At 43.5% G+C, this 57671-nt stretch carries 48 protein-coding genes (1 of these 48 running past the window's edge); 34 read left to right on the top strand and 14 right to left on the bottom strand.

Annotated elements, in window-relative coordinates:
• The 4 genes in view from ABIX36_RS23650 to ABIX36_RS23635 are tightly spaced (at most 6 nt apart) and all read left to right on the top strand, a layout consistent with a single transcriptional unit that may run on beyond the window.
• Positions 1-677 carry the 3' portion of a DUF4129 domain-containing protein gene (locus ABIX36_RS23650; RefSeq protein ID WP_348084637.1) on the top strand. It extends 109 nt beyond the left edge of the window, so 677 of the gene's 786 nt are visible here — the last part of the coding sequence; its start codon lies beyond the left edge, outside the window; it ends in the stop codon at positions 675-677.
• Positions 674-1855, top strand: coding sequence for a DUF4350 domain-containing protein (locus ABIX36_RS23645; RefSeq protein ID WP_348084636.1), 1182 nt, complete (start codon positions 674-676; stop codon positions 1853-1855). The genes ABIX36_RS23650 and ABIX36_RS23645 overlap by 4 nt, the downstream gene beginning before the upstream one ends.
• Positions 1845-2822, top strand: coding sequence for a MoxR family ATPase (locus ABIX36_RS23640; RefSeq protein WP_348084635.1), 978 nt, complete (start codon positions 1845-1847; stop codon positions 2820-2822). The genes ABIX36_RS23645 and ABIX36_RS23640 overlap by 11 nt, the downstream gene beginning before the upstream one ends.
• Positions 2823-2828: 6 nt before the next feature.
• Positions 2829-4175 carry a DUF58 domain-containing protein gene (locus ABIX36_RS23635; RefSeq protein WP_348084634.1) on the top strand — a complete coding sequence of 449 codons (1347 nt, stop codon included), beginning with the start codon at positions 2829-2831 and terminating at the stop codon, positions 4173-4175.
• Between the two features lie 100 nt (positions 4176-4275).
• Here the strand turns inward: ABIX36_RS23635 and ABIX36_RS23630 are convergent, their stop codons facing one another.
• From ABIX36_RS23630 to ABIX36_RS23595, 8 genes are all read right to left on the bottom strand, one after another.
• A complete protein-coding gene (locus ABIX36_RS23630; protein WP_348084633.1) occupies positions 4276-5061 on the bottom strand; it encodes a mechanosensitive ion channel family protein in 786 nt (261 codons plus the stop codon).
• A gap of 356 nt (positions 5062-5417) precedes the next feature.
• Positions 5418-7055, bottom strand: a complete 1638-nt coding sequence (gene groL, locus ABIX36_RS23625; RefSeq protein WP_348084632.1) for a chaperonin GroEL — start codon at positions 7053-7055, stop codon at positions 5418-5420.
• Between the two features lie 127 nt (positions 7056-7182).
• The gene (locus ABIX36_RS23620) at positions 7183-7479 is read right to left on the bottom strand and encodes a co-chaperone GroES (RefSeq protein WP_348084631.1); all 297 of its coding nucleotides are present in this window, start codon (positions 7477-7479) and stop codon (positions 7183-7185) included.
• A gap of 243 nt (positions 7480-7722) precedes the next feature.
• Positions 7723-8076 carry a preprotein translocase subunit SecG gene (secG, locus tag ABIX36_RS23615; RefSeq protein ID WP_348084630.1) on the bottom strand — a complete coding sequence of 118 codons (354 nt, stop codon included), beginning with the start codon at positions 8074-8076 and terminating at the stop codon, positions 7723-7725.
• Between the two features lie 11 nt (positions 8077-8087).
• A complete protein-coding gene (locus tag ABIX36_RS23610; RefSeq protein WP_348084629.1) occupies positions 8088-9971 on the bottom strand; it encodes a hypothetical protein in 1884 nt (627 codons plus the stop codon).
• Between the two features lie 21 nt (positions 9972-9992).
• Positions 9993-10514 (bottom strand): LptE family protein, encoded by a 522-nt coding sequence (locus tag ABIX36_RS23605; RefSeq protein WP_348084628.1) that lies wholly within the window; start codon positions 10512-10514, stop codon positions 9993-9995.
• A gap of 13 nt (positions 10515-10527) precedes the next feature.
• On the bottom strand, positions 10528-11772 hold the full coding sequence (locus ABIX36_RS23600; protein ID WP_348084627.1) for a sigma-54 dependent transcriptional regulator: 1245 nt from the start codon (positions 11770-11772) through the stop codon (positions 10528-10530).
• Positions 11773-11844: 72 nt separating this feature from the next.
• Positions 11845-13347 carry a MiaB/RimO family radical SAM methylthiotransferase gene (locus ABIX36_RS23595; RefSeq protein WP_348084626.1) on the bottom strand — a complete coding sequence of 501 codons (1503 nt, stop codon included), beginning with the start codon at positions 13345-13347 and terminating at the stop codon, positions 11845-11847.
• 146 nt (positions 13348-13493) lie between these two features.
• Here ABIX36_RS23595 and ABIX36_RS23590 point away from each other — a divergent pair, with 146 nt between their 5' ends.
• From ABIX36_RS23590 to ABIX36_RS23565, 6 genes are all read left to right on the top strand, one after another.
• A complete protein-coding gene (locus tag ABIX36_RS23590; protein ID WP_348084625.1) occupies positions 13494-15299 on the top strand; it encodes a hypothetical protein in 1806 nt (601 codons plus the stop codon).
• Positions 15300-15392: 93 nt separating this feature from the next.
• Positions 15393-15953: a sugar O-acetyltransferase gene (locus tag ABIX36_RS23585; protein WP_348084624.1), complete on the top strand. Its 561-nt coding sequence runs from the start codon at positions 15393-15395 to the stop codon at positions 15951-15953.
• A gap of 114 nt (positions 15954-16067) precedes the next feature.
• A complete protein-coding gene (locus ABIX36_RS23580) occupies positions 16068-16535 on the top strand; it encodes a nucleoside triphosphate pyrophosphohydrolase family protein (protein ID WP_348084623.1) in 468 nt (155 codons plus the stop codon).
• A gap of 42 nt (positions 16536-16577) precedes the next feature.
• Positions 16578-17195: a hypothetical protein gene (locus tag ABIX36_RS23575; RefSeq protein WP_348084622.1), complete on the top strand. Its 618-nt coding sequence runs from the start codon at positions 16578-16580 to the stop codon at positions 17193-17195.
• 16 nt (positions 17196-17211) lie between these two features.
• Entirely contained in the window at positions 17212-17829 is a 618-nt protein-coding gene (locus ABIX36_RS23570; RefSeq protein WP_348084621.1) for a hypothetical protein, read from the top strand.
• Between the two features lie 65 nt (positions 17830-17894).
• Positions 17895-19196: an aminotransferase class V-fold PLP-dependent enzyme gene (locus ABIX36_RS23565; RefSeq protein WP_348084620.1), complete on the top strand. Its 1302-nt coding sequence runs from the start codon at positions 17895-17897 to the stop codon at positions 19194-19196.
• 259 nt (positions 19197-19455) lie between these two features.
• Here ABIX36_RS23565 and ABIX36_RS23560 read toward each other — a convergent pair whose 3' ends face one another.
• From ABIX36_RS23560 to ABIX36_RS23550, 3 genes are read right to left on the bottom strand one after another with little or no spacing between them, the layout of a single operon-like run.
• A complete protein-coding gene (locus ABIX36_RS23560) occupies positions 19456-20175 on the bottom strand; it encodes an SGNH/GDSL hydrolase family protein (protein WP_348084619.1) in 720 nt (239 codons plus the stop codon).
• Positions 20172-20903 (bottom strand): lipoyl(octanoyl) transferase LipB, encoded by a 732-nt coding sequence (gene lipB / locus ABIX36_RS23555; RefSeq protein WP_348084618.1) that lies wholly within the window; start codon positions 20901-20903, stop codon positions 20172-20174. Before lipB ends, ABIX36_RS23560 begins: the two co-directional genes overlap by 4 nt.
• Position 20904: 1 nt before the next feature.
• On the bottom strand, positions 20905-21543 hold the full coding sequence (locus tag ABIX36_RS23550; protein WP_348084617.1) for a 4'-phosphopantetheinyl transferase superfamily protein: 639 nt from the start codon (positions 21541-21543) through the stop codon (positions 20905-20907).
• Positions 21544-21974: 431 nt separating this feature from the next.
• On the opposite strand from ABIX36_RS23550, the gene ABIX36_RS23545 reads away from it, so the two are divergent.
• The 14 genes from ABIX36_RS23545 (at position 21975) to ABIX36_RS23480 (ending at position 42344) form a co-directional block, all read left to right on the top strand.
• Positions 21975-22169, top strand: coding sequence for a hypothetical protein (locus ABIX36_RS23545; RefSeq protein WP_348084616.1), 195 nt, complete (start codon positions 21975-21977; stop codon positions 22167-22169).
• A 160-nt stretch (positions 22170-22329) separates the two neighbouring features.
• Positions 22330-22866, top strand: a complete 537-nt coding sequence (dcd, locus tag ABIX36_RS23540) for a dCTP deaminase (protein ID WP_348084662.1) — start codon at positions 22330-22332, stop codon at positions 22864-22866.
• Between the two features lie 75 nt (positions 22867-22941).
• Positions 22942-25419 carry an MG2 domain-containing protein gene (locus tag ABIX36_RS23535; RefSeq protein WP_348084615.1) on the top strand — a complete coding sequence of 826 codons (2478 nt, stop codon included), beginning with the start codon at positions 22942-22944 and terminating at the stop codon, positions 25417-25419.
• A gap of 73 nt (positions 25420-25492) precedes the next feature.
• Positions 25493-27961, top strand: coding sequence for a hypothetical protein (locus tag ABIX36_RS23530; protein WP_348084614.1), 2469 nt, complete (start codon positions 25493-25495; stop codon positions 27959-27961).
• A 64-nt stretch (positions 27962-28025) separates the two neighbouring features.
• Positions 28026-30464, top strand: a complete 2439-nt coding sequence (locus ABIX36_RS23525) for a carboxypeptidase regulatory-like domain-containing protein (RefSeq protein ID WP_348084613.1) — start codon at positions 28026-28028, stop codon at positions 30462-30464.
• A gap of 92 nt (positions 30465-30556) precedes the next feature.
• Positions 30557-33361 carry a TonB-dependent receptor plug domain-containing protein gene (locus tag ABIX36_RS23520; protein WP_348084612.1) on the top strand — a complete coding sequence of 935 codons (2805 nt, stop codon included), beginning with the start codon at positions 30557-30559 and terminating at the stop codon, positions 33359-33361.
• A 52-nt stretch (positions 33362-33413) separates the two neighbouring features.
• Positions 33414-33695: an ATP-dependent Clp protease adaptor ClpS gene (locus tag ABIX36_RS23515; protein WP_128535253.1), complete on the top strand. Its 282-nt coding sequence runs from the start codon at positions 33414-33416 to the stop codon at positions 33693-33695.
• A 21-nt stretch (positions 33696-33716) separates the two neighbouring features.
• On the top strand, positions 33717-34223 hold the full coding sequence (locus ABIX36_RS23510) for a GNAT family N-acetyltransferase (protein WP_348084611.1): 507 nt from the start codon (positions 33717-33719) through the stop codon (positions 34221-34223).
• Between the two features lie 327 nt (positions 34224-34550).
• The gene (locus tag ABIX36_RS23505) at positions 34551-36167 is read left to right on the top strand and encodes a DUF5597 domain-containing protein (RefSeq protein ID WP_348084610.1); all 1617 of its coding nucleotides are present in this window, start codon (positions 34551-34553) and stop codon (positions 36165-36167) included.
• 232 nt (positions 36168-36399) lie between these two features.
• A complete protein-coding gene (locus tag ABIX36_RS23500; protein WP_348084609.1) occupies positions 36400-36639 on the top strand; it encodes a hypothetical protein in 240 nt (79 codons plus the stop codon).
• 332 nt (positions 36640-36971) lie between these two features.
• Positions 36972-37226, top strand: coding sequence for a hypothetical protein (locus ABIX36_RS23495; RefSeq protein WP_348084608.1), 255 nt, complete (start codon positions 36972-36974; stop codon positions 37224-37226).
• A 94-nt stretch (positions 37227-37320) separates the two neighbouring features.
• On the top strand, positions 37321-38079 hold the full coding sequence (locus ABIX36_RS23490; protein WP_348084607.1) for a GLPGLI family protein: 759 nt from the start codon (positions 37321-37323) through the stop codon (positions 38077-38079).
• Between the two features lie 4 nt (positions 38080-38083).
• Positions 38084-40750: a TonB-dependent receptor gene (locus ABIX36_RS23485; protein WP_348084606.1), complete on the top strand. Its 2667-nt coding sequence runs from the start codon at positions 38084-38086 to the stop codon at positions 40748-40750.
• Positions 40751-41072: 322 nt separating this feature from the next.
• Positions 41073-42344 carry a site-specific integrase gene (locus ABIX36_RS23480; protein ID WP_348084605.1) on the top strand — a complete coding sequence of 424 codons (1272 nt, stop codon included), beginning with the start codon at positions 41073-41075 and terminating at the stop codon, positions 42342-42344.
• A 1-nt stretch (position 42345) separates the two neighbouring features.
• On the opposite strand, the gene ABIX36_RS23475 is transcribed toward ABIX36_RS23480, so the two are convergent.
• Both ABIX36_RS23475 and ABIX36_RS23470 read right to left on the bottom strand, forming a co-directional pair.
• Positions 42346-43290 (bottom strand): nucleotidyl transferase AbiEii/AbiGii toxin family protein, encoded by a 945-nt coding sequence (locus ABIX36_RS23475; RefSeq protein ID WP_348084604.1) that lies wholly within the window; start codon positions 43288-43290, stop codon positions 42346-42348.
• Positions 43283-44077, bottom strand: coding sequence for a type IV toxin-antitoxin system AbiEi family antitoxin domain-containing protein (locus ABIX36_RS23470; protein WP_348084603.1), 795 nt, complete (start codon positions 44075-44077; stop codon positions 43283-43285). Before ABIX36_RS23470 ends, ABIX36_RS23475 begins: the two co-directional genes overlap by 8 nt.
• Positions 44078-44354: 277 nt before the next feature.
• Between ABIX36_RS23470 and ABIX36_RS23465 the strand changes: the two genes are divergently transcribed.
• The 8 genes from ABIX36_RS23465 to ABIX36_RS23430 all read left to right on the top strand — a co-directional run bounded on the left by ABIX36_RS23465 (position 44355) and on the right by ABIX36_RS23430 (position 52058).
• Positions 44355-45377, top strand: a complete 1023-nt coding sequence (locus tag ABIX36_RS23465) for a hypothetical protein (RefSeq protein WP_348084602.1) — start codon at positions 44355-44357, stop codon at positions 45375-45377.
• A gap of 100 nt (positions 45378-45477) precedes the next feature.
• The gene (locus ABIX36_RS23460; RefSeq protein WP_348084601.1) at positions 45478-45825 is read left to right on the top strand and encodes a helix-turn-helix domain-containing protein; all 348 of its coding nucleotides are present in this window, start codon (positions 45478-45480) and stop codon (positions 45823-45825) included.
• 177 nt (positions 45826-46002) lie between these two features.
• Positions 46003-46884 (top strand): toprim domain-containing protein, encoded by an 882-nt coding sequence (locus ABIX36_RS23455; protein ID WP_348084600.1) that lies wholly within the window; start codon positions 46003-46005, stop codon positions 46882-46884.
• Between the two features lie 189 nt (positions 46885-47073).
• Positions 47074-47457 carry a hypothetical protein gene (locus ABIX36_RS23450; protein WP_348084599.1) on the top strand — a complete coding sequence of 128 codons (384 nt, stop codon included), beginning with the start codon at positions 47074-47076 and terminating at the stop codon, positions 47455-47457.
• Positions 47454-48326: a relaxase/mobilization nuclease domain-containing protein gene (locus ABIX36_RS23445; RefSeq protein ID WP_348084598.1), complete on the top strand. Its 873-nt coding sequence runs from the start codon at positions 47454-47456 to the stop codon at positions 48324-48326. Before ABIX36_RS23450 ends, ABIX36_RS23445 begins: the two co-directional genes overlap by 4 nt.
• Entirely contained in the window at positions 48323-48937 is a 615-nt protein-coding gene (locus ABIX36_RS23440; protein WP_348084597.1) for a hypothetical protein, read from the top strand. Before ABIX36_RS23445 ends, ABIX36_RS23440 begins: the two co-directional genes overlap by 4 nt.
• A 282-nt stretch (positions 48938-49219) precedes the next feature.
• Entirely contained in the window at positions 49220-50800 is a 1581-nt protein-coding gene (locus ABIX36_RS23435) for a type I restriction-modification system subunit M (protein WP_348084596.1), read from the top strand.
• A gap of 49 nt (positions 50801-50849) precedes the next feature.
• Entirely contained in the window at positions 50850-52058 is a 1209-nt protein-coding gene (locus tag ABIX36_RS23430) for a restriction endonuclease subunit S (protein ID WP_348084595.1), read from the top strand.
• A gap of 98 nt (positions 52059-52156) precedes the next feature.
• Here the strand turns inward: ABIX36_RS23430 and ABIX36_RS23425 are convergent, their stop codons facing one another.
• Positions 52157-53338 (bottom strand): restriction endonuclease subunit S, encoded by a 1182-nt coding sequence (locus ABIX36_RS23425; RefSeq protein ID WP_348084594.1) that lies wholly within the window; start codon positions 53336-53338, stop codon positions 52157-52159.
• Between the two features lie 83 nt (positions 53339-53421).
• On the opposite strand from ABIX36_RS23425, the gene ABIX36_RS23420 reads away from it, so the two are divergent.
• Both ABIX36_RS23420 and ABIX36_RS23415 read left to right on the top strand, forming a co-directional pair.
• Entirely contained in the window at positions 53422-54348 is a 927-nt protein-coding gene (locus ABIX36_RS23420; RefSeq protein ID WP_348084593.1) for a tyrosine-type recombinase/integrase, read from the top strand.
• 58 nt (positions 54349-54406) lie between these two features.
• Positions 54407-57286 carry a type I restriction endonuclease subunit R gene (locus ABIX36_RS23415; RefSeq protein WP_348084592.1) on the top strand — a complete coding sequence of 960 codons (2880 nt, stop codon included), beginning with the start codon at positions 54407-54409 and terminating at the stop codon, positions 57284-57286.
• Positions 57287-57671: the final 385 nt, after the last annotated feature.

Below are 57671 nucleotides of genomic sequence, written 5' to 3'. Positions count from 1 at the left end.
TTGTGCGGAGTAAAAAGCCTGCGGTTATAATAACCGATACCACTACCCTTGAGCAACGGAGCCTGGACACTGCCGCCCTTAACAAATACAAAAAGTTACCCGAGTTTAAATACGAGGAAACGTACAATGGCCCATCGTGGTGGACCCGCTTCTGGCGTTGGTTTTGGGAGTGGCTTAGCCAATTGCTTGGCAGAGCCGGGAAGCATCCGGGGGCGTTGTCGGCATTCTTCGTGTTTTTGAAATACTTTTTTATTTTGGCTGGTGTTTCTGCGCTGGTGTTTTTAATACTGAAACTTTCGGGCATCAATATGCTGCACCTTTTCCGCAAAAAGCCTTACTCCACGCTGGCCTATTCCGAATCAGTAGAAAATATTCATGAGATCGATTTTGAGGCCGAAATAGAAAAAGCCATTGCGGTACATAATTACCGTTTTGCCGTGCGCCTGCTTTATCTTCGCAGCCTGAAACAGCTAAGCGATAACGGCCTCATCAACTGGCAGATCAATAAAACAAACACCAACTACGTATACGAGCTTAGCAACGCCGAGCAGCGCGAAGCTTTTAAACGGCTTACCCTGCAGTTTGAATACGTATGGTACGGCGATTTTTTAATAAACGGCGAGATCTTTAAAAGGATAAACGCGCTTTTCAATACTTTTAAAAGCAGCGCCGAATGAAAGATTTTAAATTATATATAGGTATCGCCTCGGCATTGCTGCTGGTTTACCTTATTGCGCAATACAATAAACCCAACCCGGTTAACTGGAGTACTACGCTCTACTATAACGACAAGATCCCCTTCGGTACTTTTGTGCTGTATGACCGCCTCAACGATTTTTTCCCCGACGCGGACGTAACCCGCACCAATCAATCGGCTTACAGCGTTTTTAGCGATACTACGATGATGCCCGGTAATTACCTCATCATCGCCAATAATTTGGAACTGAGTAAAGAGGATTATACCGAAATGGTAAAATACATCAGCGCCGGCAATTCGGTATTTATCAGTGTTTTCGATTTGGGGGGCATGATAACAGATACCCTGAAACTAAACCAGAGCGCCGAGTTTGGTAAAAAGGATGTCGGCGTAAACTTTACCAACCCAAAACTGGCTAAAAACTACACGTTTGATAAACACATAACCGATCAATACTTTAAAAAATTCGATACCACGAGGGCAACGGTCATTGGCCAGAATTCACTGGGCCACGCCAACTTCATCAGCTATACCTTTGGTAAGGGTAAATTGTTCCTGTTTGCCAATCCGCAGGTGTTTACCAATTATAGTCTGCTGAAACCCGCCAGCGCCGATTACGCGCAAAAGGCGCTTTCCTACCTGCCTGCCGGTGTTGATAATGTTTATTGGGACCAATTTCAAAACCACGATATCCCAACGGATGAGTCGCCTATGCGGGTGTTTTTCCAGCATGAGGCATTGCAATGGGCATACTACCTGGCTCTGGCCAGCATGTTGTTATTTGTTGTTTACGAAATTAAGCGCAGGCAGCGGATCATCCCGGTGATAGAACCGCTGAAGAACTCCACGCTGGAGTTTGTAACCGTGGTAGGCAAGGTGTACTACGAGCAACGCGACAACGGCAACATCGCGGCAAAAAAAATTATGTACTTTTCAGAACACCTGCGCACGGCCTTTAATCTTAAGGCAGGGGCATATAACCAGGAATTTATAACCCCGCTCGCCAATAAAACGGGCATCGACCTGTTGTTTGCGGGCGAGTTGGTTAGGCATATTAATTACCTGCTGCCGCAAAAGCAGGTTACCGACCATGAACTTATTGTACTAAACCAGTTAATAGAAAAATTTTATCTTCAATCCGGCTCACATGGAAAATGAAAACTTTGAACAACGAACAGACCTTAGCAAGCTAAGCAGCGCTGTTGCACAAATAAAAGCCACGCTCTCTAAAATTATTGTTGGGCAGCAACAGGTTATTGACCTGGTGATTGCCGGCATATTGGCCGACGGGCATATTTTGATAGAAGGGGTGCCGGGCGTAGCCAAGACGTTGACCGCTAAATTGATCGCCAAAGCCGTTGATGTAAAATACTCCCGCATCCAGTTCACGCCCGATCTGATGCCGTCTGATGTGTTGGGTACTTCGGTATTTAACCCCCAAACGGCAGGGTTCGAATTTAAACGCGGCCCGGTGTTCGGTAATATTATTTTGATAGATGAGATAAACCGCGCGCCTGCCAAAACACAATCGGCCTTGTTTGAGGTGATGGAAGAGCGCCAGATAACCATGGATAGCCACACCTACAAAATGGACGAGCCCTTTATTGTGCTGGCTACCCAAAACCCCGTAGAGCAGGAAGGCACCTACCGCCTGCCCGAAGCACAGCTGGATCGGTTCCTTTTTAAAATAGAAATTAAATACCCATCGCTGGAGGAGGAGATAGCCATTGTTACCCAACAGCATCAGCAAAAAACCGCGGATCAGCTGAGCGACATCAAACCTGTTTTGGGGGGCGAAGATATTATTGCCTTGCGCCAACTGGTGAGGGCGCTTTATGTGGAACCGAAAATACTGGCCTTTGCCGCGCAGATCATCCACGAAACACGCAACAACCGCTCGATCTACCTGGGTGGCTCGCCGCGCGCTTCGCTGGCTATTGTAAATGCTGCCAAAGCTATTGCCGCCATCAACGGGCGCGATTTTGTAACGCCGGATGATATTATTTTAGTTGCCGCCCCGGTATTGCGCCACCGCATTATGCTTACGCCCGATAAAGAGATGGAGGGGGTGTTGCCGGATGATGTAATTGCACAGATAATCCAAAAAATTGAGATCCCACGATAAACGCAGGTGAAGAAACTATTAGCGCTGTTTTATACCGATCTATTTTTAAGCGGCAGGCTCTTCCTGGCGCTGGCCTGTGGCGTTGTGTTCTTTTTGTTTTCGTTCTTCTTTCCATGGCTTGGCGACCTGCCCGAATTTTTCTTTTGGGGCCTGGTGTTGCTTACCCTTATCGACCTGGTAATGCTTTACCGTGTAAAGGATGCCATGTTTGCCAAAAGGCATGCACCCGAGCGCCTGAGCAACAGCGACGATAATGAGTTAGGCATCTATATAGAGAACCGTTATTCGTTTTCGGTATCGGCGGGTATTATCGATGAGATCCCAGTGCAGTTCCAGAAGCGCGACGTGTGGTTTAAAACGACTTTAAGTGCCGGCGAACACAAACTCATCAGCTATATACTAAGGCCGCTTAAACGCGGCGAATACGAGTTTGGGAGCATTAGGGTGTTTGTGCGTTCGCCGCTGGGCCTGGTGAGCAGGCGCTTTAACTTTGGGCAGGCAGAAATGCTGCCGGTTTACCCGTCGTTCCTACAAATGCGTAAGTATGAGTTGCTGGCCATATCAAACCGGCTGAGCGAGATCGGCATCAAAAAAATACGCAGGCTTGGACATAGCCTGGAGTTTGAGCAGATAAAGAACTATGTACCCGGCGATGACTACCGCAACATCAACTGGAAGGCTTCGGCGCGCCAGGGCAGCCTAATGACTAACTCCTACACCGACGAAAAATCGCAGCAGGTGTATTGCGTGATAGATAAATCGCGCGCCATGAAGATGCCGTTTGAAGGCCTGAGCCTGCTGGATTACGCCATTAACGCCAGCCTGGTGCTAAGCAACGTGGCCCTGTTAAAAGAGGATAAGGCTGGGCTGATCACTATTGCCGAGAAAATCGGCTCGGTAATACCGGCCGACAAAAAGCATACGCAGATAAACAAGATCCTGGAGATATTATATAAAGAGAAAACCCGCTACCTGGAAACCAATATGGAGGCGCTTTACAGCACTATTCGTAATGTGGTAAAACAGCGCAGCCTGATTGTGTTCTTTACCAATTACGAAAGTTTGCCCGCTATGCAAAGGCACCTTCCGTTTTTAAAACGGATCTCGAGGTTTCACTTGCTGCTGGTGGTTTTCTTTGAGAATACCGAGCTAAAGCAGGTGAGCGAGCAGCCCGCCAGGGATGTGGAGGAGATATACATCAAAACCATCGCGGAAAAATTCGCCTACGATAAAAAACTCATCGTAAAAGAACTGGCCGCCCACGGCATCCAATCCATCCTCAGCACCCCGCAAAATTTGACCATTAATACCATAAACCGGTATTTGGAGCTGAAAGCTAAGCAAAGGATTTAGAGGGGAAGTAGAGTCAGGAGACAAGAACCAAGATACAAGACGAAAGCAGTTTTCCTCCTTTTTCTTTCTTGATTCTTGTCTCTTATTTCTTGATTCTAAGCTAAACTCCTGGCAGCTTAACCCCGGCTTCGGCGAGGCCGATGACGATGCGTTCCTGTAGCTCAATTTTGGTGGAGAGGAAGTTGGCGGGTTCTACCCAAACGTTTATAGTAAATTTTACACCGTCAATTTCCAGCCCTACTACGCCAACGCGGGTTGCGGGTTCGTGCAATATGGCGGGTATCGCTTTTATAGCATCATTGATGATCTGTTTAACCTGCGGAACTGGTGCGGCGTAACCCAGCTTTATTTCAAAATCGAGCCTGCGGCGTCCCTCCCGGGTTACGTTTACAATTACTTCGTTAAAAAGCTTGCCGTTGGGGATGATCACCGTTTTGTTATCGGCAGTAATAAGCACCGTGTAAAAGATCTGTATAGAGGTAACCCTGCCGTCCTGCCCCTGGGCAACAATGCTATCGTCTATCTCGAAAGGCTTTAGTAATAAAATGAGCACCCCGCCAGCGAAGTTTTGAAAGGTGCCCGACAAGGCCAAACCTGCCGCCACACTGAACGCGCCAATAATAGTAGTGAATACGGTCAGTTCGAAACCGATGATATTCATTACAAATATGATGAGCAGTACGTAAAGGGCGGTAATTGTAAGGCTTAAAAAGAATGGCCGTAAAGATGAATGAACCGCATTGCGATCCATCCGGGTATGGAGGCGGCCCTTTAAGAACCTGATAAACCATAAACCGACAAAAAAGGCAATGATACCGGCGGCGTAGTTAGGCCCCCTGTGTATTAACCAAACGTGAAATGCGTTATAAAATTCTTTTAGCTCCATAGCGGAGCAAAATTATAGATTTTTCGCTGATTAGCTATAGATGGCCACGAATAGCTCCGGGCCTTTAAACAGTACCCATTCAACTATGCGGCTGTGGATCTGTGTTTTTTTATTTCTGAGGTTTTTCATAATACTGTGGGATATTCAAACGCTGTGCCTAATAAGCCCATTAACAGTATGATGACGAAAATTTCACCTAACACGTTACAATCGCCCTCAAAAAAGCAAAAAGAGCGGTATATCAATTGATTGTACCCATTTCATACGGATAAAATAGTGTCCAAAATAAAACCCCTGTCTATTTTATTAGACAGAGGTTTTAAAATTTTATTCTCCCTTTAGGGGGTTAGGGGGCATTACATCATGCCGCCCATGCCGCCGCCGCCCATAGGTGGCATGCCGCCGCCTTTTTCGTCTTCCGGATCGTCTGCCAACACACACTCGGTGGTTAACAACATCGATGCGATAGAAGCTGCGTTCTCTAATGCTACACGGCTTACTTTAGTTGGGTCGATAACACCGGCACCAATTAAGTTTTCGTAAACATCAGTACGTGCATTGTAACCGAAGTCACCTTTGCCTTCTTTAACTTTTTGTACTACGATAGAACCTTCCACACCTGCGTTTTGGCAGATCTGGCGAAGTGGCTCTTCGATAGCGCGGCGGATGATCTGGATACCAGTGTTCTCATCTTCGTTTGCGCCTTTAAGGTTGGTTAAAGCATCAACCGCACGGATGAATGCAACACCACCACCAGCTACAATACCTTCTTCTACAGCCGCACGGGTTGCATGTAAAGCATCGTCAACACGGTCTTTCTTTTCTTTCATTTCTACTTCAGAAGCAGCACCAATGTAAAGAACAGCAACACCGCCGCTTAATTTAGCTAAACGCTCTTGTAGTTTTTCTTTATCGTAATCAGAAGTAGTAGTTTCTATCTGCGCACGGATCTCGCCGATACGGCCTTTGATCAAGTCTGCATCACCATCACCATTAACGATAGTGGTGTTGTCTTTATCGATAGAAATTTTCTCAGCCTGGCCTAACATGCTCAGGTCAGCGCTTTCTAATTTGTAGCCTCTTTCTTCAGAGATAACGGTACCGCCGGTTAATACAGCGATATCCTCTAACATAGCCTTACGGCGATCGCCAAAGCCTGGTGCTTTTACCGCAGCAACTTTTAGTGAGCCACGGATCTTGTTAACTACCAAAGTAGCTAATGCTTCGCCATCAAGGTCTTCAGCAATAATTAATAATGGTTTGCCTGTTTGTACTTGTTTTTCCAGGATAGGAAGCAATTCCTTCATCGAAGAAATTTTCTTGTCGTAGATAAGGATGTATGGGTTATCTAACTCAACTTCCATTTTATCAGAATTGGTTACAAAGTACGGAGAAAGGTAACCACGGTCAAACTGCATACCTTCTACAGTTTTAACTTCAGTTTCAGTTCCTTTTGCTTCTTCCACGGTGATAACACCAGAAGTACCAACTTTTTTCATCGCGTCAGCAATCATCTCGCCAATAACTTCATCGTTATTTGCAGAGATAGAAGCTACTTGTTTGATCTTACCGAAATCGTCGCCAACATCTTGTTTTTGAGCTTTCAAATCAGCAACAACAGCAGCAACTGCTTTATCAATACCGCGTTTCAAATCCATTGGGTTAGCACCGGCTGCAACGTTTTTAATACCTGCAGTTACTATAGCTTGTGCCAAAACGGTAGCAGTAGTAGTACCATCACCTGCAATGTCAGCAGTTTTGGAGGCTACTTCTTTAACCATTTGCGCACCCATGTTTTCGATAGGGTCTTTCAGTTCAATTTCTTTAGCTACAGTTACACCATCTTTAGTGATAGCAGGTGAACCGAACTTTTTATCGATAATTACGTGACGACCCTTTGGGCCTAATGTTACTTTAACTGCGTTAGCCAAAATATCAACACCGCGCTTTAAAGCGTCACGTGCCTCAACATTATATTTAACTTGTTTTGCCATTGTCTTTTTTAATTTTGAATGATTGATTTTTAGTTAGAAGGGTTAGAAAAGTTGTAGGAGTTAGAAAAGTTAGCATTATCAAATTTTAACGTTTTTAACTTTTAAAACGTTTTTAACCTTTTACAACTTAATTAAATACCGCGTAGATATCAGATTCGCGCATGATCAGGTATTCTTTACCGTCAACGGTAACTTCGGTACCTGCATATTTACCATATAGAATTTCGTCACCAACTTTAACGGTCATTGGGATAAGGGTACCCGAAACATCGGCGTATTTACCCGGGCCAACAGCCACTATAGTACCTTTTTGTGGTTTTTCCTGAGCTGTCTCGGGAATGTAGATACCCGAAGCAGTTTTAGTTTCGGCAGCAGCGGCTTGTACAACCACCCTGTCTGCACTTGGTTTAATGTTTAATGACATAGTAATACTATTTTTTTGAAATTATAATTTTAAGTTTTCGTTATTGGTTTTCACATCAATTATGCCAAGCCGGTAAATAAACCCGCATTGGCATACATTCCTGTTTTATTGTCAGCCTTGCGGCTTAAGCCATGCCACATACACCCGCAAGTTTTATGGTTGGTGTCATCATGTCAGGACTTATATTTAGCCAAAAAAGGCCTTGAAAAAATCAAGGCCTTTCGATATTCGCTTTAATATATATTACGGTTTTTTAGGGGCAGGTTGTTGTGCAGGCACGGTCAGAGGAACAGTTTGCTGCGGTGTAGTGCTGGTTGGTTTAGAAGCCTTTTTAATTTGCTCCATCAGCGCAGGGTCTTCTGATTTTTGTGAACCGCCTTTTACAGATACGTTAATAACAAGCGACAAAACCATGATACTGATAGCCAGTACCCAGGTGCCTTTTTCAAGGAAGTCGCCGGTTTTTTGTACGCCCATTAATTGCGATGAGCCTGCAAAATTTGATGATAAACCACCGCCTTTAGGGTTTTGTATTAATACGATAAGCCCTAACAAGATGCAAAGGATGATGGTAATTACGATTAAAACTAAGTACATTTCTTTATTTATTAATTGATTTTCTTTTCTAACTGCTCAATCTGGGCTGCAAAGTAAAGCTTTTTTTCCGGAATTTTCAACATCAAATTTTTATAAGTAGCTATAGCTTTATGATATAGCATCTGGTCGCCATAAATGCGGGCAAGTGTTTCTGTCACCATGGCATCCTGATCTTCCGAACTTTTTTTGGCCTTATTCTCATTATCCAGCTTATCTGCCGAAAGCGGCTTGATCTGCGGGTCGGTATGGATAAAGCGTTCGATGATGATATCTTCTTTTTTTGTATGGTCAAATTCAATCTGGGGCGACTGTATTTCGCCTATACTGCTAACCGATGTAAGGCTGAAAATATTGGCGTAATACTGTTGCTGCAATTCATCCGGCGCGTCTTTTTTTGCATCGTTTGTTTGCGCTGCCTGCTCCGGTTCTGCATAGGGTTGATTAACGCCCGCGTGTTCCTTACGGGTTTTATCAAGCCACCACATAAAGCTGTATGGCAGGGTATCGTCGTTGTATTTAGATATAATATGCGGCTCTTTTGCGGCTTCTGAAATTTGCGGTAGAGTCTGTGCTGCGCTTACCGGTTGTGCTTGCGCAACAGGTGCTTCTGCAACAGGCTCGGGCTGCGGTGCAGCGCCGGTAGTGCCTGCCCGTAACTCATCCAGTTTTTTATCGAACGATAAATAGTCAGTAGCGGCTATGTTGCCGTAGATCAGTTTCTCGGTTTCGTCGTCTATATAGGTTTGTTGCGCGGCTGTAGCTTCTTCGTCCGGTTCGGCGGCTTCTACAGATGCTTCTTCGGGATCCTCGGCAAATTTATTGCCGAGGCTTTCCACGCCTATCTCATCAATGCTTACTATCTCGTCGTAAACTTCATCCTCAATCTCATCCTGTTTATGAAAAACATTTTCGGGACGGTAGTAGCTCTCAAATGACGATACTTCCGCTGGTTCGTTCGAACCCGGCGTGTCGGCCTGGTTAACTGCATGCTGTTCAAATGCCGAAAGCGAATGGTCGTATGTTTCTATTTGTGGTTCTTGCTGTGCAACAGCGGCAACAGGTTCAGCGGCCTGTTCGGGTTGTGCCTCGGGCGCTTTTTCTGTCTCCGGTTCAGGAGCTTTTTCGGGTTCAGTTTCCGGTTGGGCTAAAGTTTCAATAACCGGTTCCTGGGCTTGTTCTGCTTCCGGCTCTGCTACTGCTATCTCCTCAACATCGTCCAATTTGGACAGGTCCCATGGGTTGGCAAATGCATCCTCGTCGTCATCATCAGATGTGGGTGAAGCCGACTCGGTTTGTACCGCCTGATGGTGGTCTGTTTGCTCTGATTGCGGCAACGGCGGGGGAGTATCGTATGTCTGCTCGTCCTGTACTTCGGGTTCTGCTGTAAGATCTTCGGCTGGTAAGGCAAAAGTTTTTTCCTCCTCCTGCGCTGCCGGTAGTTGCTGCCCGTCCTGCTCAGGGGTGGATGCCTCAGTTGACGCAAAGTTATCTGCAGGCTGGGCAACGTCTTGTGTGATCAGGGCTTCCGTCTCGGCAACAGGAGCATGGCTTATCAGTTCGGCTGCTTCGGTAGCAGTGCCAATGTTAAAGTAATTTTCGGGTTCGGTGGTTTGGTTGCCGTTGAAGGTTTGGTTTACCCTGTCGCGAGATACCGGCAGCAACCCGTCCGGGTTGTGCATGAGTTTATGAAGCGCTTTTGGGCTGAAATAGGCGGCGGCTTTACGGATATCGGGTGTTTGCAACGAGCGCGCATACATCACCTGCAATAACCCGCTTTGCGGATTATCCTGTACCAGCTGCTCTAAATTATGCGCGTGTACCTGGCCGTTCTCGGCCGGGTTTGCCAGCAAATCCCACAAAATTTCTTTCTGCCTGTTATCTATGTTTTGATCCACCTGGTTAAAACTACAAATTGCCTACCAATTATTAAAAGCCTTATTAAAAATATCGTCGGTTAACTGTTTATTAATATCCTGTATCAGCTGTTGCTCCTGCGAAGAAATATCGCCGGTAAAATCTTTCGATTTGGTAAACGATTCTTCAAAACTAAGCTTTTTATCCTTATCGTAGGTAAACTTAACGCTAACCGTAATGGTTAAACGGCTTGCACCTGCAATTGGGGCGGTATTATTGTTGGTGGCCTGTATAGATATAGGCGCATAACTGTAACCCGTAATAGCGCCCGACATCATGGCATCCGCCTCAGCACCTCTAACAATGCTTAAATTGGTTTGTGTGCGGATACGGTTCTTCAGTGCCTCGGTAAAATCCTGGCTGAGCGTGTTTACCACCAGCGGCGCAGTATTCTCAAAATACTGAATGTTGATGGTTTTTAACGCCGGCGGGATAGTGGCCCCGTTTAACGATACCGAACATGAATTGAATAAACAGATTACGGCACCCAGCAATACCGTATTTAAAAATAGCTTTTTGGTCATATACCTATGATAACTATAAATTTAGCTCTTTTATTTTACGGTACAAGGTTCTTTCTGAGATGCCCAACTCATTTGCCGCAAGTTTGCGCTTGCCCTTGTGTTTTTTTAACGCCTTGCGTATCAGGTCCGACTCTTTATCAACCAGCGATAGCGACTCTTCTACCTCCTCGGCTTCCTGCGTAATGTTGTAAGCATCAGCATTATTATTGCTGGTATTCACCGGCTGCTGCAGGGTAAATTGCGTTTCCTTATGATTGTTTTGCGGTAATTCAATATCGCGGTATAACTGGTTTAGCGTTTGCGAATGGTTTTGATAATTGGTGCTTACCCCGCCATGCTCAATCATATCGGCCACAAGCTTTTTCAATTCCACCATATCGCGCTTCATATCAAACAGCACTTTGTACAGGATATCACGCTCGGAGAAATCTTCTTTTGGCTGGTTATCCAGGCGCATAGGTAAATTGCTGCGTCCTGTTTCGTGAGGGATGTAGGTGAGCAGAGTAGCCGCGGTGATGATCCGGTCGCGCTCTAAAACGGCCAGCTGCTCGGCCATGTTCTTCAACTGGCGAACGTTACCCGGCCAGGTATAGTTGATCAAAACCTGCTGCGCATCCTCATCCAGCTGGATGGGCGGCGTGCGGTATTTGTCGGTAAAGTCTGACGTGAATTTGCGGAACAGCAGGAAAATATCTTCCTTCCTGTCGCGCAGCGGCGGAATCCTTAGGGGAACAGTGTTTAAGCGATAGTAAAGATCCTCGCGAAACTTGCCTGCCTTAACAGCATCGTATACATCCACATTGGTTGCGGCAATAACGCGCACGTTGGTTTTCTCTACTTTAGACGAACCCACGCGGATGTACTGCCCTGATTCCAAAACACGCAGCAAGCGCGCCTGGGTGCCCAATGGCATTTCGGCAATCTCATCTAAAAATATGGTACCGCCGTTTACGGTTTCAAAATAACCCTTACGCTCGCCGACCGCACCGGTATAAGCACCCTTTTCGTGCCCGAATAATTCAGAATCGATAGTACCCTCGGGGATGGCCCCGCAGTTTACCGCAATGAACGGCCCATGCTTGCGCGGACTCATCTGGTGGATGATATGCGAAAACACCTCCTTACCGCTCCCGCTTTCGCCGGTGATAAGTACCGAAATATCTGTAGGGGATACCTGGTTAGCTATATTGATGGCCCGGGTAAGCAATGGCGAATTACCAATGATACCGAAGCGCTGTTTAATTTCTTGTATTTCCATTTGTTCCATTTGAAAATTTGGCAATTTGAAAATTTGAAGATTAAATCATTTTCAAATTTTCAAATCCTCAAATTACTCTACTATCTTACCAATTAAGGTTGCCGATGTTGTCCTCTCCACCAATACATTCGCGTACTGGCCTGGTTTGTAACCTTCTGTTACCGGGAATATCACCATGGCGTTTTGGTCGCTGCGGCCGCAATAATCGTTGTTCGATTTTTTGGAGAAGCCTTCTATCAGCACTTTCTCTACCCGTCCCAAACGAGCCTGCATGCGGTAAAAAGAATATTGCTGCTGCTTAGCCACTATCTCCGCCAAACGCGCTTGTTTTACAACTTCCGGGATATCATCCGCGTAGCGCTTGGCGGCTAATGTGCCGGGGCGTTCGCTGTATTTAAACATGTAGGCAAAATCGTACTTCACGTAATCCATCATGCTTACGCTGTCGTTATGCTCCTCATCGGTTTCGGTGCAGAAACCGGTGATCATATCGGTAGATATGGCACACTCCGGGATAATGCGGCGGATAGCATCGATACGGTTAATGTACCAATCGCGGTCGTACGTGCGGTTCATCAGCTCCAGTATACGGCTGTTGCCACTTTGCACCGGCAGGTGGATGTAGTTGCAAATGTTATCGTATTTGGCAATGGTATACAGCACCTCATCAGTAATATCTTTGGGATGCGAGGTGGAGAAGCGAACCCTCAATTCAGGGTTAACTAATGCAACCATTTCCAGCAGGTTGGCGAAGTTTACGGTTTTAGGAGCCTCACCTAAATCCTCTCCAGAGGAGAGGACTTCAGAAGAAGTCTCTAACTCCCTCTCCTTTGGAGAGGGTTGGGGTGAGGCCGGGTGAGGCTTTTTCCACTTGTATGAATCCACATTCTGCCCAAGCAAAGTTACCTCGCGGTAGCCCTGGTTAAACAGATCGGTGCATTCCTTTACTATCGAAACCGCATCGCGGCTCCGCTCGCGGCCACGGGTAAAAGGCACCACGCAGAACGAGCACATATTATCGCAGCCACGCATAATAGATACAAAGGCGTTGATGCCATTGCTGTTTAAACGTACCGGGCTGATATCGGCATAGGTTTCTTCGCGACTAAGCAATACGTTCACCGCACGCTGGCCACCGTCCACCTGTTCTATTAGGTTTGGCAGGTCGCGGTAAGCATCGGGGCCTACAACTACGTCTACCAGTTTTTCTTCTTCCAAAAATTTGGCTTTTAAACGCTCGGCCATACAGCCCAATACGCCAACCACCATCCCGGGGTTTTTAGACTTGGCACCCGCAAATTCTTTGAGGCGGTTACGCACGCGCACTTCCGCGTTTTCGCGGATGGAGCAGGTATTGATGAACACCACATCGGCGTTGTTAAAATCGCTGGTGGTTTCAAAACCGCTATCGGCCAGTATCGAAGCTACTATCTCGCTATCAGAAAAATTCATGGCGCAGCCATAACTTTCTATATAAAGCTTTCGCCCGTTATTTTTACCTACAACAGGCTCCAATAACAAAGCTTCGCCCTGCCTGCTCTCATCATGCACCTTATCCGGAATAAGCAAATCCATCGTCATTCTTAAAAATTGAACCGCAAAAATACAAAATTTTATATAATGATGTGACAGTTTGTCAGCAGATAACAAAATGAATGTTTTGTTGTTAAAACAAAGCCCTTTACCGGTACAATCATCTCAACATATCTAAATATCCTTAAATGGCATTTAAATTACTACAGCATCGCTGGCAAAAAATATCTCTCATCGTCGTACTCGGGTTACTGGTGCTTACCTTGATAGTCGCGTTATTCGCCAATAGTTACTTCGCGCCAAAACTGGCCGATAAAATAAAAAGCCAGGTTTTAAAAAGCAGCGACAGCCTCTACCGTATAGACATAGGCAATACCGAGCTGCACATTTTAAAGGGACAAGCCACCCTGTACGATATTAAATTAAGCGTAGATACCGCGGTATACAACCTGAAGAAAAAACAGGGAACCGCGCCAAATAATTTATACGAGCTGCAGGTGAAGCGCCTGGTGGTATCGCACATGCAACTGCTTACACTGTACTTTAAAAAGAAGCTGAACATAGGCCGGATTACGCTGAACGCGCCGGATGTTGAGGTAAGCTATCATCAAAATCAAAAAACGGACACCGTAAAAAAGGACGACCGCACCCTGTGGCAAAAGATCTCCAAATCGCTTGAGTTGATCAATGTAGGCGAGATTTATTTAAACGATGTAAAACTTAAATACAGGGATTACACCGGGCCGAAGGTAGCCGTATCGCAGTTTAAAGAATTAAACCTGAAGGCCACAAATTTGCTGATAGATTCCGCCACGCAAAAAGACACTTCGCGGTTTTTGTTTTGTAAGGATGTGAGGACGGAGCTATACAACTACAGCAGTAAATCGGCAGATGGCTTGTATAAATTTAAAGTCAGATCGGTAATGCTGTCTACCCAAACGGCGCGGCTAATAGTAACCGGGCTAAACCTGCAACCAGTGGACCATATTACGTTTTTCAATAGCGTAAAAGACGACAGGTTTACGCTGCGGATAGATTCGACGGTGTTCAATCATTTCGATTACATGAACTACCAAAAAAGCCAGGACCTGGATGTGGCCAGGCTTGCCATGTATAAAGGCTTTTTTGAAGTGTACAGCAACTACAACGGTAAGCTGCAAACTACCGACAGGCTGGTTACCTTTCCGAACTGGGCCATCCGCCATGCTGTTAAGGCGAAGTTTAATATCGATACGCTCGATCTGAAACGCTTTGCCGTAACCTACAGGCAACTCAATAAAAAGTCGATGAAAACAGGGATGATATTTTTTGATAACATTAATGCCCGGTTTTTAAACCTCACCAACAAAAAGGAACTGGTGCAAAAAAATAACATTTGCACGGCCGATGTTACCAGCTATTTTATGGGGAAGGGAAAGTTCAACGTGTCGTTCAATTTTAATTTGAGTGATGCGGCTTATAGCTATAGCTACAAAGGCCACCTGGGACCCATGGATATCGCGGAAGTAAACCCGGCCCTTATGCCGTTATCGCTGGTTAAGGTTACGTCAGGCAAAGTAAAAAGCCTCGATTTTAACGTTCACAGCACCCAAAAAACATCTACGGGGACGGTATCGTTTTTATATAATAACCTGCAGGTGGATGTATTGCGGAAAGATTATACCAAAAAAACCATCATCACCACGCTGGCCAATACTTTTATCCTTAAACACGATAATCCGGACGATGGCAGCAATACGCCGCGCTCGGCAAAGGTGGCGTTTATCAGGCCCGCAAATTTTCCTTTTTTTAAAACCGTATGGCAAACCATCCTCAGCGGTATAAAACCCTGCGCTGGCGTAGGTAAGGCCCAGGAAGAAAAATTCAAAAAGCAAAGTGCCGACGAAGCCAAAAAAGACCAGGAAGATTTGCTTAAAGACGCCAAAAAGAAAAAAGAAGCAGAGGATAAAAAGTTTAAGGAAGCGTTGAAGAAGAAGAAGAAAGAGGGGAAATAGTGAGTTGTGAATAGTGAGTGGTGGGTAGTGAGTTGTTAGTCTCCAACTTTTACTACCTTTCTACCACCAATAAACTAATGAACGATTGAACCAATGAACGATAATAAAACCGAACTCCAAAACATGTTGGATGGCGAGCTATACGTTGCCGGCGACCAGCAGCTTGTTGCTATGCGCGATAATGCCCGCGTATTGCTTAGTCAATATAACCAAATGATGGCCGAGCCACTGGAGAAAAAGAACGAGGTGCTGAAAAAGCTTTTGGGCAAATGCAGTACCATTGATATCCAACCGCCGTTTTTCTGTGATTACGGCACGCATATTATTGCCGGCGAAAACTTCTTTATGAATTTTAACTGCGTGATTTTGGATTGTGCCATGGTAACCATCGGCGATAACGTAATGTGCGGCCCGTACGTGCAAATTTATACGGCCTACCACCCTGTTGTTGCGGCAGAACGCATTAAAGGCCCCGAATTGGCGGCGCCCATTACCATTGGGGATAACGTTTGGCTGGGCGGCGGCGCAATTATTTGTCCGGGCGTAACCATCGGCAGCAATACAACCATTGGCGCGGGAAGCGTGGTTACCAAAGATATCCCGGCGGGCGTGTTCGCAGCGGGGAACCCTTGCCGGGTGATAAGAACCATTTAAATTCGAATAATGAATTTCGGATGCTGAACGCCGACGGAGCATGCTTTTTGCACTTCGCCGTTCGGTATTTTGGGCTTATTTCCTATCTTTCCGGCGCAATTAAAACATCACACCATGCAAGAGCCAAGTGCCTTAAACCAGGTAGCCGAATTTCATAAAACGTTTAAACACCCGGTGGTAAGCGGCCCGGCCATCCCATCAAAAGAGCGCTGCGCTTTACGCGTATCGTTGCTTGCCGAAGAAGTGCAGGAACTGCAGGATGCCATTGCCGATAACAATTTAGTGGAAATTGCCGACGCGCTTTGCGATATTCAATACGTACTGGCAGGTGCCATATTGGAATTTGGCCTGGGTGAAAAATTTAAAACCCTGTTCGACGAGGTGCACCGCTCTAACATGAGCAAGGCCTGCAAAACCATAGAAGAAGCCGAGCAAACCATAGCCCATTACCAGGCAAAAGATGGCAGCGAATCGTACCACAAAGAAGAGGATGGGCTGTTTTTGGTTTACCGCAGCAACGATAATAAAACTTTGAAATCTATCAATTACTCGCCGGCGGATTTGGGTGGGATATTGTTGTAAGGATTTGTTTTTAAAAAGGGAATTTTGTATTTTCATTGCGTAATGAAAACCAACCTTTCACAAAGCCTTTTGATTGTTTTAATATGTTTTTTGCTTAGCTGCAAAAAATCGGAACCGGTAGCTCTAAAACCATATGATGCAAATTACGGTACTGTGGTAATTAACAACACCAGTTTCAGGACTATTGATATAGGTGCCCAAACGTGGACAGCTGGCTTTCCATACGCACATGGGTCAGGAGATATTGGATTAATTCATATGGGCTATGTTAACGGGTTCATCTTACCGCCAGGTTGGCGCATTCCCAAAATTGCTGATTACAATATTTTAACTGCCAATTTATCGGCAAAAAAAGATGCCGCAGGAAACAATTACGCAACCGCGGCGGATGGCATTGATCGCCTGCTTTATCGTTCCGACATTAGTTACGTACCAAGTTTCTTTTTCAACGGCGAAAAGGGGGGGTATTTATATGCAGTTGCCGGGGCGTGGATACCACATGATAAGGGCTTATACGGATACTATCTGGCAGATGAGCCCAGCAACAGTTATTTCCACGCTACAACATATCGCCTCGGCGATGATTTTGCCGGAATCGTTCGCCTGGATGGCCGCGATAGCTTAGTTTCTTTCGACATCCGTTTTGTGAAGGATAAATAGCATCGTTATTCAACCCATGAACTCTAAACACAATCTCCTCCAAACCATAGCATTTTGCCTTGCTTTGGTTTTGCTTTTTACTGCCTGTAAAAAGAGTGAAACACCCGCGCATACAGTCTATAGTGCCACTTATGGCACAGTTACAATAGGCGGTACCCAGCTTAAAACGATAGTTATTGGGCACCAGACCTGGACCACCAATAGTTTCAGCGGAGAGGAGAACGGCATGGCTCACCAAATAAATGCGCTAAAGGTGGTCACCACCGACGGCTGGCGTGTGCCAACTATAGCCGATTTTAATACGCTTACCAGCAATGTATCTACCAAAAAGGACGCGAACGGAAATTACGTAGCCGGCCCGGAAGATGACTTGGCGCGGTTACTACGTTACAACATTAACTATTCGCCAAGTTTCTTTTTTAACGGCGATCTTGATGGATACGAGGTATTCTATGGGAACGTACATAGATATGATTTGAATGTAGCCGGTTATTACATGACAGCAGACCGGACACCGGACGGTTATATACATGATGCATATCTTTATAAGCTAAGTAACGATTTTGCCGGCATTGTGTACATAAAACGTGATAGTGCGATTTGCGCATCCCTTCGTTTTGTAAAGGACAATTAAGTAAGGTTGTTGAGCGACGACTGCTGCTTGCTGCTATCGCGGCAAATGCTTAAATTCACCTCATCATGAGCCACAATAACCGCCGCGTTTTTATCAAGCAAGCCACAGCTTTGGCTGGTGCCTTTGGTGCCGCCAGTATGTTTAACCACGCCCACGCCGAAAATTTTTCAAACGCATCGGCAAGGGTGGCGCATTTAACGCCGCAGGAGGTGGCTGCCGATGAGGATTACTGGGCTACGATACAGCAAGCCTATACAGTAAACCCCAGCATCATCAACCTTAATAATGGCGGTGTTTCGCCGGCACCGGCGGTGGTGCAAAAAGCGCTGGACCGGTATAACGCGCTTTGCAATGAAGGTCCGTCGTACTTTATGTGGCGCATACTGGATATGGGCCGAGAGCCGCTGCGCGAGAAACTGGCCGCGCTGGCCGGCTGCCTGCCCGATGAGATTGCCATCAACCGTAACGCTACCGAAGCGCTGAACACCGTTATTTACGGCATCACCCTAAAAAGTGGCGATGAGGTGATCGGTTCTTTCCAGGACTACCCCAACATGATGCATGCCTACGAACAGCGTGCGCTACGCGATGGTATTATTTATAAACGGCTCGACTTTAAGTTTCCGATAGAGAATGACGAGGAAATTGTAAAGGCTTACGCCGATGCTATTACCCCGAAAACGAAACTGATCCACGTTACCCACATGGTAAATTGGGTAGGGCAGCTGATGCCGGTGCGCAAGATCTGCGATATGGCACACGCAAAAGGTATTGAGGTAGTTTGTGATGGCGCGCATTCCTTCGGACTGATAGATTTTAAAATTCCCGACCTGCACTGCGATTATTTTGGCACCAGCCTGCATAAGTTCCTTTCGGCACCTATAGGCAGCGGGATGATGTGGATCCGCAAGGACCATATAGAAAAGACCTGGCCGCTTACCTGTGCCGATAAACCGCAAAGCGCCGATATCCGCAAGTTTGAACAGTTGGGTACCCGGAGCTTTGCCATTGAGCAGGCCATCGGCGAGGCAATTAACTTTCACCAGGCCATTGGCCCCAAACGTAAAGAGGAACGTATTCGTTACCTCAAAAACTACTGGGCCGAAAAAGCGAAAGCTATCCCCAAAGTAAAGATCCATACCTCGCTAAAAGACCAATACTCCTGCGCCATCTGCGGTGTTAGTGTAGACGGCATGACACCCGGCGAGCTTGACGCCGCCCTGTGGAACACTTATAAAATACACGTGGTGGGCATTGTATGGCAAACCATCAGCTGTGTACGTGTAACCCCGCATGTGTATACCACCATAGCCGATTTGGATAAATTTGTGAAAGCACTAACGGAGATCGCCGCGAAAGGAAAGTAGGAAGTTGATTTCGGATTTTATAATAAAAGTTTTAAGATTTATGGTGACACTATTTTGGTGAAAATAATGTTAACCCTGCATTTTTTTATACTGTTGATTATCAGTTATTTAAAAAGTTATTTTTGAAATTGTGTTAAGTTATGTTAACCCTAATTCCTAAGCAGCGATGCTTGATGGTTAGTAAAAGAGGGCGAAATTAAAGCGATTGATAGAAGGGCTTACAAAATCGGATATGCTGTCTTTTAATGGGCTATTACTCTTACAAATGACTCAATACCACCGGCGCGATCGCGTTCACCCATAAACTATACATGGCCGCGGAGGGGTGCAAACCATCGCTGGCATTTAGGCTGGCATCGGTTGCCGCTTTTTTAGATATGGTGGTAATGTCGATATAAGCCACGCCCTGTTTATCGGTTTCGGCTTTGTTAATGGCGTTAAAGGCGTCTATATCGGCTGCTATCTTATTGCGATCATAACCATTTGCATAAGGTGTGGAACCCCAATCGGGTATGGAAACTACAAACACATGGTTCTTATTGCCATCGGCATAAGTTATAGCGGTATTTAACAGCTGTATAAACTCGGTGCGGTAAACATCTTTGCTGTTACCCCTGTATTGGTTATTTACACCGATAAGCAGGGTTACAATACTATATTTTTTGCTTGCGGTGCCGCTTGCGTTGATCACACTGATGAGTTCGCCGGTGGTCCAGCCGGTGCGGGCAATAATATCCGGGTTGCCGGTAAGGTGCCCCGACAATTTCAACTGCGCGGCCAATTGGTACGGAAACGATTTTGTCGCTTCTACCGCTTCGCCGATGGTATAACTATCGCCCAGGGCCAGGTACGTAAGATTATCTGCGTACACAGGTGCCGGTTTTACAGGGTTACTCGTAGGTGTCACTGGCGATTGTATTTGTTTGTTGCAGCCAAACAGGCCGTAGGTTATTAATATTGTTGCTAAGATCTTCTTCATGCTACCTCCATACCAAACAATACGGAAATATGTTGGGTAAGGATTTTTTCAACGTCATTTAAATTTACTTCACGGCCAAGTTCCCGCTGCATGCTGGTAACCGCCTTGTCGTCTATCCCGCAAGGCACAATGTTTTTAAAGTAGTTCAGGTCGGGATTTACATTAAGCGCCAGGCCGTGCATGGTAACCCAGCGGCTGCAGCGTACCCCCATAGCGCAGATCTTGCGCGCTTTATCGTTATCGCCATCAAACCAAACGCCGGTATAACCGGGGTAGCGACCGGCGGTAAGTCCGTAATGGGCAAGGGTGAGTATCACGGCTTCTTCCAGTGTACGCAGGTACAGGTGTATATCGGTAAAAAAGTTATCAAGGTCTAAAATAGGGTAGCAAACCAATTGCCCGGGGCCATGATAGGTGATATCGCCGCCGCGGTTAATGGGGTAATAAACGGCGTTCTTTTCCTTCAGTCCGGCCTCGTCCAGTAAAAGGTGTTCGGCTTTGCCGCTTTTACCGAGGGTGTAAACGTGCGGGTGCTCGCAAAAAACAAGGTAATTGGGCGTGAGTATCTCATCCCCAGGTTCATCGCCTGCTACAACCAGCGATTGCCTGTTGCGGATCTCCGTCTTCAGCTTCACCGTTTCGCCAAAAAGCTGCTCCTGCCGCTCCCAGGCAACTTTGTAGTCGGTTAAGCCCCAGTCCTGTAGTATTACCCTTTTATTTTTCATCATCTTATCCCTTCACGTAGCCAATCATATAATCTTCATACTTCACATAGTTTACCTCGTAGGCATTGTCTACGGCCCCTTTTTGCAGTTTGGCGTCTACTATGCCATGCCCTTCAAACGCGAAAGGCTGTAGTAGGATATTGTCCAAAAACGAAACTTCTTTTTGCCCGTAGCATTTGTAAATGGCCTCTTTGGCGCACCAGCAAACATACAGGTGGTCGATAGTGTTTTTTTTGCCGATAAACGCCAACTCGTCCTGGCTCATAAATTTACTGGCAATGCGCTCCACTTTTTGCTTTATCTGTTCAATATCTATCCCCACCGGGCTGGTTTTGCTGATCATTACAGCAGCATAATCGAAGGAGTGGCTCAGCGAAATATGATAAGGGAGCGTAACCAGGTAAGGTTTGCCGTGGCTGTCCACCTTGCAATCTATATACTCTTCGGTGCGGAGCATTTTGCGGAGCAGTACGCGGGTGCCCAGCCAGTGCAGGTAGCGCTTGCTTTTACTTAGTTGTTTGGTAAACGCTTTTTCGTGCTCATCCAGCTGGAGTTGCTTGTACAGTTCGTCTGCTTCTTCCTCTATTCGCCATAGCGCAAACTCTGTGTCATCGTCTATCTGGTGCCGGTACGCTATCGCCATAAAGTAAAATTGCAAAAAGGATAACAAACTTATATCAGGCAAAGATAATAATTCGTTTTTAAGGCTACGGGTTGTAACACCAGGGGTATAACTTACGTCATACCAGTACTAAACAACATTTTAGCAAACATCACAATGAAAAAAATATACATAGCCGCCGCCATTTTAATAGCCGTTGCTTTAACAGAAAGCTGCCGCAAACAGCAAATAGAAGCAGAAAGAGCCGGCCAGGAAAAAGTTGGAAATTAGACGAAATACGCTGGATTTGAAAATATGTTAGGGCTATATGCTCTAATGTTTAAAATCGGGGGTTATTTACTTGTCTGCATTATCAATTTGATAAATATTGATAATCAGCTATTTAATTTGCAATAATTTGTAACTTGTATGCCATAACTTTCGTATTAGTACCTGTATTAAATTATTGATTAATGACCCCGTTAGTAGTATTTGGCATAATTATTTTATCGCTTGCCGCTTTGCTGATATTTGGAATTATATTCTTCAGCATCCTCAAGTATATTAAGAGAAAGTATTACCCCAACTGGAAATTCCCGGATTACATCAGCGTGGGGTATGCCGACTATTTATACCATAAATACATCAAAAAGGACCTTAAACAATAAGGACCCTGCCGCGCAGCTTCGGCGTGTAACAGGCCTCACATTTGCTTTAGCGTATCTGCTTAGCGAGATAATCTTTTTAAGAATTGTTAATTAAATGTGCAGAATATTGCCTTGCCCGGTAAGGCAATAAACAATAATTTAGATGCCTCATTACCGGCACATGATATTATCAGACAAACGCATCCTCGAAGAAATTGAAAAAGGTTCTATCATCATAGAACCTTTCGACCGCGATTGCCTGGGTACCAACTCGTACGACGTACACCTGGGGAAGCATCTCGCTACTTATAAAGACCGCGTACTGGATGCCAAACTTCATAACGAAATTACCGCCTTTGAGATCCCTAAGGATGGCTTTGTGTTGCAGCCCAATACCTTGTATTTAGGTGTTACCGTTGAGTACACCGAAACACATTTGCATGTGCCGTTCCTCGAAGGGAAATCGAGCACGGGGCGTTTAGGCATAGATATCCACGCCACAGCAGGTAAGGGCGATGTAGGCTTCTGCAACACCTGGACGCTGGAGATCTCCTGCGCGCAGCCGGTGAAAATTTACGCCGGTATGCCCATTGGCCAGCTCATCTATTTTGTGGTAGAGGGCGAAATAGAAACCCTTTACAATACCAAAAGCAACGCCAAGTACAACAAGCCTACCACCCGCCCGGTAGAAAGCATGATGTGGAAGAACAAGTTTTAACGTATATTGGTCATATCTATAAGTATTGCAACTAATTGGCGTTGTAATATTTATACCGTTATACCTATATCAGTTATGGCAGCTAAACGTTTTTTTCTGGCTTTAATAATAGCAGCCTGCATTACAGGCATTTTTAGTTTTGTGGCTTTTGACGAGCCTATCGACAAAATACAGCAGCAACTGGCTAAGTGGGCGGATAGCAGCCCGGCAGAGAAAGTGTACCTGCACTTAGATAAGCCCTATTATGCCGCAGGGGATGATATCTGGTTTAAAGCCTATGTTACCAGCGGCAGTTACCATGAGCCGTCGACGCTAAGTGGCATATTGAATGTGGAACTGATAGATGCCCGCGGGACGGTAAACCAAACTATTAAATTACAGTTAGACAACGGCACGGCTGCCGGCGATTTTGCCTTGCCCGATACCCTGCAAGCGGGTAATTACAGGTTGCGCGCCTATACCAATTACATGCGCAATGCCGGCAGCGAATATTTTTTCGACGAGGCTATCAGTATCATCAATAGCGTAAGTACTGGCGGGTCAAAAACAACCAATAATAGCTTGCCGGGAAACACCGCGCCGGCGGGCCAGGTAAACAGTAAGGCTTCTTTGCAATTTTTCCCGGAGGGCGGCTCGTTGATAGTGGGCGTTCAGTCTGCAATAGCCTTTAAAGCCATTGGTGCAAATGGCCTCGGCCTCGACTTTAGCGGAGTAGTTACCAATAACAGCGGGCAGCAAATAGCAACCTTTAAAAGTACGCATTTAGGCATGGGCGTATTTAGCTTTGTGCCGATGCCCGGCAACACTTATACTGCTAAAGTTACCTACGCCAACGGCAACCAAAGTGTTATTAATCTTCCGCAAGCTACAGATACTGGCTACGCGCTAAATATAGTGGATGCCGATGAGGATAATTTACGGGTAAGAATAACCACCGCCAGCGCTACGTTGCAGCAAACCCCCGACCGGCTGGTAAGCCTGGTGGCGCAAAGTGCGGGTAAAATATATTATGCGGGCAAAAGCAAGCCCGGCAGCAGAGAATTTACCGCCGTTATCCCAAAAAGCAAATTCCCCGAAGGGATAGTACAGTTTACCCTCTTTTCAGATTCGGGCGAGCCCTTAAATGAGCGTATCGTTGTTATCCGGCACCCCGATCAGCTAAAATTAAATCTTATAGCTGGCAAATCAACTTCCTCGCCGCAGCAAAAAATGAAGATAAATTTAAGCGCGCTCAGCGGCGATAAGCCCGCAGCCGGCAGTTTTTCTGTTGCGGTGATCAATGAAAGCAAACTACCCGTAGACGAGGACAGCGAAAACAATATTTTTGCCAGCCTGCTACTCACATCAGATTTGCGCGGCTACATCGAAAAACCGGCCTATTATTTTAATAATGCAAGCGATAAAACCCGTGCCGATTTAGATGTATTGATGCTTACCCAGGGCTACCGCCGTTTTGAGTGGAAGGAAATTATGCAGGATAAGTTTGCCCCGGTAGTTTTCCAGCCCGAAACGGCTTTGAAGATATCGGGCGCCATTACTACGCCCGGCGGGAAGCCCGTGCCGAATGCTAAAGTGCAACTGATAGATATTGATAATGCCGCTTACCAAATTGATACGCTGACAGATGCAAAGGGCCGCTTTGCATTTACAGGGCTTGCCTTTGAGGACAGCATCCGCCTGATTATACAGGCCCGCAATGCAAAGAATAAACGTGACGTGGTTATCCATATGGATTCCATTTCGCCGCCCATTTCGGGGGGTAATAAAAATGCCGCCGCCATGCAGGTAAGCATCAGCGATACGCTTTCGGTTTATGCTAAAAGCAGCAAACAGTTGTACGACATGCAGCGGCGCTATGGCGTGGGTAACCACGTCATCTCGTTAAGGGAGGTAATCATACGGGAAAAGAAAGTGGCGCTAAAGCACTCGGCCAATTTAAACGGGCCGGGGAATGCAGACCAGGTACTGCTGGCGCGCGATTTCAGGAACTTTGGCTGTGTGAATTTATCCGATTGCCTGCAGGGGCGATTGCTGGGTGTTGTTTTTAGTGACGGCATCCCTTACACCACCCGGGGTTACCGGCCTATGCAGTTAATTGTGGATGGGGTTTACGTTGAGGGCAGCTTTTTAAATTCGATAAATTATAATGACGTTGCCGCTATAGAAGTACTGCGCAATGGCGCCACTACCAGTATTTACGGCGGGCGCGCAGGCAATGGTGTAATAATAGTTACTACAAAACGCGGTGATGATAATGATAACGCCTACGATGGGCCAATAGCCGGGCGGGGTATTAAGCCTTACTACCCTAAGGGATATTATAAAGCCCGTACGTTTTACTCACCGCAGTACGATCAGCCTAAAACAAACAAACAGCTTGCTGATCTACGCAGCACCATTTACTGGAACCCCGAGGTAGTAACAGGCACCGATGGCAAAGCCACAATTGAATACTTTAATGCGGGTAGTAAAGGTACATACCGGGTGGTAATTGAAGGCTTGGATGCTGATGGCAACATTGCCAGGCTGGTTTATAGGTATAGGGTGGAGTAAATTTTAGTAAAAATTCATATCTTGTTAAACCTTAGCTGTAGTTGCGCATCCAAAGGTTATCTAACCTATTCCTATGAAAATAATTTACCTGCTATTTTTAGTTTTCGTTGGTTCCATAACCGCATCCCTCGCGCAGACCGATACTTCTTTTTTAAGCCGTGCATCAGCATCTTTGGCAAATCAGCCTCCTGCCGAAAAGGTATACCTGCATCTCGATAAACCGGCTTACAACTTTAGTGATACCATTTGGTATAAGGCCTATACTGTTGTTGGCCAGCGCCACCAGCTTTCTGCATTAAGCGGTGTGCTGTACGTTGAATTGATAAGCCCCAATGATACTTTAATTATGCGGCAAACGCTTAAACTTACTTCGGGCGTTGCCTGGGGTGATATTCCGCTGTCGGCAACATTGCAACAAGGCATTTACCGCTTGCGCGCTTATACCAAATGGATGCGTAATGCAGGGGCCGACTATTTTTATGATCAAAAGATCAGGGTAGGGGGCATTGCAGTTGCCCCTTTAGCTATTAAAAAACAGATCCAACAAAGACCCGACATCCAGTTTTTCCCGGAGGGCGGCGAGCTGGTGAATGGCGTACGGTCGCGGGTGGCGTTTAAAGCCGTCAATGGCAATGGGCTGGGCCAGGATATTAAAGGCACCATTGAAGATAATGACGGCAACATAGTAGCCGATCTTGCTTCCCGGCATTTGGGCATGGGCGTATTTGCCATCATCCCGCAAAGCGGCAAAACCTACCAAGCCAAAATAACCGGAGCGGGCGAAGCTGTTTATGTGATCAATTTGCCACAAGCTAAAGAGGAAGGGTACATGCTATCGGTAAATAACAGCGGGGCAGATAGTGTGTTTGTCAAAGTATCAGTTAACAATAAACTGCTTAAAGAAAAACAAGGCACATCGTTTTACCTGTTGGCGCAATCGGCAGGCAAAATATATTACTCGGCGGCAGCTACATTGAGCATGCCTGTATTTGGTGCAGGGATGAACAAAAGCCGTTTCCCATCCGGTATTGTTCAGTTCACCTTGTTCGATAATAATAACCGCCCGGTAGCCGAACGGGTAGTCTTTATAGCAGGTGCCGACAGCTTAAAATTACAACTGGCCGCCGAAACAAAAGTATTTCAATCCCGGCAGGCGGTAAAATTTAGCGTGAGTGCAACCGATAGCAACCAACCCGCAAGCGGAAGTTTCTCCATGGCTGTTATTAACGAAAGCGCAGCGGGTGTAGACCAGGCCTCAGAGAGTACCATCTTGAACAACCTGCTGCTAACTTCCGATCTGAAAGGAAATATTGAGCAACCGAACTATTATTTAAATAATAATTTACAGGCAAAAGCAGATCTGGACCTGCTAATGCTTACCCAGGGATACCGCAGGTTTGATTGGAAACGGGCACTAAGCGATAAGTTAATGCTAACGGCTTTTGAGCCGGAGCGCTCATTACAACTGGAGGGCGTATTAAAGAACAAAGCGGGGCAGCCTGTGCCTGCCGGTAAAATAAGCCTCATCAGCACGCGTGATAACCTTGTTACCGATACCGTTGCCAATAACGAAGGGATGTTTAAATTTACGGGGTTAGAGTTACCGGATACCGCAAGGCTTGTTTTAAGGGCGCGTAACGGAAACAAGCGCTATGATGTAAACCTGTATATAAAACAGCCCGGTTATGCAGGTGTAAACAGCAGTAACCAACAAAGTCAGGTGGTTTACAATAGCAACACAGCACCTGCCGCTTCATTGGTTAAAGCGGGGCAACAATACAAGTTGCTGCAAAAGCAGGATTCGGTAAAAAATGGCATCAGGTTAAAGCAGGTAAATATCACCGCCTCCAAAAAGGAGAAACCCAATATTTACAACGGTTACGGATCAAAGGCTCCCAATTTTAAAATAAGCGGCAAATTGCTGGGAGCCGGCAGCCTTAGCTGGGGCATGGCTTTGGGCTTAAAGTTTGTACGCTATCGCGACGGTAAATTTTTTGAAAGTAAGGGCGATCAGTTTCATATCCTTATTAACAACATTGAAGTAGATTATAGCGAAATTAACGGCTACAGCCCTGCCGATATTGAAGACGTGCAAATGATACCAAAGAAGGAAGCTCAATACGCTAAGATTTTTTATAATATTGGCGACACCAACGAAATTGGAGGTGGGCTGATATTAATTACCACAAAACAATTCGCCGGCACGGCGCCATTCACCGGGCACAGCAAACCCAAAGAGGTGATACTGGCAGATAGCGGCAAATATCTAACAAACGATCCGCCATCGGGCTTTATGGCCTACGCGTTCAACGGTTTTACGCAGTCTCGCTCATTTTACACCCCTAAATATTCCCCCGCCACGCCACTGCCCGACCTGCGCAGCACCATTTACTGGAACCCCAATGTTATGACCGATAAGGATGGGTTGGCGACTATTGAATATTTAAATAACGATAGCAAAGGCACTTACCGGGTGGTGATAGAGGGGATTGACGATAACGGGAACTTGGGCCGTAGGGTTTACAGGTATAAGGTAGAGTAAGTAACACCAAAATTACGTTTTGAATAACCGGGTCTTCAGTATATTGTCTGCTTACGCCTTTAATATGAAAGTAATACGCTGCTTGTTTTTCTTTCTGCCGGTCTGGTATGTATCCGCTGCTTTTGCGCAAACCGATACCGCGTTTATAAACCGTGCAAACACCTTTGTTGAAAGGCAGCCTCCAACCGAAAAGGTGTACCTGCATTTAGATAAGCCTGCGTACAATTTTGCCGATACCATTTGGTTTAAAGCCTACACTGTTATCGGGCAGCACCACCAGTTATCGGCGCTCAGCGGCGTTTTATATGTAGAAATTATCAGCCCAAACGACACCCTTGTTAGCCGCCAAACGTTGAAACTAACATCGGGCATCGCTTCAAACGGTATCGCGCTGGATGCCGGGCTGCCACAGGGTATTTACCGCCTGCGAGCTTACACTAAATGGATGCGCAATGCAGGGGCGGCGTATTTTTATGAGCAAAAGATAAGAATTGGCGGCATCCCCCCGCCCGTAACCGCAGCTATAAAACCGATAGCACAGAAACCCGATGTCCAATTCTTCCCCGAAGGCGGTGAGATGGTGAATGGCCTGCGCTCCCGCATAGCCATAAAAGCGATCAACAGCGAGGGTCTGGGCGAAAACATCCAGGGCACTATTGAAGATAATGACGGCAACATCGTGGCTGATTTTGCCACCCGGCATTTGGGGATGGGCGTATTTGCCCTCATCCCGAAAAGCGACAAAACATATCGGGCAAAAATAGGCTCACCGGGCGAAACCTTATACACCGTAGACTTGCCGATTGCTAAAACGATAGGGTACACCCTCGCCATAAACAACAGCCAGGCGGATAGCATATTTATAAAAGTGGCCGTTAACCATGAGTTTTTAAAAGAGGGGCAGGGCAATACATTTTATGTGCTGGCGCAATCGGCCGGTAAAATATATTACTCCGCCCAGGGCAAATTAACCGGGCAGGTATATATGGCCGGTATCAGCAGAAGTCGTTTCCCATCGGGTATAGTGCAGTTTACATTGTTTAACCAAAACAGCCAACCCGTTGCCGAACGCGTAGCATTTATCCGGGGCAGCGACAGCCTGACAATGCAGGTAACACCCCAAACAAAAACCTTTCAGGCCCGGCAACCGGTCAAATTCAACCTCGTCGCAAAAGGGAGCAGCAGGCAGGCAACGGGTACATTTTCTATATCGGTAACTAATGAAACAGCTGTGGGGTTAGATGAGTCTTTGGAAAGTACCATCGTCAACAGCCTGCTGTTAACTTCCGATCTGAAAGGCAGCATCGAGCAGCCAAACTATTATTTCACCGGCAGCACGCAGGCATCAGCAGACCTGGATCTGCTGATGCTTACCCAGGGGTACCGTAAATTTAAATGGAAGCAAGCGCTGGGTGCCGAACCTGGGGTCCCGGTTTATCAGCCGGAAAGCTCGCTGGAATTATCGGGCACTGTGCAAACCATGGCTGGTAAACCCGTGCCCAACGGAAAGGTTGTATTAACCGCGACGAGGGGAAATTTAATTACCGATACCCTTACCGATGCCAACGGCAACTTCAAATTTGTGAACCTGGATATGGCCGATACCTCCAAAGTGACACTAAATGCAAAAAAATCGAACAATAATAACAACGTGCAGATAACGGTTTTAAACCCCGGCTACGCAGAAATTTTAAAGAGTGCAGGCAGCGATACCACAACCAGTGTTTTGCCGCCGCAAATAACCGCCGTGCTGCAACAAAAATATAGCGGCTATCAGCAGCTGCAAAAAGAGGAATTGATAAAGCGTGGCAGGATACTTAAGGAGGTGCGAATAAAGGCGAACAGGATACGCAAAGCACCGGAGTTAACTTATTCGGCAAATTTGAACGGGCCCGGCCATGCAAACCAGGTGATAATGGGCGACGATTTGAATATGAACTCCTGCCCTTACGTATCCGGTTGCTTGATAGGGAAAGTGATGGGTGTAAAGTTTAATGCACAAGGAGAGCCCATAAATACGAGGTCGGTGGGGATGAATACTCTCGAAAAACCGATGGTATTGATTGTTGATGGCATTATGATGGAGGGCAGCCACCTTAACGAGTTAAATTCAAACGATATATATAGTATAGAGGTGTTAAGGAGCCTCTCTTATCTTACTATTTATGGTTCTAATGCAGCTACAGGAGCACTGGTTATTACCATGCGCCGGGGCGGCGAATCACGTGCGAAGCAAACCTCATTTTCGGGCGTTATTACTTATCTTTTTAAGGGCTTTACTCCAACGCGCTCCTTCTACACTCCCAAATATTCTGCGGCGACACCCTTGCCCGATCTGCGCAGCACCATTTACTGGAACCCCAATGTTATAACCGATAAAGATGGGTTGGCGACTATTGAGTATTTAAATAACGATAACAAAGGCACTTACCGGGTGGTGATAGAAGGGATTGACGATAACGGTAACCTTGGCCGTAGCGTTTATCGTTATAAAGTAGAGTAGTTTTTTCTTTACATAAATAAGCAAGTGTTTATTTCCCCAATGGTTAAACCTTTGTTATATTAGCTTATCTAAATCGCATCACCCTAAGCCCCATGAAAATATTATACCGCCTGCTATTTTTATCCTGCATTTTATCCTCTTCAGTTGCCACAGCGCAAAGCGACAGTAGTTTTTTAGCAAAAGCCGTTGCCAACTTAAAAACCACCTATGGCTCAAAACCGGTAGAAAAGGTATACCTCCATTTAGATAAGCCAAATTACATCCCCGGCGACACTGTTTGGTTTAAAGCCTATACGGTTGTAGGTAAAACACATTCATTATCAGCGCTCAGCGGTGTATTATATGTGGAGCTGATCAGCCCTACGGATTCAATCGTAAAACGCATAGTGCTCAGGCTAACTTCTGGTATTGCCATGGGCGATTTTGCCTTGTCGGGAAAACTAACACCCGGCAATTACAACATCAGGGCCTATACCGCCTGGATGCGCAACGCCGGCCCCGATTACTTTTACAATCAGCGGGTGAATATAGGCGGCATTACACCTGGCCAACTGGCTGCTCCGGCTGCCCAGCTAAACCCCGATGTGCAGTTTTTCCCCGAAGGTGGCGATATGGTTAATGGGGTGCGGTCAAAAATTGCATTTAAGGCTGTTAAACAAAATGGCTCGGGCGAAAACATAAAAGGAAGTATTGTTGATAACGAAGGCACCACCGTGGCCGAGTTTGAAAGTGCACACGCAGGTATGGGTATATTTGCGTTACTGCCGCAGGCGGGTAAAACCTATTCGGCAAAAATTGCCCTTGCCGACGGGCGCAGCTTTAACGTTCCTCTACCAAAGGCGCTTGATGCGGGTTATGTGTTATCAATAAATAGTACCCGTAAGGATAGCTTGTTTATTAAAGTAGCTACCAACAGCCAGCAGTTCCAGGTGAAACAAAACAGCGCGTTTTACCTGGTCGGCCAAAGCGGCGGCGAGGTGTATTATACTGCTGCGGGCACCTTAAAAACACCGGTATTTGGGGCCGGTATCGATAAAAAGCGCTTCCCCTCCGGTATTGTGCAGTTTACCTTATTTGCCGATGGGCAACCCGTAAATGAGCGCTTGGTTTTTGTGCAGAGTGACGATACGTTAAAAATGGCCCTGTCGTCATCTGTAAAAACGTATGCCGCAAGGAGCCTGGTAAAGCTCGATTTTGTTGCCAAAAACGATGCCAATGAGCCGGTTGCCGGTAGTTTTTCTGTAGCGGTAATTAACGAAAGCAGGGTAGGTGCAGATGAAAATATAGAGGGGTCGATATTCAGTCACCTGCTGTTAACCTCCGATCTGAAAGGCTACATAGAAAAACCGAACTATTATTTTGTAAACACCGCCAATGCCAAACGTGCCGAGTTGGATATATTGATGCTAACCCAGGGCTACCGCCGTTTTGAATGGAAGCAGATACTGGCAGCCCCTGATACCCGGATAGTTAACCAGCCTGAGCAAAGCCTTACGCTGGAAGGAACGGTAAAAACTTCGGGCGGTGGCATAGTGCCAAACGGTAAATTGATGCTTACATCCACCCGGGAGAATACGGTACTGGATACCGTAACCGATGCAAGCGGCAATTTCAAATTCACTAACCTGCAACTGTCGGATACTGCTAAAATAGTATTGCAGGCGCGCAAGCAAAACAATGGCAAGCGGGTATCTATTTTTGTAAAACAGCCCGATTATCCAAATATTATTAAAAGTAATGCACAGGAAGTAGCAAATAACGACCTTTCTGCAGAGGCGCTCCAAAAAAGCTACGCTGCCTACCAAAGCCAGCTGCATGACGACTCGCTTAAATACGGGAAGCAATTGGGGCAGGTTAACATTACCGGTAAAAAGATAGACAAGGGCGACCCGTATGGAGCCAAGCGTAACGTAGCCGAGCGCTTTTTCGACATGAAGCAATATGCCGGCTATTCATCTATGCGCGAAGTAGTATTGAGAGCCTTACCCTGGTACAAAGAAGTGGACGGCAACCTTCAAGGTACAGGGAGAAAAGGTGGCCCCACCGATATTTTACTTGACGGCACATTCGTAAGCCTCGATAATTTAACTGCCTACCTTCCCTCAGAGATAGAGAGCGTTAAATCCGGCGCTGCCGGCGATATTCAGGAAGCTCAGAAGCAGAACGCATACCTGGTTATTACCACCAAACGCCGGGCCGGTACCGATACCACTGTTTTAAAACAAGTGAACATCACCGCGCAAAAAGTGAAGAAGAGCGAGGTTACCCGTTCGTCAAACCTGCATGGTGCGGGCAATGCCGACCAGGTGATCATGGGCGATAAGCTGGGCGCCAACTGTGCAAATTTATCTGATTGCCTCCGTGGTAAAATATTTGGTGTAAGCTTTAAACAAGATGGTACGCCGGTAAATATCTCGCGCGGGGCAAATGCCGATATGGTGATCATCGTAGATGGCAACCAGATGCAGGGCAGCGAACTGAACAATCTCAACGCGAACGATGTAAACAGTATTGAGGTGTTGCGAACCAACTTCTCCAAATCCATTTACGGTAGCGATATTGGCGGTGGCGCTTTGGTTATTACCATGAAGCAAGGCAGCGAACGCAAATACGTAACCAGCGAATCGCCAACCGGCCTCATCACCTATCCGTTTAAAGGCTTTTACAAAGCGCGTACTTACTATACGCCAAAATACACCCCCGCCAATAAGAATGATGGCGCAGTTGATCTTCGCTCCGGAATTTATTGGAAACCGGATGTGCTCACCGGCAAAGACGGCGCTGCAACCTTTAATTATTTTAACGCCGATACCAAAGGAACCTACCGCGTGGTGATAGAAGGGATAGATGACGAGGGTAACCTGGGCAGGCAGGTGTACCGCTATAAGGTGGAGTAATTGCAGCTAACCCTGTAGTTTTGAACTTTTTTGAGTAAATTTGCTGGTACATATGCCAACCGAAGTACAGGAAGAAACGCTCACCCTCGAAGAGATACTGGCCGGGCTGAAAGAGATGCACCGCCTTATTTTGTGGAACGATGACCATAACACGTTCGATCATGTTATTCATTGTATGATGAAGTATTTGGATTACTCCGAACCGCAATCGGAAAAAATTGCCTGGAAGGTACACAATGAGGGTAAATGCGCCGTGCTCGAAGGCTCCTATACCGAAATGGAGATCTACCGCAAAATATTGCAGCAAGAGGGCTTAACCGTTAGCGTAGATTAAAGGTTAGCTAATTGATCTGCATTGAACACGATAACTCATACCGAACGCTTAGCAATACGCCAGCTAACCCTTGGCGATACCGATTTTATTATCGAGCTTTTAAATAGCCCGGGCTGGTTAAAATTCATCGGCGACCGCAACGTACACAACATCGAAGATGCTATTAATTACCTCACCAACGGTCCTCTAAAAAGCTATGCTGAAAATGGGTTCGGCCTATACCTCGTGGTCACCAAAGCGGATGATACGCCCATAGGTATGTGCGGCGTTCTTAAGCGCGCCACTTTAGATCACCCCGATATTGGCTATGCACTTTTACCTGCCTTTGCAGGCATGGGTTACGCTTACGAAATGGCCAACGCCGTTTTAAAGCATGCCCTGCACGACTTGAAATTGCCTGTTATTTGTGCCATAACCCTGCCGGGGAACACAGCCTCTGTTAAGCTCCTGGGTAAACTGGGCTTGCAAAACAAGGGCCCGTTTGTTGCCGAAGACTCCAAAGAGACATTGCTGCTTTTTCAGAATTAATTCTGCCGCAGGGCATTAAACCGAATTTTCCGTCTGTTAATAACGCCTGTTTGTCTATACAATGCCGGCGTCTGTCTATCCTGTTTTTATTGCTGAAATATTTTTTTGTCTTTTGCCCTCGTCATCCGGGGCTGGTAAACCTGAGATTGATTTAGTTGAGTTATTGATTTATTCGGTAACGATGCGTTCTGTGTGAGATACAGAACGCATTTTTTATTCCCGCTGTTTTTGCAACATTTATTGTATCAACTTAAACATTCGTGTTGTATTGCCAGCCATTGTGGGGTTACATTTATAAACTCTTAAGTTAATCCCGAAACCCATAATATGAAGAAGAATATTTTGCTTTGGTTTGTACTGTTGCTGCTGGTGGCAAATAAGGCTATCGGCCAAAAAAATACTTATCTGATGCCCCGGGTAATAGAAAAGAATGGCCATCATGCTCTGTTGGTTGATGGCAAGCCCTTTTTAATGCTGGGCGGCCAGGCGCATAATTCCAGCGCATGGCCCGGTATGCTGCCGCAGGTATGGGCCGCCGTGGAGGCAATGCACGCTAATACCCTGGAGATACCCATTTATTGGGAACAGGTGGAAGCAACGCAGGGAAAGTTCGATTTTTCGGTGATAGATACTCTGCTGCTACAGACCCGTGCGCACAAAGTAAAACTGGTGCTGCTTTGGTTTGCCACCTGGAAAAACGGCAGCAACCACTACATGCCGCACTGGATGAAAAACAACGCCGCAAAATACCCTAACGTAACCAACAAGAAAGGGCAACTGATAGATTCTCCTTCGCCAAATATCGAGGCCACGCTGGAAGCCGATACCAGGGCATTTGCAGCAGTAATGCGCTACCTCAAAAAAGCAGACCCGCAACATACCGTGATAATGGTGCAGGTAGAAAATGAGCCGGGCGCCTGGGACACCCAGCGCGATTATTCACCCCTGGCTCAAAAAATATTTGAAGGCCCCGTGCCTGCCGAATTGTTGAAACCTGAAGTACTTAAAGCTTTAAAGCGCCCCGCAAACGCAACCGGCACCTGGAAACAGGTGTTTGAGGAGCGCGCGGACGAGTACTTCCACGCTTGGTCGGTAGCGCGGTTTATTGGCAAGGTGGCTGCTGCCGGTAAAGCAGAATACGCGTTGCCCCTCTATGTAAACGCTGCCCTGCGCGACCCATTGACCAACCCTATGGCCAACAGCTACGAAAGCGGCGGGCCTACCGATAATGTAATACCTATATACAAGGCCGCTGCGCCGGCCATAGATGTACTGAGCCCGGATATTTACCTGGATGGAAGCGAACGGATATTGAAAGTAATTGAGCTTTACGACAGGCCCGATAATGCGCTTTTTGTACCCGAGGCAAGCCTGGCACCACACATGGCCGGGTATATATATGATGTAATAGCCCGTGGTGGTATTGGTTTCTCTCCCTTCGGGATAGATAGCAACCGGCCCGACGGAAAGAAAACGGAAACCGTGGAGCGCCTGGCCCCTTTTGCACAGGATTATAAAGTATTTGCACCTATGATGCGCGAACTGGCGCAATGGGGTTTCGACGGAAAAATAAAGGCGGTTGTTGAGCGCGAAGACAATGCCGCGCAAACTATTGATTTGGGCGCTTGGCAGGCCACCGTAACCTTTGGCAGCAACTGGCGGGGTAATGATGTTACACCCAATGCCAAACCAAACGGCCGCGCCATGATCATTAAGCTTGGCGAAAATAACTTTATAGTAATAGGCGCCCTTTGCCATGTGACGTTTAAGCCGCTCGGCAGTAACCAGGGCAAAGTGTGGCAATACCTAACCGTAGAAGAAGGGCAATACGAAAAAGGCGTGTTTAAACCCATTCGCATACTTAACGGTGATGAAACCGACTGGGGCGGTCCGCGTTTAGGCAGCACCCCGTTAGTTTTACAGGTTACGTTGAGTGTGAGGTAACCTAAGCGAACAAGAGTCCGGCAAAGCCGGATTTTTTGTTTATATCGTTTGCAAACGATATAAACAATATGCTATCCGATCTAATCGGTAAAAAAATATTAAGTATAAGTTAACAAATCCAACTTTAAATTGTAGCTTGCACTAGGTTAATCATTGTACCTGGCCAGGGTTGATATTCAGCGTATTCCGAAAAGCTTTTAGAGTAGGAGTTTATGAATTAAATTAACTTAAAATGAAAAAGTTTCTTTTTATCACCGCTTTGTTTTTTTCTGTAAATGGCGCTTTCGCCAATTTGCCTGTTTGTTATCATCGCAACGTATTAAAAATCAGCACCAAACACATCGTTAAAAATAACGTTGCAGAGTGCCAGGCCACCGGTACAATTGGCACAGGTGCTAATAAGATCACTTTTACAGCAACTGCTCCTACTTGTAAGGAAGCTATTGCTATGGTGAAAGCTGCCTTAGAATAGCAGGATAAGTGTCAGGAGTTGATGCGATAATCGATTCTTATCCAGTGTGATGGTAAACGATCGCTCTCGTTGATTTCTCAAAAAGAAATAATTCCGTCAGAAATTTGCAATTTACAATCGCTACAGTTAAAAAATTTACGAATTTCGCTTCGTGCATTAGCTGAGTAAAATAAATATCGCAAAAGTATAATATATTTAACTTTTGCGATAAAATTTATAATATAGTTTATAACTTGCAAATGAATTGTTACTGTCTGGCCAGATAATGAATGACTTAGCGGATTCCGAAAAGCTTATAGAGTAGGAAAACAAAAAAACAAATACTAACTAAAATGAAAAAAATATTATTATCTGCCGGCTTATTGCTTGCCATGAATTGCTCATTTGCAAGTTCTGCTGTTAAAAGTAACTCTGGCTTAAGACATACAACAAGCGTAAGCGCTACATCGGCAATTAAAGTAAAATACAATCTTGCCTCATGTACAGCTACTGCATCAATAGGTATAGGCGCAAATAAAATTGAGCTATCTGCCACAGCTGCAACTTGCAAAGAGGCGATAGCTATGCTTAAAGCCGTTATGGAATAGTTAACCGGTTACTTATTTTTTTACAGCATAAAGCCGGGCGGTACAACACGGCCCGGCTTTTATGCTGTATTTATATAAATTTTTACGTAAGCTTATGAAAATATCGCATTGGTTTAAGATTATTCCGGTGATGTTGCTGGCGCAAGGCCTTGCTGCACAAACGCCCGATTTTAAAGCGGCCGGTGAGGCCACTTACAGCCAGGTATCACTGTGGGATGATGAAAAACAGGCTACTTTGTTATTCAATAACAATGAATCTGTTTACTATTATGGCCGCACTACAAATGGTGAGAGTATTAACAATAAAGTTAAAAAGGATGAGTTTCATTATCAAATTGATCTGGGTGACAGTGAAGGCTGGACTTATTATAAAAACATCAAAAACAATGAGAATATTTCCCGGGATAATATCTGGACAAAGTTTTTTATTATTAATGAGAAGATGGCCGAACTTAACTGGAGCATAACCAAGGAAACGAAAAAAATTGGAAGCTATACTTGTCAGAAAGCCACCTGCTCATTTAGAGGGCGGGATTACGAGGCTTGGTTTACACCGGATATCCCGGTAAGTGCCGGTCCGTGGAAACTGTGGGGATTACCGGGGTTGATTATACAGGCTTATGATACCAACAGGGAATTTAAGTTTTTACTTACCAGCATAAGTATACCGCCAAAAACTAACATGCCCATTAAAGCGCCGACACATGGGAAGTTGGTAAACCGGGAAGAATTTAAAACCATTTATGCTGCTAAAATGAAAGCGCTTGTAAAAACTTTCAAAACCAAATCTGATCCGAATGCCAAAGGGACCTTGACGGCTACTGTAAATGACCATTCTTTGGAACAACAATAAACGATTGAAAATAAGCTTAATTGGATTATTCTTATTATTAAGCGTATGCGCCGTTGCACAAACAGGTGTTAAAGTCACCGGTCAAGTAACAACAGAAGCCCGCGCGCCCGTTGCTATGGCACTTGTTACTGTTAGCAGGGCCGACAATTCAATCATCACCTATAAATATGCAGGCGAAGACGGCCGCTATCGGCTCGAATTTGTAAGAGATACGGGCAACTACATTATATCTGTAAAAGCGCTGGGGTTTAATGCGGCCAGCCTGAGCATTGAAAATAATAAGCAATCACAATACGAAAAGAACTTTATATTAAAGAACAATACGATTGCCCTTAACGAGGTGATCATCAAATCTAAAGCCACGGGCGTATCTGTACACGAAGATACTACAACCTATAAAGCCAAAGCTTTTACAGACGGAACAGAAAAGAGTGTTGAAGACCTGCTAAAAAAGTTGCCGGGTGTAAGTGTCGACGACAATGGCGGCATTTCTTTTAAAGGCAAAAAGGTAGATAAGGTGTTTCTGGATGGCGACGATCTGCTGGGTAAAAATTACAAACTTGCTACCAAGAATATCAATGCCACTTTTATTGATGAAGTACAGGCGATGGAAAATTTCTCGGAGGATGACTTGTTGAAAGGAATTGAGAAATCTGATAAAACGGTACTGAATCTGAAAATTGATAAAAAAAAGCAACAGCTTTTATTTGGCAGTGCGGATGCCAACTGGGGAACGAAGAACTTTCGGGACCTGGGACTAAACCTTTTCTCATATCAGCGAAAGGCAAAGGTGTACCTGATTGGTGAGCATAACACCATTGGGCGCCGTTCTTCTGCCGGGGATAATCAACTGGATAATATAGAAATAAGCGGCAATGACGAGCCAAGCGTTGCCAGTAGCCCGCTTATTGCTGCGAATAATTTACTTTCATCGCGGTTTAGCGAAGAGCGTATAAACTTTAATAAAGAAACCCTTGCCGCACTGATGGCTACGATACGGCCTGCAAGTAAGCTGAAAATTGAGACAAACCTATCTGTATACAACGATAGAGCACATACTGATTTACTGAATGAAACAACTTATAAGTTGGCCGACCGTGACATTTTTTTTAGTGAAAATGATCAATTCAGGCGCCAACCGCTAACGGCTAATATCAAGGTAAAGTTGGATTATAAACCAGGTGCCAACTCACGATTAGCCTATGTATTTGAAGCCAGGAGATCGAGAGACAATAGCAACAGGGCGCTGGTTTTTCAAAACGACTCAACCGTGGAGCACCTCAGTCAAAAACTATCAGATTGTTACGCTTTTGCTCATCATCAGTTGAATTACGCCAAAAGGCTGAACCCCAAAAATGCGTTAACCATCAACGTTAATTTTTTTCAGAATGAGTATCCGCAAACCTTAACCGTTACAACGGATGGTGACCGTTTCAGTACGCTTTTTCAGACACCAGCCGAAGCCGTCCGTCAAAAAGCCCTTAATAAGTTAAGTGAATTTAACGCAACAATAAAACTTCTGGGCTCCAGGGGGAAATTTAACTATAACGTATCAACAGGTACCATGCAGATTAATGAAAGCCTGGCAAGTTCTGCCATCCTTAGCACCGATACCAGTACCCTGGCGGCATCATCTTCGTTCCGAAACAATAATAGCCTTACTAATCAAACCTTTTTTATTAAGGCCGGAACGGCATACACGCTGAAAAAATTGAAATTGGTATTTAATCTTAATCTGTTTCATACAGCTATTCGCTTTGCCGGTACCAACGTGGAGAGCAACAAAGGGTTCAATCTCGCCAATCCTGCCTTCAGTTTAATTTACAAGCTAAACAATGAGAGCAAATTAAATGCCTCGTACAGTTTAAACAGCCAGTTTTCTGCAATCGCCGAACTGAAAGAAAATTATATACTGGAAGATTACCGGACAATTAGCAGGGGCCTTCCGCAAGTAATTAATCAAAAGAATCAAACGTTTAAATTAGGTTACAACTATGACGATTTTTATGCTCAATTTAACCTTTCGGCAAACCTGTTTTTAATTCGCAAAACTGACTCTTACTCTTACGACTATGTAATCACAGAAACTTTCACCTCTCTATCAAGGCTTATTATTCCTGAAAGCAATATTTACCTGGGTGTAATGCAGGCAGATAAGTTTATACCGTGGCTGTCGTCCAGCGTAAGGTTGAATGTGAATTATTCGGTTAATAATTATTTTAGTAAGCTAAACGGCGGCGAATTACGCAATAATGTTTTCAAAAACGGAATTTATAAACTGACTTTTACGTCAGCTTTCGACGGTGCAACAAACTTCGCGGTTGGCGGCGCATTAAACGCCAATAATCTCCGAATAAAAACGGGAGACTTGAATACCACGTTTACGAACAACTTTTATACTTGCTTTGCAAACATCAAATTAAAAAAAGATAAATGGTTTGTTAGCGTTAATAACGATGTTTCAGTTATAAGCAAAAGGGCCTTTTATTTTTTGGATGCACAAGCCACCTATAGCATTGTTAAAGATAAACTCAACATTTCTTTAACCGGGAAAAACGTAGGTAATAATGATAATATAAGGCAGGTTTTTATAGACGATTACCAGGTTAATAGTATATCCTATCGCCTTTTGCCCAGGTACTTTCTTTTCGGTGTGAATTATAAATTCTAAATAGTCAGTTAACAACGCCTGCTGTAAATGCTCTTCCTCCCGATTTTGAATTGAGATGTACCAAGCATGTTCGCAATAAGATGAAATGAAAAAAGCCTCACATTTCTGTAAGGCTTTTGGTGGGAGTTACTGGGTTCGAACCAGTGACCCTCTGCTTGTAAGCAAGAAAAATAGCTATATTAATACTATTCGAATATTGTGTTTTTTAACACAATCAATTGGTAATCAGTATATTTATATTCGTTTGTTTTGTGATACTATATTTTTTTTAAGCGATCCTGTATGCAAATTGTATGCAAATGCTTAAATTTGTATCAGCATTATGGCCTTAAATAAAGAAGTTTTTATTTCGGTTTACCTCGACACCCGCAGGGAAAAAGCTGATCATACCTACCCGGTAAAGATACGGGTTTTCACGCCAAGTCCCCGCGTTCAAAAACTTTATCCCACCAAATTCGATTTAACTAAAAAGGAATTTGAAAGCATTTGGGAAACCACGAAGCCGAGGGCCGAATACAAGGAAACAAGGCATGAACTTCAAGCGATAGAAAAGAACACCTGGGAGTTAGCCAGTACCATAAGACCGTTCAATTTTGATAAGTTCGAAAAGAAGCTGTTACGAAATACGGGGGACGGTGAAAATGTGTTTTATCAATTTGACCAGGCCATTAAAAAATTGAAAGACAATAACCAGCTGGGAACGGCAAGTAATTACGATCTCACTCAAAAGTCATTAAAAAAATTCCTGGTACATCTTAGAGGTAAGGAACCTAAAAAGCTGGTATTTAACGAGATCACCCCCGCTTGGCTTACGAAATATGAGGGTTATATGATCAACACCCTAAGTCGTAGCCGAACAACTGTATCTATTTATTTAAGGTCACTGCGGACGGTTTTCAATATAGCTATTAGCGACCTTGAAATTGACCCTGACTGTTATCCATTTGGGAAACGTAAATACCAGGTACCCGCCGTCAAAAATGTGAAAAAAGCTTTACGTAAAGCGGATTTAAAAACATTAATGGAAGCCGAAGCTAAAACACCGGAACAGGCCAGGGCAAGGGATTTTTGGTTTTTCAGTTATATCTGTAATGGCATGAACATTAAGGACATTGCTTTATTGCGTTATGAAGACATACAGGAAGATAAAATTATTTTTTACCGAGCCAAGACCATTAACACAGCGAAAGCAGATTTACGCCCGGTCGTTGTTTATTTAACCGGTTTTGCCAAAGGAATCATTGAAAAATACGGAAATCCACGCAAGAGCCTGAAAACGTATATCTTTCCTATTCTGAATGATCTGCAAAGCGAAGAGGTAAAATTCAAGAACATCAAGAACTTTACCAGGTTCATTAATCAGAATGTTAAAAAACTGGCTGAATCTGTTGGTATTACTTCGGAAATTTCCACTTATTGGGCCAGGCATAGTTTTGCGACGAATGCTATAAGAAGCGGCTTAAGCATGGAGTTTGTCAGCGAAGCCTTTACCCATAGCAGCATGAAAACTACGCAAGGCTATTTTGCCGGCTTTGAAGATGAAAATAAAAGTGCAGTCATGGAAAGCTTGATGGATTTTGATCAAAAGGAATAGCTTAATCCGTTTTAGCTATTTTATCCGGGTACAAAATAGCTTCTAAATACTGATACGCTTGTTTATGTTTAGCTGTCGTCATTTTTTCCAGGTTGACCATCCGCCATTTTACAGATGGCAAGGCGGCGATGAGTTCGGTGTTATCCATTTCTAATAAGGCCCAGTTTGGCTTTTTATTTTTGAATGATAGCAAAAATTTCCGTTCATTATCGGTCATGTCTTTATTAATGTCATGGATCAGTTTTTCCCGGATAGCGATCAACTCATCTAAAGAAACATCAATTTCCGCCATTTGCCGGAACTCATTTTCGTAGATTTCCGCAATGTCTTTACGATTAGGGTTCAGCAATTCTGCCATTGGCCTGAAATGACTGATCAGAAAGATTAAAAAGGTCTTTCTTAGGTCATTGGTTAAACCTTCATTTTCATATAGCAGTTTCACATCAAATAAATCTCTTGGGTGCTGGCGGTCAAGCGCGGCGCAAAGTTTACCTGCATACAGATCGGGATGGGAGGCCACCAGTATCTCAGCATAACCAAATTCCTTTTCTACTTCTTCCCGGACTTCCATGCGTTGCGAGTTGAATACAGCGCCCCTAATCACCGGAGAAAGCTCTACTTTTACCCTAACGTCCCCTAAGCCTACAATAATTCGTAAGGAATTATCCTGTTGTAAGGTGGTATTCTGAACCTGAACACCGGCAATGGTTGCTTTTATATCAGCTGTAATCCGGCCCAATGCCGCTTTAATGTTTTGTAGTGCCAGTTCCCTTTCCTCCATAGGCAGATATAAAAGATCAATATCAACCGAAAGCCTGGGCAGCGGCCGGTAAAAAAGATTAATCGCTGTACCGCCTTTCAAGGCAAAACAACCTTCTTTATCAATGATAGGTAATAACCTGATCAGCAACCTGACCTGTTCCGCATATTCCTCTTTTTTACTCATACAAATGGGGGATAGTGATTTGGTATTTTTTGTTTAGTCTTCCTTCCCTTGCAATCACACGGTTTCCTGAACCCAAATCGATATGCGTTTTGCTGATCTTAGCTAACCAGGTATAATTTTGGCGTTCTGCAAACCAAAAAAACAAGCGGCGTACCTTTATGTTATTGCATGTTTCCAACAGTTGCTGCAAAGACCTTGGGGAAAGGTTGGTCAATCCTTGCATAAGTTGATCTGCATGTTCGAAGGTGATTTTTCCCGGAACGTCATTTAATACTTCCAATAACGCTCTTTCGGGCGTTGATATGCGCAATCCCTCTTTAGTATCTTTCCAGTTGAATGTTTTAGTAAAATTGTTCAGCGGGTCGGATAAATCTTTTGGATGAGCCTGTCCAAGCAAATCCCGCAAACTATGCTTTAGAAACTGCGTATCATCGGTTACCGTATTCACCCAGGCTGGTAGGGTGTCCATGCCATACAAATGTATTGTCCTATGATTAGCTATCGGCAGGTAATGCGAAAGTTTCTGGAGTTCCAGCGAGGATATGCCGCCTATGGTCAAATCTGCCGAATACCTGCTTTGCAGAAAATAAACAACATCTCCCCAGGCTACTTTTGACCCCTCTCTTTTATAAATGCCGTTTTTAACTGTTTCCAGTTGCTGGCTCTTGATCAAATTATCGATGGCATGGTTACTTACTTCGTGTGCCTGTAGCCAATTGCGTGTAGCCAGGGAGCCTTCAGGAACCAAACGAAACACTTCTTTACGTCTTTTTGCATCTATCGGCATGTTTAACAAAGCTATAGTTTTCGGCGTTCATCGCCTAAAACTCAAATATACGTAAACTATTTTTAATTTACCAATGATAAGTTTTTCGGCGTTCATCGCCGAAAAATTATACTAAATATAAATAAATCACCCAAAAAATCAGTGAAACAATCCAGTTATTATTTAATTGGAACACTCAGCATCCTATTTCTTTGACCTTGCGCAATCAAATTTAAATTTTTTTGGTTAATAGAATGTGAGTTTCTAAACTCGCGTTTGGGGCACTTATATCCTACATATGCAATTAATTATGCAACATCTTAAAGAATTTATTACCCATTTGCAAACGTTTAATTTACGTATAACCAAGCAAGAAGTTGTGATTAAAAGCGATCCTGCAAAAGTTGAACGGCAGCAAGGAGATGCTTATGACATTACTCACGAAACGCAATACTATGATTCGTTTTCCTATAAAAGCGAACTCCGGGTGCTAAAAGATATGGCGCTGATTGACTTGTTAACCTTGGACGATGGACAAATTGGTTTGCAGTTGGAACAATTGCAGAAAGTAGCAGAACGTTTTAAGCAACTTTGGAAAAATTACCATGATAACCATAGTGAGTGGTTACAGGATTACAAAAGCCACTACCTGTTCACTATTAGGCTGGACACGCTATTTATTGTACACAATTTACGGGGCGACGGTTCAGGAATTGCGATAACGGGGCAATTTGTAGAAGACCTTGGGGATTCAATCAAACTCCGGGAATTATTCTTAAAAGAATTGATCGCTGACGTAGGAAAGCGGTTAGAGCCGTCCAACCCTAAACCTACACTTCAGGAACTGCTCCACCCATCACCCATATCAGAAATTGCAGTCACAGAGCCAGCAGCCGGTGAACCGGCTAAACCGGTTAGCCGTTATCCAACCTTTACCGCTGGAACGGCAAAGCAATTGCTGCACATACTTAAAGATTATTTTGCAGCAGAAGACCATATCAAGCTGGAAAAACTATTGCTGGACGATGAAGCGTCCCTGGCCCCCTTGGTGTTCAGGGGCAACGGCAACCAACTGGCAGATGCCTTTAAACAATTGTACGATGCCAACATGATCGTTGGCTGCCAGCAGACCGACCTCGAAAAATGGTTGGTTACGAGGTTTATGTATCTGTCGCTTCAAGGTGAGCCCCGTGAATTTACAGAGGGTTACCTGAACGATTTAATATCAACAAAAGGCCGCCCCTGCAAATCTCCCATCTTAAAAATCGAAGAAAAAGACGATAAATTCCTGATCCTACCCGTCCCCCGCAACAAAAAATAACAAAAAAATGAGGGGGTAGCAGTGGGGTTACGGTTTACCCCCTTGTAACCCTGCAAAACAAGCTCCGATCATTGCACAGTAAAACAAAAATATTGTGCTTATGGAAACATTAACATTTGATCATCTGCCCCAGGCAGTTACCCAATTACTTGAAAAAGTAAACCACATCGAAAGCCTTTTGACAGAAAACGGCATTCATTCCCCCGAAACAGATAATCTGTTTACTATTACCCAGGCAGCCACGTTTTTAAACTTAGCCGTCCCCACCCTGTACAGCAAAGTCAGTCGGAAAGAGATACCTGTGAACAAGCGGGGTAAACGGCTGTACTTCTACAAATCTGAATTGGAAGACTGGATCAGACAGGGGCGTAAAAAGACTTACACCGAAATCCGGGAAAGTATCGCATTACCAAGGCGCATTACTCAAAATCAGCGGAGAGCGGAGTAAATGGAGATCGTGGGCAGCAATCGGAATGACGGCGGATAATAGCCCGCCTGTCCTAAAGATCGGCAAACGGCCTTTCCGCCGGGAATGTCCGCCGTCCCTATCCTCGTTTTATTGCCGATGAAAAAAAGTTATTAAAACAAAGTCCGAAGAAAAAACAACGAACCAATTTTTAATCCAATGAAAAAACTGAATTGTGATGAAGCCAGGCAAATTTCGATTGTCGATTACCTGGCGCAATGTGGAATAAACCCACAGAATATAAAGGGAGCCAACCATTGGTACCTGTCCCCACTCCGGGAGGAAAATACCCCCTCATTTAAAGTTAATACCAACTTGAATAGCTGGTACGACCACGGCATAGGCGAGGGTGGCAATTTTATTGATTTGGGTATCCGCCTGCACCAATGCACGGTAGAGGAATTATTAGCGAGAGTTAGTGTTGGTGACCGCTCCCTTTCCTTTCATCAGCCGGTTAAACATGCCGTACAAGCCGGACCAGAGAGCAAGATCGTTATACATGATGCAAGGGAGCTGCATAACCTGGGGCTGGTTGGCTACCTACACGAAAGGGGTGTCGATTATTACACCGCCAAAGCTTACTGCAAGGAAGTGTTGTTTTCGGTGGGAGGCCAACGCCATTTAGCGCTCGGTTTTGAGAACCGTTCCGGCGGGTATGAGCTGCGCAATTCGGCGATCAAATTATCGTCCTCACCCAAAGACCTGACTTTTATTGACCGGGGCTTTGACACGGTACACGTCACCGAGGGGTTTACGGATTTCCTGTCCTTGCTGACGATCAACAGGCGGGATATGCCAGGCAATTTTTTAGTGCTGAACTCGCTCAGTTTTGTTTCGGCAAGCCTGGAGATTTTGCGGAAGCACAAGGTGGTCGAACTCTACCTGGATCATGATAAAGCAGCGGTCAAAGCGATAGCTGCCATTAAAGAAATCGTCCCGAACGTGAATGACGCAAGCCGCTTTTACAGCGGCCATAAGGATCTGAATGCTTATTTAACACAGGAACATCAGCAGCGGCAAACCAAAGGTTTGCATTTATAAAACAGCTCCGCGCGGCGAAGCCGCCGGGGCAGCATTGGCCTGTCCGCTTTTAGTGGAGCCAGCTATGTTTTGGTGTTACCAAAACTCGCTGGCCCCCGCTCATGCTCCGCATTCGGGGGGGGGTAAGAGCCGGTTAAGACAGAATGACACATGAAGTAACAAGATAACATCAAATAAGCTTTGCGAACGATGGAAACAGTAACAAAAAAGGAAAGGAAAAATAAGGGCGGCAGACCGACGAAAGTCACCAAGCGACTTAAAACGTTGTCGGTCAAGAGCACGTTTTTCGAGGCCAAACAGATCGAGATCAAGGCGAAAAAAGCGGGCTTGACCCTCTCGGAATATTTGCGAGAACTTGGGCTGAATGCAATGATAAAAGTCCGGGTAAAGACCCTGCCAAAAGAAGTATTGCTGATCTGTGCCACACTTAACCATATCGCGGCCAACCTGAACCAGTTGGCTCGGAAGCGGAACAGCTTTGATGAATTAAGTGTGTTAGACAGGACAAGGCTACAGCAGCTTTGTGAAGACTTGCAGCAATTGGTGAAAGACGTTAAAGTTTATTTACAATGATCGGGAAAGTCAGTAGTGGTAAAAGTTTCCGGGGATGTATCAATTATGTCTTTGAAGGGCAATTGCAAAAGAATACGGTATTACAACAGCAAGAGACGGCCAATAAGCAAGCGCAGGTGATTTGCTATAACCAATGCTTCGGGGACAGAAAAGAATTGATCAACCAGTTTAATGAGGTCAGGTATTTGAACCCCAAACAAAGCAGGCCAGTTTTACATGCTTCTTTAAGTTTCGCGCATGGTGATCAATTGAGTAACCAGGATAAAGTAGACATCGCGCAAAAGCTGGCCAAAGACTTGGGCTTTGCAAACAACCAGTACCTGGTAGTAGAGCACCACGATAAAAAACACCAGCATTTGCATGTAGTGGCTAACCGGGTGGGTTTTGAAGGCAAGACGGTTTCGGATAGCAACAATTACCAACGGATGGCGAACTTCTGCCGGAAGATGGAAATTGAGTACAAACTGGAAAAAGTTCTCAGTCCAAGAAAATTTCAAACACCTGCGCAGCGGCAATTGCCAAGGCTGGACATCCGCAAGGAAAATTTAAAACAGGTCATCCGCCATGCTTTGCAACATTCAAAAAGCCTGAAAGCTTTCCAGAGTCTGGTAGAGAAAAAAGGTTATGCGGTCGAAGTAGGCAGGGGTATCGCCTTTATCGATGCGCAGCAGGTGCGCTTTAAAGGTAGCGAGGTAGGTTATCCGATGCAACAGATTGAGCAGCAAATACAGCGCAACTTCTTGCTACAGCAGCAACAGCAAGCGCAGGAAAAAGCACAGCAGCAAGTCCAATTCCTGCAACAACAGGAGCAGGAAAAAGAATTAGAACAAAAAAATGAACACAAACAATCACAAGGAATGCACTTATGACAAATGAAGAACACTACAATTCGGTGATGGAAGGTTTCACCACCGAAATACAAGGGCTAAAAAATGCCGTTAAATCCCTCCCTAATAAGATTGAAGAACTAACAAACCGGGTAAATGGATTTGAAAATAAAGTCAAGGCGATACAGGTAGTAGCTCCAAAGCCGGATATGACAACGGTATTGACCACTGTTTCCGAGGGCTACACTTCCATTAAAAAAATCATCCGGGAACAGCTTTTGGAGGCCATCTTTAAAAAACGGGTTATCATCCTGCCGGAAGACGGCGGCAGGTTACTAATTAAAATCTGGGGAAAGCGGTTTTTGATCTTAGGTGGATTAATCACCATCACCTGTTTTTTTAGCTGGCTAAGTTTCCATTACCACAGACTGGAAAAACAAAATGACCTGTACCGGCAGGCCTGGTATTGGCGAATGGTCAATCAAACGAAAAAAGGCAGGCAGCAGATGATGGAAGAATTGAGCGGTTTTAATAGCCCGGATACTGCTGCCATACGGAAGGATAGTATTGACATGTATGAGCAAAAGCAAGAAAGGGAACAGCGCATCATAGATTTGGAAAGGGAAGCAGAAAAGCTGAAACAGCAGCAGTAATTGTTTTTAGGGCGCAGCTGCGGCAGGCGGCTACATTACACCACGCGCTTTGCGCCGGGTTCATTACGCCGCCAGTCTCGCTGCCTTTGCAGGAATGAAATTCGCTGTCGCTCATAACATACCTGCTTTAGTCTTCCCTCAGTGTATAGTTAACATGTCAGCGTAGTTGAAAAGCGTAACTATAATGTCAAATCAGTTTTAATATTTACTCTTCAATTTATCATTTACTAATCATTAGTTTTACGGCAGAGGAAAAAAAATCCTCAATGTTATCAGCAAATCATGAGTGAAGACCAGAAAAAACAGTTAGAACAGCAACTTTGGAACATCGCCAATACTCTACGTGGCAAGATGAATGCCGATGAATTTCGTGATTATATATTGGGTTTTATCTTCTATAAATATTTAAGTGAAAAAATGGAATTGTTTGCGAACGAAATTCTGCAACAAGACAACATCCGTTTTAGCGAGATTAATCCCAAAATTGCAAATGCTGGTGAATACCTTGACGCTATTAAAGAAGAAGCACTTGAAAAATTAGGCTACTTTTTAAAACCGGATGAGTTGTTCTCGGCAGTAGCCCTACGAGGCAATAGCGGTGATGACGAAAATACCGAACAAAGCAGCGCAAACTTTATACTTGGCGACTTACAAAAGATACTCACTAATATACAGCTGAGTACTATGGGTACCGAAAGTGAAGAAGACTTTGACAATTTGTTTGAGGATATGGACTTAAACAGCACCAAATTAGGTAAAACACCAGATGCAAGAAATAGTATCATTGCCAAAGTACTGGCACATTTAGACAAAATAGATTTTGAACTAAAAAACACGGAGCTTGATGTTTTGGGCGATGCATACGAATATCTCATCGGCCAATTTGCAAGTGGAGCCGGAAAAAAAGCTGGTGAGTTTTATACGCCTCAAGAGGTTTCTAAAATATTAGCAAAAATAGTAACCAGCGGAAAGCATAAGCTAAAATCGGTATATGACCCTACTTGTGGTTCGGGCTCGCTATTGTTGCGCGTAGCACGTGAGGTAAAAGATGTAGGTAATTTTTACGGTCAGGAAATGAATCGGACTACTTACAATTTGGCCCGGATGAACATGATTTTGCATGGTGTGCATTATCGCAAATTTGACATTAAACAAGAAGATACGTTAGAACGGCCACAACACGGCAATCAAACCTTTGAAGCTATTGTAGCTAATCCACCTTTTTCGGCTGAGTGGAGCGCTAATCCATTGTTTTCATCCGATGACCGTTTTAGCCAATATGGTAGACTTGCGCCAAGCAGCAAAGCCGATTTTGCTTTTGTACAACACATGATCCACCACCTGGCCGAAAATGGCATTATGGCGATTGTTTTGCCACACGGCGTTTTGTTTAGAGGCGGGGCCGAATTGCACATACGTAAGTATTTAATAGAGCAGAAAAACTTTTTAGATGCTGTAATTGGTTTGCCGGCCAATATATTTTACGGTACCAGTATACCCACCTGTATTTTGGTGTTTAAAAAGTGCAGGGAAAACCCGGACGATGTATTGTTTATTGATGCGAGTAAAGGATTTGAAAAAGTAAAGAATCAAAATATGTTGCGCGAAGAACATATTGATAAAATTGTTCAAACCTTTCGCGACAGGACAGCAATTGAAAAATACAGCTACAATGCGCCCTTAAGGGAAATAGCCGATAACGACTATAACCTCAATATCCCCCGCTATGTGGATACTTTTGAAGAAGAGGAGGAAATCGACATACAAGCCCTTATGCTCGAAATTAATCAACTGGAAGCCAAGCGAGCCGAACTTGACAAAGAAATTGATGTGTATTTGAAAGAATTAGGACTGGTATTTTAATTGTTCAGAAATCCTTAATGTTAATAACAGATACGAAAAAATAGTTTAAATGGCAACAAAAAGAATGAATGGCAGTAAGGTTCCAAATTTGAGATTTCCAGAGTTTGATGGACTGTTGATGGAAACTTCCTTAGAAAATCTTTGCGATAGAATTGGGGATGGCATCCATTCAACCCCAATGTATAATGAGTTTGGCGACTATTATTTCGTAAATGGGAATAATTTAATTGATGGTAGAATTGTTATAACAGAATCAACAAAAAAAATCACAAAAGAAGAAGCCTTAAAACATAACACAAAATCTTTAAACGAAAATGCAATACTATTATCAATAAATGGTACCATAGGAAATATTGCCTTATTCAGAGACGAATTTATTATGCTAGGTAAAAGTGCTTGCTTTTTGAATCCTAAACCGACTGTTAATCGGCTTTTTATTTTTCATTCTCTAAGATCCAAAAGGATAGTTAACTATTATTTATCAGAATTAACTGGAACCACCATAAAAAACCTTTCTTTAAAATCAATTAGAGCTACTCGTTTTGTACTGCCTAGTATAAACGAACAAAAAAAAATTACCTCTTTCCTTTCGTTAATAGATGAACGTATAGAGACCCAAAACAAAATAATTGAGCAACTAGAAACCTTAATTAAAACAATTAGCGAAAGTCTATTTAGTAAAGAGTTAAGGTTTCCTGAATTTAACGATGAATGGAAAGAAACAAAGCTTAAAAATGAATGTATAATTAATCCCAAAACAGCCGCATTAAAATCTGAATTTATTTATATTGACCTTGAGGCTGTCGTTAATGGCGCACTTGTTAAAAAAAATAATGTCAAAAAATCAGAAGCACCCAGTAGAGCGCAAAGGGTATTAGATGACTATGATATTTTATTTCAGTGTGTCAGACCGTACCAACAGAACAATTTACTTTATCGCAAAGTAGATGATAAACAATGGGTTGCGTCTACTGGGTATGCTCAATTAAAAACGCAACACAGCCCTTCTTTTTTTTACTATCTGTTGGGTATTAAAGCTTTCAATAACGAAGTAGTCATTCGGTGTACGGGGACAAGTTACCCAGCGATTTCGAGCGGCGATTTAGGTGAAATACCAATTTCAATTTGTTCACTAAAAGAGCAAGAAAAGATTGCTACTTTATTATCATTAATTAACAATAAAGTGACTGTAGAAAAAAAATCATTACTCGAGTATGAAATACAAAGGAAATATTTGCTACAAAGTTTATTTATATAACTTCATGCCGTGGTATTACACCTACTTAAACAGTTTTTATCTTCTATCACAATATCTTTATGTTTTTAAGCCATTTAATATTCAACATTCATGGCCATCTAAACAAATAGTTCCCGCAAAAGACTCTGTTTTTGATACTCCAACAATCTTAACAACCTTTCTTCATTTTCAATTTTTGTGTCTATCAAAGAGAAGCAACTCGAGATTTTTGTTTGTTCAGATAGAGATGGGATAGCAATGTTGATTCCTTCTAGTTCTGATTTACTGATTTCCGAGAATGTTGAACCATTAGCTCGCTTAACCAATTCATATTTATTTTCTTTAAGCCAATTAAAAATAAACACGCCATTTATACCTTCATTTGGAATTAACGATTGAAAACCCTGATTTGTACTGCATTCTTCAAGAGCGATTGCTACCTCTCCGATTGTTGCACGAGTTGTCAGTAGAATTGCCCCTTTAGGTAAAAGTTTTGCAGACGAATTATTTAAGCCCAAAGATGTAATCGTTCGTTGGCTTTTTCTTACATAATTCGTCTTGATTTCAGTAGGTGTGAACCATTGAATGTCACCATTCCAATATTCGCTTTTATTTGTCTCTGGTGTACCTCCGCCAATTATCTTGCAGACCTCGCCTAATTTTTTTATTTGCCAATCGTGTTGTTGTATTATATTATCAGCAAACCTTAATTGTTGATTAAAAATCTTTTTGTTTAGCTTGCTTTTAAAAAATTTCAAATCCTTAATTATTTTGCTTTGGGTGTGGATTCTAGTATCAATCAAAGTTAGCAATGATGCAATCTTATTTTGCTCGCGAATGCATGGAACGAAAACAACACACTCACTAATCTCCCCTAAATTTATTTTCTTAGGAAATGCCACATGAATTGTTCTATTCCATAATTCTCGTTGAAAGAAATTAGTAGAAATAAATTGATTTAAATAACGCATATCAACCCCTAAGGATTGTTTAATAAGTGCAACGCTAACATAAAATGACGCCTTTACGTCCCAATCAACATATTTTGAAGTTCCAATGTCGCCAATGCGGGTCATTAGAATATCCCCTTTTTCTATCTTGACTCTTTTATTTTCCTTCTCATATACTGCCTCACTTACGTATTTTGTATTTTTAAAGTTATCGGAGGTGATATTTTCCACGCTATAAAATGAAATTCCGCTTTGTACATAGTTTGGCGTTTGGTGAGTGCCATCGTATATTTTACATATTTCGCCCAACTTTCTTACTTGCCATTGATCCTCAAACTCTGGAAATCTCAAATTTGGAACATTGAGGATATTACGGATTTAATTCCCGTTTTATTTACCTTTTGAGATTATAGAACAACTTTAAATCAAATCTCATGAACGAACAAAAAACAATTTTGGAAGTAATCAACCTATGGAAAGCAGACAAAAAACAGTACGTAAAAAAGTCAAGCTTCTCAGCTTATGTGCTTTTAATTGAAAACCACCTGTTACCTACTTTCGGCCACAAAAAAACGATTGAGGAAGTCGAAGTTCAAACTTTTGTATTTCAAAAATTGAAGCAGGGATTAAGCCAAAAAACGATTAAGGATATTTTAATTGTTTTGAAAATGGTGCTAAAATTCGGTGCTAAAAACAAATGGGTAGAACACCAGCCATTTGATATTCAATTCCCTACCGAATGCGAGAAGCATGACATTGAAGTATTAAGCAGGGCGAATCAAAAAAAAATGATGACTTATATAGAAACGCACTTTACGTTTCGTAACGTGGGCGTATATATTTGTTTAAGTTCAGGTATCCGCATTGGTGAAGTTTGCGCCCTTACCTGGGAAGATATTGACACAGATAATGGTGTTATTAATATTAGAAAAACCATACAGCGAATTTATTTAATAGAAGATGGTGATCGTAAAACGGAATTAATTCTGGATACGCCTAAAACCAAAAACTCAATCAGAACTATACCAATGAGCCGGGATCTGTTGAGAATGTTAAAGCCTTTAAAAAAGATAGTAAACAACTCTTTTTTTGTGTTAACCAATGATGCGAAACCTACCGAACCCCGAACTTACAGAAGTTATTATAAAAATTTAATGAAAGAATTGAATATGCCCGATCTGAAATTTCATGGCTTGCGGCACAGCTTTGCCACTAGGTGTATTGAAAGCAAATGCGATTATAAAACAGTTAGCGTACTGTTAGGGCATTCAAACATTACTACTACTTTAAATTTATATGTACACCCTAATTTAGAGCAAAAGAAAAAATGTATAGACCAAATGTTTAAGGCATTAAGGTAATTAATTTGCGGGTTTGTAATTGTCCATATTTGCTATCTTTAAAGGCTTTATCATATTTATGCCAAAACAATCCGAACAAATATTAGAAGAACAATTGATAACCAACTTGAAAAAGTTAGGTTATCAATATGTTTTGTTATCCAATGAGTTAGCATTGGTTCAAAACCTCAAAGTACAATTGGAAAAGCATAACAATATTAATTTTTCAATCACTGAGTTTGATAAAGTACTAAACATCCTTAACAAGGGTACTATTTTCGAAAAGGCCAAAACATTAAGACAAAAACAGCATATTGTTCGTGATAATGGCGAGAACCTTTATTTCGAATTTTTAAACACCGACCATTGGTGCCAAAATCAGTATCAGGTAACTAACCAGGTTACACAAGAAGGTAAATATGTAAACCGGTACGATGTTACATTGCTAATTAATGGCTTGCCTTTGGTTCAAATAGAATTGAAGCGCCGTGGCTTGGAAATGAAAGAGGCTTTTAATCAGCTTAATCGTTATCAAAGGCATTCGTTTAATGCCAACTATGCGTTGTATCAATATGTACAAGTGTTTGTGATCAGCAATGGAGTAAATTCCAAATATTTTGCCAATAATCGTTATCAGGATTTTAAACAAACTTTTTATTGGACCGATAAAGAAAACAAACGCCTCACCAACATTTTAAGTGATTTTACTGATGCTTTTTTAGAGCCCTGTCATATCAGCAAAATGATCTGCAAGTATATTGTGCTTAATGAAGCCAATAAAATACCAATGATACTGCGACCTTATCAATACTATGCTGTTGAGGCATTAATTGAACGGGTAAAAAGCAGCAATAAGAATGCTTACGTTTGGCATACCACAGGTTCTGGCAAAACTTTAACATCATTTAAGGCTAGTCAGATATTAATGAATCTTCCACAGGTTCATAAAGTGGTTTTTGTAGTTGATAGGAAAGATTTGGATTATCAAACTGCTAAGGAATTTAACAGCTTTCAGGAGGGAAGTATAGATGGTGCAGATAATACCAATAACCTTGTTAAGCAATTTACAGATAGTTATTCAGATAAAAAGGGTGAACATAAAAGCTCAAAACTTATCATAACAACTATTCAAAAATTAAACACCGCCATTAGCAAATTAAGGTACGAAAGTAAAATGGCCGATTTAAAAGATAAACGCATCGTGTTTATTTTTGATGAATGCCACCGTAGTCAGTTTGGCGAAACCCATCAACGTATTAAGTCTTATTTTAACAACAGCCAGTTATTTGGTTTTACAGGTACACCTATTTTTGCCGATAATGCTAATAAAAATGAGTTAGGTAAACGTACCACAAGAGATCTATTTGAAGATTGCCTGCATAAATATGTAATAACCGACGCTATTCGTGATGAAAATGTATTAAAGTTTTCGGTAGAATATGTGGGCAGATACAAACATAAAGATGGTCGTGAAACTGCTATAGATATTGAGGTGGAAGATATTGATACGCGGGAATTAATGGAAGACGAAAATCGCTTAACAAAAATTGCCGATTATATTATTGCACATCATGATCGGAAAACACAAAGCAAACGCTTTACGGCGATGTTCTGTGTGGATAGCGTAAAAACCTTGATTAAATACTATGAAATTTTTAAACGCAGAAGAGATGAGGGGGCCCATCAATTAAAAATAGCCACTATTTTTAGTTATGCGAATAACGAAGAGGATGCCGAGGCTAACGGTTTTATCCCTGAAGAAGTTTCGGTGGTACAAGAACCGCAAGCTATTTACAATTTGCGACCACATGCTCGGGAAAAACTGGACGAATTTATTAGTGATTACAATGAGATGTTTGGAAGTGCTTATAGCACTAAGGACAGCGAAAGCTTTTACAATTATTATAATGACATTTCTAAGCAGGTAAAGGACGCTAAAATCGATGTTTTACTGGTAGTGAACATGTTTTTAACTGGCTTTGATAGCAAAATGCTAAATACGTTATATGTAGATAAAAACCTTAAATATCATGGTTTGATTCAGGCATACAGCCGTACCAACAGAATATTAAACGAGCAAAAGTCCCAAGGAAACATCGTTGCTTTTCGTAATCTCAAAAACAGGACCGACGAAGCCATTACTTTATTCAGCAATAAAGATGCAATTGAGGTTATTGTTATGCAACCTTATGAAGATTATGCCAAAGAATTTGAAGAAGCTTTCGAAAAGTTAAAGGAAATTACACCATCGCCAAATGATGTAAATGATTTACAAAGTGAAGATGATGAACTTGAATTCGTAAAGGCTTTTAGAAATTTGATGCGTCTTAAGAATATAATGACCTCCTTCGCAGATTTTACTTGGGATGATTTACAAATGCCCGAGCAGGAATTTGAAGATTTTAAAAGCAAATACCTTGACGTTTATGAAAGCACAAAGGTTACAAAAGAAAGGGTTTCTATTTTAGAGGATGTAGATTTTGAATTAGAGCTTATCCATCGCGACGAGATAAACGTAAATTATATTATTCAGTTATTAATTAAATTGAAATCTCAAAATAAAGGTGACATAGAAAAAACCAAGAGAGAGATTGCGAATTTACTATCTACAGAAACCACCCTACGTAGCAAACGCGAATTAATAGAACGTTTTATTGAAGAAAATTTACCGCTCATCACCGATACGGATGAAGTAACGTCAGAATTTGATAGGTATTGGGATAAAGAACAGAAGCTGGCATTTGAAAAATTAATCAGCGAAGAAAAGCTTTCTAAGGAAAAAACAGAAAAATTGATTGAAGACTACCTTTTTGCAGAAAGGGAGCCATTAAGAGATGATTTACTGGATTTGATAGAAGGAGAAAAGCCAGGTGTACTACTACGTAAGAAAAGAGGTGATAGCATCTTAATACGCATCAAAGATTTTGTAGAGACGTTTATTAATGGAATGGTTGGGTAGAAATTTCAAATGATTCCTATTGCTTGTATAATTAGAGTTAGCTGTAATGAAATATATTAACGATGAAGAAATTTCCGTTGAGGTGGTGCTCAATAATTATTATTAATGGTAGTTATTTAATCGTCTATGACCTATAATCTGATAATTTTTACAGAAATTGGGGAATAAATACAAATATGTCTTTATAATGGTATCGAAAAAACATGCATATTCATTGATTTTTACCGCTTTTTAGTTGAAAAATGGCTGTTTTAGGTGTTGTATATTATGGAGATGTTGACCACCCTGTTTCGGGCCAAATTGACCCAGGGGTTAGCTGACTTTTGGGTTGCAGCAAATGCTATAAAAGCATGTACAAAAATAGTTATTTAAAAGGTAATTTCAT

The organism is Mucilaginibacter sp. (assembly GCF_039925265.1).
Lineage (GTDB): Bacteria > Bacteroidota > Bacteroidia > Sphingobacteriales > Sphingobacteriaceae > Mucilaginibacter.
Note: the sequence above shows the minus strand (reverse complement) of the source record. Positions and strands in the feature narration are given on the sequence as shown.

What these genes read in the sequence shown, in the direction of transcription:
- ABIX36_RS23475 (WP_348084604.1), bottom strand. Translation starts at nt 43,290, where the DNA reads ATGAGTAAAAAAGAGGAATATGCGGAACAGGTCAGGTTGCTGATCAGG.
- secG (WP_348084630.1), bottom strand. Translation starts at nt 8,076, where the DNA reads ATGTACTTAGTTTTAATCGTAATTACCATCATCCTTTGCATCTTGTTA.
- ABIX36_RS23535 (WP_348084615.1), top strand. Translation starts at nt 22,942, where the DNA reads ATGGCAGCTAAACGTTTTTTTCTGGCTTTAATAATAGCAGCCTGCATT.
- ABIX36_RS23450 (WP_348084599.1), top strand. Translation starts at nt 47,074, where the DNA reads ATGGAAACAGTAACAAAAAAGGAAAGGAAAAATAAGGGCGGCAGACCG.
- ABIX36_RS23430 (WP_348084595.1), top strand. Translation starts at nt 50,850, where the DNA reads ATGGCAACAAAAAGAATGAATGGCAGTAAGGTTCCAAATTTGAGATTT.
- ABIX36_RS23490 (WP_348084607.1), top strand. Translation starts at nt 37,321, where the DNA reads ATGAAAATATCGCATTGGTTTAAGATTATTCCGGTGATGTTGCTGGCG.
- ABIX36_RS23495 (WP_348084608.1), top strand. Translation starts at nt 36,972, where the DNA reads ATGAAAAAAATATTATTATCTGCCGGCTTATTGCTTGCCATGAATTGC.
- ABIX36_RS23590 (WP_348084625.1), top strand. Translation starts at nt 13,494, where the DNA reads ATGGCATTTAAATTACTACAGCATCGCTGGCAAAAAATATCTCTCATC.
- ABIX36_RS23640 (WP_348084635.1), top strand. Translation starts at nt 1,845, where the DNA reads ATGGAAAATGAAAACTTTGAACAACGAACAGACCTTAGCAAGCTAAGC.
- ABIX36_RS23585 (WP_348084624.1), top strand. Translation starts at nt 15,393, where the DNA reads ATGAACGATAATAAAACCGAACTCCAAAACATGTTGGATGGCGAGCTA.
- ABIX36_RS23455 (WP_348084600.1), top strand. Translation starts at nt 46,003, where the DNA reads ATGAAAAAACTGAATTGTGATGAAGCCAGGCAAATTTCGATTGTCGAT.
- ABIX36_RS23575 (WP_348084622.1), top strand. Translation starts at nt 16,578, where the DNA reads ATGAAAACCAACCTTTCACAAAGCCTTTTGATTGTTTTAATATGTTTT.
- ABIX36_RS23600 (WP_348084627.1), bottom strand. Translation starts at nt 11,772, where the DNA reads ATGGAAATACAAGAAATTAAACAGCGCTTCGGTATCATTGGTAATTCG.
- ABIX36_RS23500 (WP_348084609.1), top strand. Translation starts at nt 36,400, where the DNA reads ATGAAAAAGTTTCTTTTTATCACCGCTTTGTTTTTTTCTGTAAATGGC.
- ABIX36_RS23605 (WP_348084628.1), bottom strand. Translation starts at nt 10,514, where the DNA reads ATGACCAAAAAGCTATTTTTAAATACGGTATTGCTGGGTGCCGTAATC.
- ABIX36_RS23480 (WP_348084605.1), top strand. Translation starts at nt 41,073, where the DNA reads ATGGCCTTAAATAAAGAAGTTTTTATTTCGGTTTACCTCGACACCCGC.
- ABIX36_RS23445 (WP_348084598.1), top strand. Translation starts at nt 47,454, where the DNA reads ATGATCGGGAAAGTCAGTAGTGGTAAAAGTTTCCGGGGATGTATCAAT.
- ABIX36_RS23560 (WP_348084619.1), bottom strand. Translation starts at nt 20,175, where the DNA reads ATGAAGAAGATCTTAGCAACAATATTAATAACCTACGGCCTGTTTGGC.
- groL (WP_348084632.1), bottom strand. Translation starts at nt 7,055, where the DNA reads ATGGCAAAACAAGTTAAATATAATGTTGAGGCACGTGACGCTTTAAAG.
- ABIX36_RS23525 (WP_348084613.1), top strand. Translation starts at nt 28,026, where the DNA reads ATGAAAGTAATACGCTGCTTGTTTTTCTTTCTGCCGGTCTGGTATGTA.
- ABIX36_RS23595 (WP_348084626.1), bottom strand. Translation starts at nt 13,347, where the DNA reads ATGGATTTGCTTATTCCGGATAAGGTGCATGATGAGAGCAGGCAGGGC.
- ABIX36_RS23505 (WP_348084610.1), top strand. Translation starts at nt 34,551, where the DNA reads ATGAAGAAGAATATTTTGCTTTGGTTTGTACTGTTGCTGCTGGTGGCA.
- ABIX36_RS23470 (WP_348084603.1), bottom strand. Translation starts at nt 44,077, where the DNA reads ATGCCGATAGATGCAAAAAGACGTAAAGAAGTGTTTCGTTTGGTTCCT.
- ABIX36_RS23415 (WP_348084592.1), top strand. Translation starts at nt 54,407, where the DNA reads ATGCCAAAACAATCCGAACAAATATTAGAAGAACAATTGATAACCAAC.
- ABIX36_RS23550 (WP_348084617.1), bottom strand. Translation starts at nt 21,543, where the DNA reads ATGGCGATAGCGTACCGGCACCAGATAGACGATGACACAGAGTTTGCG.
- ABIX36_RS23520 (WP_348084612.1), top strand. Translation starts at nt 30,557, where the DNA reads ATGAAAATATTATACCGCCTGCTATTTTTATCCTGCATTTTATCCTCT.
- ABIX36_RS23440 (WP_348084597.1), top strand. Translation starts at nt 48,323, where the DNA reads ATGACAAATGAAGAACACTACAATTCGGTGATGGAAGGTTTCACCACC.
- ABIX36_RS23565 (WP_348084620.1), top strand. Translation starts at nt 17,895, where the DNA reads ATGAGCCACAATAACCGCCGCGTTTTTATCAAGCAAGCCACAGCTTTG.
- ABIX36_RS23460 (WP_348084601.1), top strand. Translation starts at nt 45,478, where the DNA reads ATGGAAACATTAACATTTGATCATCTGCCCCAGGCAGTTACCCAATTA.
- ABIX36_RS23630 (WP_348084633.1), bottom strand. Translation starts at nt 5,061, where the DNA reads ATGGAGCTAAAAGAATTTTATAACGCATTTCACGTTTGGTTAATACAC.
- ABIX36_RS23435 (WP_348084596.1), top strand. Translation starts at nt 49,220, where the DNA reads ATGAGTGAAGACCAGAAAAAACAGTTAGAACAGCAACTTTGGAACATC.
- ABIX36_RS23545 (WP_348084616.1), top strand. Translation starts at nt 21,975, where the DNA reads ATGACCCCGTTAGTAGTATTTGGCATAATTATTTTATCGCTTGCCGCT.
- ABIX36_RS23515 (WP_128535253.1), top strand. Translation starts at nt 33,414, where the DNA reads ATGCCAACCGAAGTACAGGAAGAAACGCTCACCCTCGAAGAGATACTG.
- lipB (WP_348084618.1), bottom strand. Translation starts at nt 20,903, where the DNA reads ATGATGAAAAATAAAAGGGTAATACTACAGGACTGGGGCTTAACCGAC.
- ABIX36_RS23420 (WP_348084593.1), top strand. Translation starts at nt 53,422, where the DNA reads ATGAACGAACAAAAAACAATTTTGGAAGTAATCAACCTATGGAAAGCA.
- ABIX36_RS23645 (WP_348084636.1), top strand. Translation starts at nt 674, where the DNA reads ATGAAAGATTTTAAATTATATATAGGTATCGCCTCGGCATTGCTGCTG.
- ABIX36_RS23530 (WP_348084614.1), top strand. Translation starts at nt 25,493, where the DNA reads ATGAAAATAATTTACCTGCTATTTTTAGTTTTCGTTGGTTCCATAACC.
- ABIX36_RS23570 (WP_348084621.1), top strand. Translation starts at nt 17,212, where the DNA reads ATGAACTCTAAACACAATCTCCTCCAAACCATAGCATTTTGCCTTGCT.
- dcd (WP_348084662.1), top strand. Translation starts at nt 22,330, where the DNA reads ATGATATTATCAGACAAACGCATCCTCGAAGAAATTGAAAAAGGTTCT.
- ABIX36_RS23465 (WP_348084602.1), top strand. Translation starts at nt 44,355, where the DNA reads ATGCAATTAATTATGCAACATCTTAAAGAATTTATTACCCATTTGCAA.
- ABIX36_RS23580 (WP_348084623.1), top strand. Translation starts at nt 16,068, where the DNA reads ATGCAAGAGCCAAGTGCCTTAAACCAGGTAGCCGAATTTCATAAAACG.
- ABIX36_RS23620 (WP_348084631.1), bottom strand. Translation starts at nt 7,479, where the DNA reads ATGTCATTAAACATTAAACCAAGTGCAGACAGGGTGGTTGTACAAGCC.